Raw genomic sequence first — 55890 nt, 5'->3', positions numbered from 1 at the left:
ACAGCACCAGCATGGCCAGCAGCATCAGCAGCGAGCCGAGCAGCGTGTAGAGGAACAGCTTGTAGGCGGCATAGACCCGCCGCGCGCCGCCCCAGACCCCGATGATCAGGAACATCGGGATCAGCACGCCCTCGAAGAAGATGTAGAACATCACCACGTCGAGCGAGGAGAACATACCGACCATCATCGTCTCGAGGACGAGGAAGGCGATCATGTACTCGCGCACCCGGCTCTGGATGGCCTCCCAGGAGGAGAGGATGCAGAGCGGGGTCAGCGCCGTGGAGAGCAGCACGAACAGCACCGAGATGCCGTCCACGCCCATGTGGTAGCCGAGGCCGAACTCCGGCATCCAGCTCATCTGCTCGACGAACTGGAAGTCGGCCGTGCTCTTGTCGAACTGGAACCACAGGATCAGCGAGAGCCCGAAGGTGATCAGGCTGGTCCACAGCGCGGTCCAGCGGGCGTTGGAGGCGACCACCGCCTCCTCCCCGCGCACGAACAGGATGATGCCCGCGCCCACCAGCGGCAGGAAGGTGAGCAGCGAGAGCAGGGGAAAACCCGCGGCGTTCATCGGCCGACCCCAAAGAGGAAGATGCTGACGAAGAGGACGAGGCCGATGATCATGGCGAAGGCGTAGTTCGCCACCCGGCCCGTCTGGAACCTCACCACCCGGCTGGAAGCCTGCGCGGTCAGGCTGGCGGCGCCGTTCGGCATGCCGTCGATGATCTTGACGTCGCCCACCTTCCAGAGCTGCACGGCCAGCGCGCGCGCGGGGCGGACGAAGATGCGGTCATACAGCTCGTCGAAGTACCACTTGTTCAGCAGGAAGCGGTACAGCCCCGGCACCGTGGCGGCGATCCGCCCCGGCAGGTGGGGCAGGAACATGTAGAGCACATAGGCCAGCGCGATGCCCGCCACGCCCACCACCGTCGGCGCCAGCGGCACCCAGGAGGGGACCTCGTGCGCCTCGTGCATGATGTGGTTGTGCGGCGCGTTGACGATCGAGCCGTTCCAGAACTCGGCCCAGTGGTGGCCGACGAAGTCCTCGTAGAAATAGGCGCCGGTGAACAGCGCGCCCAGCGCCAGCACCAGCAGCGGCACCAGCATGACCGCCGGGCTCTCGTGCACGTGCTCCATCGTGTGATGGTCGGCGCGCGGGGTGCCGTGGAAGGTCATGATGATCAGCCGCCAGGAGTAGAAGGCGGTCAGGAACGCGGCGACGATGCCGCAGGCGAAGGCGTAGCCCGCCGTCCAGCCATGGCCGGCGAAGGCGGCCTCCAGGATCATGTCCTTGGAATAGTAGCCGGCGAAGTAGGGCACGCCCGCCAGGGCCAGGGAGCCGATCCAGAACATGGCATAGGTGACCGGGATCTTCTTCCAGATCCCGCCCATGCGGCGGATGTCCTGCTCGTCCGACATGGCGTGGATGACGGAGCCCGCGCCCAGGAAGAGCAGCGCCTTGAAGAAGGCGTGGGTGAAGAGGTGGAAGACGGCGGCCTGATAGGCGCCGACGCCCACCGCGAAGAACATGTAGCCGAGCTGCGAGCAGGTCGAATAGGCGATGACCCGCTTGATGTCGTTCTGCACCATGCCGACGCTGGCCGCGAACAGCGCCGTGGTCGCGCCGATGACGGTGATGAAGCCCAGCACGTTCGGCGCGTATTCCATCAGCGGCGACATGCGCGCCATCAGGAACACGCCCGCCGTGACCATGGTGGCCGCGTGGATCAGCGCGGAAACGGGCGTCGGTCCTTCCATCGCGTCCGGCAGCCAGGTGTGCAGGCCGATCTGCGCCGACTTGCCCATGGCGCCCAGGAAGAAGAGCAGGCCGATCACCTCGATCACAGGATAGCCCGCGAAGGTGAGCTGGCGCGCCGCCTCGACGCCCTGGAAGATGGTGTCGAACTCGATGCTGCCGAAGGTCCAGAAGGTCAGGCCCATGCCCAGCATGAAGAAGAGGTCGCCCACGCGGTTGACGATGAAGGCCTTCATTGCCGCGCGGTTGGCGCTCTCGCGCTCATACCAGTAGCCGATCAGCAGGTAGCTCGCGAGGCCGACGCCCTCCCAGCCGAAGAACAGCTGCAGCAGGTTATCGGCGGTCACCAGCATGAGCATCATGAAGGTGAACAGCGAGAGATAGGCGAAGAAGCGCGGGATGGTCGCGTCGTGCGACATGTAGCCCACGCTGTAGAGGTGGATCATGGTCGAGATCAGCGTGACCATGGCCACCATCATGGCGGCCAGCGTGTCGTAGCGCAGCGCCCAGGAGAGCTGCAGCCCGCCGACATCGAGCCAGGTCACGATCTCGACCGTGGCCGGCGCATGGCCGAAGGCCACCTGGATGAAGCTGGAAATGCCGCAGACGGCGGCCAGCGCCATGCAGAGCACGGTCGCCCATTGCGCCGCGCGGTCGCCGATCCAGCGGCCGAAGAAGCCGGCGATCGTGGCGCCCAGCAGCGGGAAGAAGACGGCACCGACAAACATGCGCCTAACCCTTCAGGGTGGAGATGTCCTCCACCTCGATGCTGCCGCGGTTGCGGAAGTAGATGACGACGATGGCCAGCCCGATGGCGGCCTCCGCGGCGGCGACGGTGAGCACGAACAGCGCGAAGACCTGCCCGGTGAGGTCCTGCAGGGCCGAGGAGAAGGCCACCATGTTCAGGTTCACCGAGAGCAGCAGCAGCTCGATCGACATCAGGATGACGATGACGTTCTTCCGGTTGAGGAAGATGCCCAGCACCCCGAGCACGAACAGGATCGCGCTCACGGTGAGGTAGTGGCCGAGGCCGATGGTCAGCATCTCAGTGGTGCCCCCCGCCATGGTGGTCGTGGTGGTCGTCATGGCCGACCGCCTTGGGCTTCGGCGCCTCCGGCAGCGGGCGGCGGACGATGCCGAGCTGGCCGAGGCCGGCGCGGGCCGGCGGGTTGGCGAGCTTCACCGCCTCGGCGCGGGCCACCTGCACGGCGATGTCCTGCCGCTTGCTGTTGGCCGGCTTGTCGCGCAGCGTCAGCACGATGGCGCCGATCATGGCGACCAGCAGGATCAGGCCGGCCACCTGGAAGAGGTAGATGTAGTCCGTGTAGATCAGCCGGCCGAGCGCCTCGGTGTTGGTCACCTCCGGCCCCGGCGTCGCGTTCAGCCGCAGCGTGGTGGCGTCCGGCGCGAACTGCCAGCTGCCGAACACGAAGAGCAGCTCCAGGAACAGGATGCCGCCGATCACGGCGCCGATCGGCGCGTAGCGCTGCAGCCCCTCCCGCATGCGGCTGAAGTCGATGTCCAGCATCATGACGATGAAGAGGAACAGCACGGCAACCGCGCCCACATAGACGATGACCAGGATCATCGCCAGGAACTCGGCCCCCGCGATCAGGAACAGCGCCGCGGCGTTGAAGAACGCCAGGATCAGGAACAGCACGCTGTGCACGGGATTGCGGCTGGTCACCACCATGACCGCGGACGCGATCAGGATGGCCGCGAAGACATAGAAGGCGAGTGCGGCGATCATCGCAGCCCGCCCGCGTGCAGATGCAGCATCATGGCACCGTTCCGAGAGAGCCGTCCTGGCAGGAGGACGGGGCCGTGAAGGAAAGCCGCGAGGGTGGCACGGACCGGACCCCCCTCGCCGCGGAACTCAACGGTAGGACGAGTCGAGCTCGAGGCGCTTGGCGAGCTCCGGCTCCCACCGGTCGCCGTTCGAGAGCAGCCGATCCTTGTTGTAGATCAGCTCCTCGCGCGTCTCCGTCGCGAACTCGAAGTTCGGCCCCTCGACGATGGCATCGACCGGGCAGGCTTCCTCGCACATGCCGCAATAGATGCACTTCGTCATGTCGATGTCGTAGCGCGTGGTGCGGCGGCTGCCATCCTCGCGCGGCTCGGCCTCGATGGTGATGGCCAGGGCCGGGCAGATGGCCTCGCACAGCTTGCAGGCGATGCACCGCTCCTCGCCATTGGGATAGCGGCGCAGCGCGTGCTCGCCCTTGAAGCGGGGAGAAAGCGCCGTCTTCTCGAAGGGGTAGCTGATCGTCGATTTCGGGCTGAAGAAATACTTCAGCGTCAGCGCCATGCCCGAGGCCAGCTCGGTCAGCAGCAGGCTGCGCGCCACGCGGTCAAGCGTTGCCATCTCTCACCTCGCCGCGCGGGGGTAGCCCGCGCCCGTCATTCCAACAAGGGGCATCACGACAGGGGCCAGCGGAACAGGTCGGTTCATGCCGGCAGCCACCCCGTCAGCTTCAGCACGAAGGCCGTCAGCACCAGCCAGACCAGGCTGAAGGGCAGGAACACCTTCCACCCCAGGCGCATCAGCTGGTCGTAGCGGTAGCGCGGGAAGGTGGCGCGCACCCAGATGAAGGTGAACAGGCACAGGCAGATCTTCAGGATGAACCAGATCGGCCCCGGCACCCAGTTGAAGGGCGCGATGTCCATCGGCGGCAGCCAGCCACCCAGGAACAGGATGGTGGTCATGGCCGACATGAGGATCATGTTGGCGTATTCGCCCAGGAAGAACAGGGCGTAGGTCATGGAGGAGTATTCCACCATGAAGCCCGCCACCAGCTCCGACTCGCCCTCGGCGAGGTCGAAGGGCGGGCGGTTCGTCTCGGCCAGCGTCGAGACGAAGAAGATGACGAACATCGGGAAGAGCGGGATGGCGAACCACACCGTGCTCTGCGCCCGCACGATCTCGCTCAGGTTCAGGCTGCCCACGCAGAGCAGGACGGTCACGATGACGAGGCCCATGGAGACCTCGTAGGAGACCATCTGCGCCGCCGAGCGCAGCGCGCCCAGGAAGGCGTATTTCGAGTTCGAGGCCCAGCCGGCGATGACGATGCCGTAGACGCCGAGCGAGGAGATGGCCAGCAGGTAGAGCACGCCGACATTGATGTCGGCGATCGCCCAGCCATCGTTCACCGGGATCACCGCCCAGGCGATGAGCGCCAGGATCAGCGTCAGCATCGGGCCGAGGATGAACAGCGCCCGGTTGGCGCCGGACGGGATGATGGTCTCCTTCAGCAGCATCTTCAGCGCGTCGGCGAAGGGCTGGAGAAGGCCGAAGGGGCCGACCATGTTCGGCCCCTTCCGCATCTGCATCGCCGCCATCACCTTGCGCTCGGCATAGGTGAGGTAGGCCACCGCGATCAGCAGCGGCACCAGCAGCGCCAGGGTCTGCGCGACCGTCAGCGCCAGGATGCCGATGGGGGATGCGAGGAAAGCGTCCATGCCGCGTTACTCCGCCGCCAGCCGGGGCGTGGCGTCATTGTAGATGCGGCTGCACTCGGCCATCGTTTCCGAGGCGCGGCTGATCGCATCCGCCTGCCAGTAATCGGTCACCGCGAGCGTGAAGGCGGTGGCCTCCGGCGCCGTGCCGGCCGCAAGCTTCGGCCCGGCCGTGTCGTGGCAGCCATCGGCCACGCGGCCATCGACCAGGCCGAAGACCGGGTTCGCCGCCACCATCCGGGCGCGCAGCGCGTCCAGCGTGTCGAAGGCCAGGCCCACGCCCAGCGCGGCGCCGGCGGCGCGGATGATGCGCCAGTCCTCCCGCGCCTCGCCCGGCGGGTGCAGGGCCATCCGGCCCCGCTGCACCCGGCCCTCGGTGTTGACGTAGGTGCCGTCCTTCTCGGTGTAGGCCGCGCCGGGGAGGATGACATCCGCCCGCGCCGCCGCCCGGTCGCCATGGTGGCCCTGGTAGATGACGAAGGTGCCGGCGGGGATCAGCCCCGGCTCGAAGCCGTCCGCGCCCAACAGCCACAGCGCGTCCACGCCGCCGCCCAGCATGCCGGCCAGGTCCAGCCCGCCCTCGCCCGGCACGAAGCCGGCATCGAGCGCGCCGACTTGGCCGCCGAACAGGTGCAGCATGTTGAAGCCGTGCCACTCGGGCGTCAGCGCGCCGACGCTCTCGGCCAGCGCCCAGGCCGCCGCCAGGATGGCCGCGCCGTCGGGGCGCGCCACGGCGGCGCGGCCCAGCACGATCATCGGCCGCTTGGCGCCCTTCAACACCTCGGCGAAGGCGCTGCTCCCGTCGCGCAGCGCCGCGAGGGCGTCAGGCCCCTCCCCCAGATGCTCGGCCTTGTAGGTGAGGTCGAGCCCGGCCGGGCCGATGCTCGCCACCTTCAGCGCGCCCGAGGACCAGCGCTTGCGGATGCGGGCGTTCAGCACCGGCGCTTCCTTGCGCGGGTTGGTGCCGATCAGCAGCAGGGCGTCCGCCTCGTCGATGCCGGCGATGCCCGAGTTGAACAGGTAGTGATCGCGGCGCGAGACGTCGATCGCCGCGCCGTCCTGCCGGCAGTCGAGATTGGCCGAGCCGAGGCCGATCATCAGCTCGCGCAGCGCGAAGGCGCTCTCGGCATCCACCAGGTCGCCGGCCACGGCGCCGAGGCGCTGGCCGGGGATGCCCTTCAGCCGGGCGGCGATGTGCCCGAAGGCCTCCTGCCAGCTCGCGGGGCGCAGCTTGCCCTCCACCCGGATCCAGGGGCGGTCCAGCCGCTTGCGCTTGAGGCCGTCGAAGGAGAAGCGGCCACGGTCGGCCATCCACTCCTCGTTCACGTCCTCATTGGTGCGCGGCAGGATGCGCAGCACCTCGGGCCCGCGCGTGTCCACGCGGATGGCGGCGCCGACCGCGTCCAGCACGTCCACGCTGTCCGTCTTGCGCAGCTCCCAGGGGCGGGAGACGAAGGCATAGGGGCGGCTGGTCAGCGCGCCCACCGGGCAGATGTCGATCAGGTTGCCCGACAGCTCGGTGGTCAGCGCCTTCTCGACATAGGTGCCGATCTGCATGTCCTCGCCGCGCCCGGTGGCGCCCAGCTCCGGCACGCCCGCGACCTCGGTCGCGAAGCGCACGCAGCGGGTGCACTGGATGCAGCGGGTCATGATGGTCTTGACCAGCGGGCCCAGATACTTGTCCTTCACCGCGCGCTTCTGCTCGCGGTAGCGGCCGCCCTGGCCGCCATAGGCCGTCGCCTGGTCCTGCAGGTCGCACTCGCCGCCCTGGTCGCAGATCGGGCAATCCAGCGGGTGGTTGATCAGCAGGAATTCCATGACGTTGCGGCGGGCGTTGCGGACCAGCTCGCTGTCCGTGAACACCTTCATGCCGTCCGCCACGGGGTAGGCGCAGGAGGCCACCGGCTTCGGCGCCTTCTCCACCTCGACCAGGCACATGCGGCAATTGCCGGCGACGCTCAGCCGCTCATGATAGCAGAAGCGGGGGATCTCCTTTCCCGCCGCCTCGCAGGCCTGGAGGACGGTGGCCCCGTTGGGGACCTCGACCTCGATGCCGTCGATCGTGACCTTCGCCATGGTCTTACTCCGCGGCCAGCGGCATGGCGCCGCCGCTCTTTTTGGCGTGGTATTCCCGGATGCGCTCTTCCATCAGCGGACGGAAGTGCCGGATCAGGCCCTGCACCGGCCAGACGCCGCCATCGGCGAGGGCGCAGATGGTGTGCCCCTCGATCTGGCGCGTCACGCTTTCCAGCACGTCGATCTCGGCGATCTCGGCGCGGCCCTCGACCATGCGGTCCATCAGGCGCTTCTGCCAGCCCATGCCCTCGCGGCAGGGGGTGCACTGGCCGCAGCTCTCATGCTTGTAGAACTGCGCCAGGCGGGCGATCGCCTTGATGATGTCGGTGGACTTGTCCATCACGATCACGCCCGCCGTGCCGAGGCCGGTCTTGTGCTCGCGCAGCGCATCGAAGTCCATCAGCACGTCGTCGCAGATGTGCTTGGGCAGCAGCGGCGTGGAGGAGCCGCCGGGGATGACGGCGAGCAGGTTGTCCCACCCCCCGCGCACGCCGCCGGCATAGCGCTCGATCAGCTCCCGCATCGGGATGCTCATCTCGGCTTCCACGTTGCAGGGCTTGTTCACATGGCCCTGGATGCAGAACACCTTGGTGCCGCTGTTCTTCGGCCGGCCGAAGGAGGCGAACCAGGAGGCACCGCGGCGCAGGATGGTCGGCACCACCGCGATGGTCTCGACGTTGTTCACCGTGGTCGGGCAGCCATAAAGGCCCACCGCCGCCGGGAAGGGCGGCTTCAGGCGCGGCATGCCCTTCTTGCCTTCGAGGCTCTCGATCAGCGCCGTCTCTTCGCCGCAGATATAGGCGCCGGCGCCGCGATGGACGTAGAGGTCGAAGTCCCAGCCCGAGCCGGCCGCGTTGGCGCCGAGCAGGCCGGCCTCGTACGCCTCGTCGATCGCCGCCTGCAGAACCAGGTGCTCGTTGTAGTACTCGCCGCGGATGTAGATGTAGCCGGCATGCGCGCCCATGGCGACGCCGGCCAGCAGGCAGCCCTCGATCAGCGTGTGCGGGTCGTTGCGGACGATGTCGCGGTCCTTGCAGGTGCCCGGCTCGGACTCGTCGCAGTTCACGACGAGGTAGGACGGCCGGCCATCCGGGTTGGACTTCGGCATGAAGCTCCACTTCATGCCGGTGGGGAAGCCCGCGCCGCCACGGCCGCGCAGGCCGGACTGCTTCATCTCCTCGATGATCCAGTCCCGCCCCTTGGCGATGATGCCGGCGGTGCCGTCCCAGTTGCCGCGCCGCCGCGCCTCCTTCAGCCCCCAGTGATGGATGCCGTAGAGGTTGGTGAAGATGCGGTCCTTGTCGCTCAGCGCCACGGTCTCACTCCTTCACGGCGCGGCCATCGGCCGGCGCGTCCATCAGCGGAATGTCGAGCAGGGTCTCCGGCCCGCCTTCCGGCGCGCTGCAGAGACGGCCCCGGGCGCTGCCCGGCTCCGGCCGCTCGCCGCGCTTCAGCGCCTCGATCAGCTTCACCGTGCTCTCGTAGTCCATGTCCTCGTAGTAGTCGTCGTCCACCTGCAGGATGGGCGCGTTCACGCAGCCGCCGAGGCACTCCACCTCGGTCATGGTGAACAGCCCGTCCTCGCTGGTGTCGCCATAGCCCTTCAGGTGGCCGGCATCCTTGCAGGCGCGCAGCACCTCGTCCGAACCGCGCAGCCAGCAGGGCGTCGTGCCGCAGACCTGCAGGTGGTAGCGCCCGATCGGCTTCGTGTTGAACATGAAGTAGAAGGTGGCGACCTCGTAGACGCGGATCGGCGCCATGCCGAGGCGCTCAGCGATGGCATCCATCGCCACGCGCGGCACCCAGGCGCTGCCGGTGGCCCGCCCCATCTGCTTCTGCGCGACATAGAGCAGCGGAATCACGCCGCTCGCCTGCTTGCCTTCCGGATAGCGCTTCAGGATCTTCTCGATCTGCGCCTCGCTCTCCGCGTCGAAGGCGAAGCTCGCCGGCTCCTCGTGGTTCAGCGCACTCACCGGTCGATCTCTCCGAACACGATATCCAGGCTGCCGATGACGGACACGGCGTCCGCCAGCATGTGCCCCTTCGACAGCTTCTCCATCGCCTGCAGATGCGCGAAGCCGGGCGCGCGGATCTTGCAGCGATAGGGGCGGTTGGTGCCGTCCGCCACCAGATAGACGCCGAACTCGCCCTTGGGCGCCTCGACCGCCGTGTAGGTGGAGCCCGCCGGCACGTGGTAGCCCTCGCTGTAGAGCTTGAAGTGGTGGATGAGCGCCTCCATCGAGCGCTTCATCTCGGCCCGCTTCGGCGGCGCGATCTTGCTGTCCTGCACCTTGATCGGGCCGCCAGGCATCTGCGCCAGGCACTGCTTGATGATCTTCAGGCTTTCGCGCATCTCGGCGATGCGGACTAGGTAGCGCTCATAGCAGTCGCCATGGCTGCCCACCGGGATCTCGAAGTCCATCTGCTCATAGACATCGTAGGGCTGGCTGCGGCGCAGGTCCCAGGCGCAGCCCGAGGCACGGATGCAGGGGCCGGAGAAGCCCCACTCCATCGCCTCCTCGGCCGTCATGATGCCGATGTCGACGGTGCGCTGCTTGAAGATGCGGTTGCCCGTCAGCAGGCGCTCGATGTCGTCCACGAACTTCGGGAACTGCTCGGCCCAGGCCGCGATGCGGTCGGTCAGGCCGGCCGGCAGGTCCTTGGCCACGCCGCCGGCGCGGAAGTAGTTGGCGTGGTAGTGCGAGCCGGAGGTCGCGTCGTAGAACTCCAGCAGCACCTCGCGCTGCTCAAAGCCCCAAAGCGAGGGTGTCGTCGCGCCCACATCCAGCGCATAGGTGGTGATGTTCAGGATGTGGTTCAGGATGCGGCTGATCTCGGCGAACAGCACGCGGATGTACTGCGCGCGGATCGGCGCCTCGATGCCGAGAAGCTTCTCCACGGCGAGCGCGAAGCAATGCTCCTGCGCCATCGGCGCCACATAGTCCAGGCGGTCGAAATAGGGCAGCGCCTGGAGGTAGGTCTTGTGCTCGATCAGCTTCTCGGTGCCGCGGTGCAGCAGGCCGATATGCGGGTCGGCACGCTCCACCACCTCGCCCTGCATCTCCAGGATCAGCCGCAGCACGCCGTGCGCGGCCGGGTGCTGCGGGCCGAAATTAATGGTGTGGCTGTCGATCTCGACCGTGCGGGTGCCGCCCGAGGCCGGGGTGTCGTCGGTGCTGAGGCTCATTCGCGGGTGATCCGGTTGAGATGCACCTTCTCGTCGCCGGGCAGCGTGGTCATGCCTTCCCAGGGCGAGAGGAAATCGAAGTTGCGGAAGTCCTGCGTCAGCTTGACCGGCTCATAGACCACCGCCTGCCGCTCGGGGTCGTAGCGGACCTCGACGAAGCCGGTGAGCGGGAAGTCCTTGCGCAGCGGATGCCCCTCGAAGCCGTAATCGGTGAGGATGCGGCGCAGGTCGGTCTGGCCCTCGAAGACGATGCCGTACATGTCCCACGCCTCGCGCTCGAACCAGGTGGCGGAGGGCCACAGGTCGACGACGGTGGGCACCGGGGTCTCGGCATTCGTCGTGGTGATGACGCGGATGCGGTGGTTATGCGTCATCGAGAGGAGGTTGTAGACCACCTCGAAGCGCTCCGGCCGGCCCGGCCAGTCCACGCCGCAGATGTCCATGCACTGCTGGAAGTCGAAGCGCGGATCGTCGCGCAGCATCCGCAGCACGGCGTGCAAGGCCTCGCGCCGCACCCGGATCTCCACCTCGGCGCCGCGCGCCACCTGGGAGGCGAGCACGGCCTCGGCGGGAATGGCGGACAGCACGGCGGAAAGCAGGGCCTGGTTCGCGCCTGGCGCGGCCTGCGCCCCGGCGGTCTCGATCGCGGTCTGGTCAGCCACGGAGGATGCTCCCCGTCCGGCGGATCTTCTTCTGGAGCTGCAGCACGCCATAGACCAGCGCCTCGGCGGTGGGCGGGCAGCCGGGCACATAGACGTCCACCGGCACGATCCGGTCGCAGCCGCGGACGACGCTGTAGCTGTAATGGTAGTAGCCGCCGCCATTGGCGCAGCTGCCCATGGAGATGACCCAGCGCGGCTCGGCCATCTGGTCATAGACCTTGCGCAGCGCGGGGGCCATCTTGTTGGTCAGCGTGCCGGCCACGATCATCACGTCCGACTGGCGGGGCGAGCCGCGCGGGATGACGCCGAAGCGGTCGAGGTCGTAGCGCGGCATATAGGCATGGATCATCGGCACGGCGCAGCAGGCCAGGCCGAAGGTCATCGGCCACAGGCTGCCGGTGCGCGCCCAGTTCACCACCTTGTCGAGGTTGGCGACGACGAAGCCCTTGTCCTCAATCTCGCCGGTGACGCCCTTCACCACGGCGTCCTGCTCCGGGCCCGGCGGGAGGCCCTGCTGGTTCCAGCTCAGCTCGCTTTGGTTGCTCGCACTCATCGGCGGCTCACTCCCAGTCCAGGGCGCCTTTGCGCCATTCGTAGATGAAGCCCACCGTCAGCACGGCCAGGAAGCCCATCATCGAAAGGAAGCCGAGCCAGCCGATATCACCCAGCGCCACCGCCCAGGGAAACAGGAAAGCCACTTCCAGGTCGAAGATGATGAACAGGATGGCGACGAGGTAGAATCGCACATCGAAGCGCCGGCGCGTGTCGTCGAACGGCTCGAAGCCGCACTCATAGGCGGAGACCTTCTCCGCATAAGGCTTCTGGCGGGCCGCCAGCACGCTGCCGCCCACCATGGCCACGGCGATACCCGCGGCGATGGCCAGGAAGACCAGGATCGGGAAATAGTTCGCCAGCAGGGGCTGGGTCATGTTGCGTCCGTCCCTCGGGCCCGCGGCCCAACAAAACCATGCGCAGGGGAGCGCACGGCGTGTCGCGCCACGGGGCATGCCGCAGCGCAACGCTGCGGCGGACATTACCCCCCCGACGCCAGGATCGCCATAGCCCGGAGCGCCTTGCGGAACATTGAAAGATGGAAAGCAGGCCAACGCAAAACGCCGCCCCGGCAAACCGGGGCGGCGTTTTTGCCTTGCGACGTGGCGCGAGTGACGGGGCTCGAACCCGCGACCTCCGGCGTGACAGGCCGGCGCTCTAACCAACTGAGCTACACCCGCTTGCGTCGTGGGGCGAGAAATACGGCGCCGCCCGGTCAGTGTCAATCGGCGAAACTCATCTTTCCGCCGATTGATTTGATGGGGAACTGATCAGCTTCCGCTGCGGCCGTCGCCTGGGGGAATGGGCACTGACGGATTCGAACCGCCGGCATCCTCGGTGTAAGCGAGGCGCTCTACCGCTGAGCTAAGTGCCCGCACAGCAGGGTTGCGATTACCCTCCCCGCCCCCCTCGGGCCAAGCCCCAAAACGACAAGGAGCCGGCATCGCTGCCGGCCCCCCGAACATCATCCCCCGCCCTTCCCGGGCGAGGCGCCACGCCCTCAGTTCAGGTCGTCCTTCAGGGCCTTGCCCGCCTTGAAGCGCACCGTGGTGGAGGAGGCGATCTCGATCTCCTCTCCCGTGCGCGGGTTGCGGCCCTTGCCGGCCTTGCGGCGCGAGGTGGAGAAGGTGCCGAAGCCCACCAGGCGGACTTCCTGCTTGGCCTTCAGCGACTGGCCGATCGCGTCGAACACCGCGTCGAGCACCTCGCTCGCCTTGGCCTTGGAGAGCTCACCCGTCTCCGCAACAACCGCGACGAGATCCTGTTTGTTCACGTGATTCATCCTCGCCTGGGGGCCCATGGACCGGCAGAAGCCGGTCCCTGTCGTCGCGACACTAGGCAGCCGGTTTTTCCCCCGTCAACGCCGCGCTGAAGGCAGCGCCGCCCGCCGCCGCCATTTTCCAGGGCTGATGCAGGCCGGTCACGGCACGAGCGTCGCAATGGCCGCGCGGGCCGCAAAAAACCCGGGGAAGGCTTCCCTTCCCCGGGCTCCAGGCCGTGCCACGGCCGCGGCTTCCAGGCCGCGGCAGGGCGTCTCAGTGCGGCAGGCGGGCCGGCTGGCCGGTCTTGCCGTCGGTCGTGGCCGGCGGCGCTTCCTCCGGCTCGGACCAGTCGATCGCCTCGGGCGCGCGGACCAGGGCCTTGCTGATCACCTCGTCCACATGCGAGACGGCGTTGATCGTCAGCCCCTTCTTCACGTTGTCCGGGATCTCGGCCAGATCCTTCTCGTTGTCCTTGGGGATGAAGACCGTGGTGATGCCGGCCCGCAGCGCCGCCAGCAGCTTCTCCTTCAGCCCGCCGATCGGCAGCACCCGCCCGCGCAGCGTGATCTCGCCCGTCATGGCGACATCCTTGCGCACGGGGATGCCGGTCAGCACGGAGACGATGGAGGTCGCCATGGCGATGCCGGCGGAGGGACCGTCCTTCGGAGTCGCACCTTCCGGCACATGGACGTGGATGTCGCGCTTCTCGTACAGCGTCGGCTTGATGCCGAAGCTGGCCGAGCGGCTGCGGACATAGGAGATGGCCGCGGACACGCTTTCCTGCATCACGTCGCCGAGCTTGCCGGTGGTCTGCACCTTGCCCTTGCCCGGCACCATGACCGACTCGATCGTCAGGATCTCGCCGCCCACCTCGGTCCAGGCGAGGCCGGTGACGACGCCCACCATGTCCTCCGCCTCGGCCTCGCCGTAGCGGAACTTCTTCACGCCCGCATACTTCTCGAGGTTCTTGCGGTTGATGGCGACCTTCTTGGCCTTCTTGGAGACGATCTCCTTGACGGCCTTGCGGGCCAGCCCGCCCACCTCGCGCTCGAGGTTACGGACGCCGGCCTCGCGCGTGTAGTAGCGCACGAGGTCCAGCAGCGCCTCGTCCGTCACGCTCCACTCGCCTTCCTTCAGCCCGTTGGCCTCGGTGACCTTGGGCAGCAGGTGGCGGCGGGCGATCTGCACCTTCTCATCCTCGGTGTAGCCGGGGATGCGGATGATCTCCATGCGGTCCAGCAGCGGCTGCGGCATGCGCAGGGAGTTGGCCGTGGTGACGAACATCACGTCCGACAGGTCGTAATCGACCTCCAGGTAGTGGTCGCCGAAGGTGGCGTTCTGCTCCGGGTCCAGCACCTCCAGCAGGGCCGAGGACGGGTCGCCACGCCAGTCGGCGCCGAGCTTGTCGATCTCGTCCAGCAGGAAGAGCGGGTTGGAGGTCTTGGCCTTCTTCATGCCCTGGATGACCTTGCCCGGCATGGAGCCGATATAGGTCCGCCGGTGGCCGCGCACCTCCGCCTCGTCCCGCATGCCGCCCAGGGACATGCGCACGAAGTTGCGGTTGGTGGCCTTGGCGATGGACTTGCCGAGGCTGGTCTTGCCGACGCCCGGAGGCCCGACGAGGCACAGGATCGGCCCGCGCACCTTGGGCGAGCGCGACTGCACCGCCAGATATTCGAGGATGCGCTCCTTGACCTTGTCCAGGCCGTAATGGTCGGCGTCCAGCACCTCCTCGGCCTTGAGGAGGTCGTTGCGGACCTTCGACTTCTTCTTCCACGGAATGGAGAGGATCCAGTCGAGGTAGTTCCGCACCACCGTCGCCTCGGCGCTCATGGGCGACATGGAGCGCAGCTTCTTCAGCTCGCCCAGCGCCTTGTCCCGCGCCTCGGGGGAAAGCTTGGTGGCCTTGATCCGGGCCTCCAGCTCGGCCGCCTCGTCCTTGCCGTCCTCGCCCTCGCCCAGCTCCTTCTGGATCGCCTTGAGCTGCTCGTTCAGGTAGTACTCGCGCTGCGTCTTCTCCATCTGCCGCTTGACGCGGTTCCGGATGCGCTTCTCCACCTGAAGGACGCCGATCTCGCTTTCCATGTGCGCGAAGACGCGCTCCAGCCGGGCCGAGACGCTGGCGATCTCCAGAAGCTCCTGCTTCTCGGCGATCTTCAGGTTCAGGTGGCTGGCGACCGTGTCCGCGAGCTTGGCCGAGTCCTCGATCTGGTTGATCGAGACCAGCACCTCGGGCGCGATCTTCTTGTTGAGCTTGATGTACTGCTCGAACTGGCCGACCACGGTGCGCGCCAGCGCCTCGATCTCGGGCGACTCGGCGGCCTCCTCTTCCTGCGGGGCCGTATAGGCCTCGAAGTACTGGTCGGTCTCCTTGAAGCCGAGCACGCGCGCACGCTTGCCGCCCTCGACCAGAACCTTGACGGTTCCGTCCGGCAGCTTGAGGAGCTGCAGCACGGTGGAGACCGTGCCGACATCGTACAACTCCTCGGCGCCCGGATCGTCCTGCGCGGCATTGCGCTGGGCGACGAGCAGGATCTGCTTGTCTTCCCGCATCACGGCCTCAAGGGCGCGGACGCTCTTCTCCCGGCCCACGAAAAGCGGGACGATCATGTGGGGAAAGACGACGATGTCCCGCAGCGGCAATACGGGGAGCAGCTCACCGCTCAGCAATTCGGGTTTCTTATCCGCCATTGGGGACCTCACTCAGGACAGTCGGCGCAGATCCGCCCGCATCTCGGCACGGCCCCGCGCCACGGGGTTCTCCCAGGAGATGGGACCGGCCGGCGCGCAGGGCAAGCCATGCAGGCCAGCCCCGCGTGCCAGGCCGGGCCGGCCTCATGCGGAAGACTGCTCCGCCGCCCGTTCACCATAGATGAACAGCGGGGCGGCACGGCCTTCGGCCACCTCCTTGTTCACCACCACCTCCTCGACATCCTCCAGGCCCGGCAGGTCGAACATGGTGCCGAGCAGGATGCCCTCCATGATCGAGCGCAGGCCGCGGGCGCCGGTCTTGCGCTGGATGGCGCGGGTGGCGACGGAGCGCAGCGCGTCATCGGTGAAGGTCAGCTTGGTGGCCTCCATCTCGAACAGGCGCTGATACTGCTTGACCAGGGCGTTCTTCGGCTTGGTCAGGATCTCGATCAGCGCCTTCTCGTCCAGGTCGTCGAGCGTGGCGACCACGGGGAGGCGGCCGATGAACTCCGGGATGAGGCCGAACTTCAGCAGGTCCTCGGGCTCCACCTCGCGCAGGATCTGCCCGGTGCGGCGCTCATCGGGGCCCTTGACGTCGGCGCCATAGCCGATGCCCGAGCCCTTGCCGCGGCCGGCGATGATCTTCTCGAGGCCCGCGAAGGCGCCGCCGCAGATGAACAGGATGTTCGAGGTGTCGACCTGCAGGAACTCCTGCTGGGGGTGCTTGCGCCCGCCCTGCGGCGGCACCGAGGCCACGGTGCCTTCCATGATCTTGAGCAGCGCCTGCTGGACGCCCTCGCCCGACACGTCGCGCGTGATCGAGGGGTTGTCCGACTTGCGGCTGATCTTGTCGACCTCGTCGATATAGACGATGCCGCGCTGCGCCCGCTCCACATTGTAGTCGGCCGCCTGCAGCAGCTTGAGGATGATGTTCTCCACATCCTCGCCGACATAGCCGGCCTCGGTCAGCGTGGTGGCGTCGGCCATGGTGAAGGGCACGTCGAGGATGCGCGCCAGGGTCTGCGCCAGCAGCGTCTTGCCCGAGCCGGTGGGCCCGACCAGCATGATGTTGCTCTTGGCGATCTCGACTTCGCCGCTCTTCGCCCCGTGGGCCAGGCGCTTATAGTGATTGTGCACCGCAACCGAGAGCACGCGCTTGGCGTGTTCCTGCCCGATCACGTAATCATCCAGCACCTTGCAGATCTCGCGCGGGGTCGGCACCCCGTCGCGGGACTTCACCAGGTGCGTCTTGTGCTCCTCACGGATGATATCCATGCAGAGCTCGACGCACTCGTCGCAGATGAAGACCGTCGGGCCGGCGATGAGTTTGCGTACCTCGTGCTGCGACTTGCCGCAGAACGAGCAATACAGGGTGTTCTTTGAGTCGCCGGACTTGCTCATGCGCGCTCCTGGACCCCCCGGCGATGGGCCGGGCGATCTTGCGGGACTGTAGCCCCCCTGTCATCCAGGGGGAAGTTGGAACAGGGGCAGGCGGCCCGCGCCGGCCCCACCCCCGCCCTGCGGGTCTGCCCCGGGACTGTTCGGTCCCGGCGCCATCTCACCCCTTCGGTGCCTCGACGGGGGTGGCGGGCCGCTCCTCGACCACCTGGTCGATCAGCCCGAACTCCTTGGCCTCCTCGGCGGACATGTAGCTGTCGCGCTCGAGCTTGCGCTCGATCTCCTCGAGCGGCTGGCCGGTGTGCCGCACATAGATCTGGTTCAGCCGCTTGCGCAGCGCCAGGATCTCGCGCGCCTGGATCTCGATGTCGGTGGCCTGGCCCTGCGCGCCGCCGGAGGGCTGGTGCACCATGATGCGGCTGTTGGGCAGGGCGAATCGCTTGCCCTTCTCGCCGGCCGTCAGCAGCAGGCTGCCCATGGAGGCGGCCATGCCGAGGCAGACGGTGCTGACCGGGGCGCGGATGTACTGCATGGTGTCGTACATCGCGAGGCCGGCGGACACCACGCCGCCCGGGCTGTTGATGTAGAAGGCGATGTCCTTGTTCGGATTCTCGCTTTCCAGGAACAGCAGCTGGGCGCAGATCAGCGACGACATCTGATCATAGACCGGGCCGGTCAGGAAGATGATCCGCTCCTTCAGCAGGCGCGAATAGATGTCGAAGGCCCGTTCGCCCCGGGCGGTCTGCTCGATGACCATCGGGACGAGGTTGTTGTACAGTTCGACCGGATCGCGGTCCCGCATTTTGCATCCTCTCGCGGCAGCGGGTGCCCGGAACCCTCCCGCGGGCCCCTGCCCGCGGCGCCCCGGCACCGGCCCGCCGCCGTCACCCTAAAGCTTCACAGGTTAACATGGGGCAGCCGAAGCCGGCGCGAAAGAGGGGCGGCGCATATGGCGGCGGGCCGGGAGCGGCAAATCCACCCCCGGCCCGCGGTCCCACCCGGCCCTGCGGCGCCGCTCAGGCGGCCGGGTCGGCCGAGAGCTCGCCCGCGGGCACTTCCTTCTCGGTGACCTGGGCCAGCTCCAGCATGAAGTCCACGACCTTCTCCTCGAAGATCGGGGCGCGCAGGTTCTCGATCGCCTGCGGGTTCTTCTGGAAGAACTCCAGCACCTGCCGCTCCTGGCCCGGATAGCGCTGGGCCTCGGTGCGCATGGCGCGGGACAGCTCCTCGTTGGTCACCTGGATGTTGTTGCTGCGGCCGATCTCGGACAGCAGCAGGCCCAGGCGAATCCGGCGCTCGGCGATGGCCTTGTAGTCGGCCTTCAGCGTCTCCTCGTCCTTGCCCTTGTCCTCATCGTCCAGGCGGCCCGCCTTCAGGTCGGCCTCGACGCGCTGCCAGATCTGGGCGAACTCGGCCTCCACCATGGAGGGAGGCACCTCGAAGCTGGCCTGCGCCGACAGGGCATCCAGCAGCTTGCGCTTCACGTTGAGGCGCGAGAGCTGGTCGTACTCGCCCTGCAGCGTCTCGGTGATGCGCTGCTTCAGCTCGTCCAGGCTGGCCAGGCCGAGCTTCTTGGCGAAGTCGTCGTCCAGTGCGGCGTCCACCGGCTTCTGCAGCTTCTTCGCCGTCAGCTTGAAGCGCGCGGGCTTGCCCGCCAGCTCGGCGGCGCCGTACTCGGCCGGGAAGGTCACGTCCACATGGCGGGTCTCGCCCACCTGGATGCCTTCCAGACCCTCGGCGAAGCCGGGGATGAAGCCGCTGCCGCCGATCTCCACCGGCATGTCGGCGCCCGTGCCGCCGGGGAAGGGCTCGGACAGGCCGCCCTCGGCGCTCTCATCCACCAGCCGGCCCTCGAAATCGGCCACCACCACGTCGCCCTGCGCGGCAGGGCGGGGCTCGGCCACGTCCTCCATCGCGCGGTTGCGGGAGGCGATGCCCTCCAGCGCCTTGGTGACGTCCTCGTCGCCCACCTTGGCCACCGGCTTCTCCAGGCTGATCGCCGAGAAGTCGGGCAGCGGGATCTCGGGCAGCTGCTCCAGCTCGATCTTGAACTCGAGATCGGCGCCGTCGGAGAAGTTCACCAGCTCGATCTTGGGCTGCATGGCGGGGCGCAGGCCGCGCTCGTCCACCACCGCCTTGGTGGCCGACTGCACCTGCTCCTCCAGCACCTCGCCCATGACGGCGGAGCCGTAGCGCTGCTTCACCACGCCCATCGGGATCTTGCCGGGGCGGAAGCCCGGCAGGCGGATCTCCTTGGCCAGCGAGACCAGACGCTGATCGCGCGCCGCGGCGATATCAGCCGCCGGAACCACCACGGTAAAGGCCCGCTTCAGCCCCTCGGCTGCCAGCTCGGTCACCTGCATCGCCACACCATGCTCCTGAAATTCAGTCCTGCGCCGGGCCGCCGGTGGTGCGGGCGGAGGGATTTGAACCCCCACGGCTTGCGCCACTGGAACCTAAATCCAGCGTGTCTGCCAGTTCCACCACGCCCGCGAACGCAGTCCCGGCGTCTCCACAAGGGGGCGCGTTTAGCGCAGCGGCAGCGTCTTTGAAAGGGTCCCCAGGCCCATCCCTGCCCGATCCGTTCCGCTTGCGCGGCCGCGCGGCGCCCGGCACACATCCCCCGACGCCGCCCGAGGTCCGCATGAGCACCGCCACACCCCCCGCCCCCACCCGCCACGCGCCGCCGGACGACCTGCCCGAGCGCATCCGGGCGCTCGCCGTCAACCAGATCGCGGAGATCGCCGATCTGGGGCGGGACGACCCGGAGGTGATCAAGCTCTGGATCGGCGAGGGAGACCTGCCGACGCCGCCCTTCATCGTCGAGGCCGCCGCCGCCGCCATGCGGGAGGGCCAGACGCGCTACACCTACGCCCTCGGCCTGCCCCGGCTGCGGCAGGCATTGTCCGACTACCACCGCCGCCACTGGGGCGTGGAGGTGCCGGCCGGCCGCTTCACCATCACGGCGGGCGGCATGAACGCCATCATGCAGGGGCTGCAGGCCGTCCTCAGCCCCGGGGACGAGGTGATCTTCCCCGCCCCCCACTGGCCCAACCTGGGCGAGACGGTGCGGGTGCTGGGCGGCGTGCCGGTGCCGGTGGCGCTGCGCCAGACGGCGGCGGGCGGCTTCAGCCTGGCGCTGGAGGACATCGCGGCCGCCATCACCCACCGCACCCGGGTCATCGCCATCAACTCGCCCTCCAACCCCACGGGCTGGGTGATGCCGCGGGCCGAGATGGAGGCGCTGCGCGACCTGGCGCGCCGGCACGACCTCTGGATCCTGTCGGACGAGGTGTACAACCACTTCACCTATGGCAACGCCATCGCGCCTTCCTTCCTCGAGATCTGCGACGGCACCGACAAGCTGCTGGTCAGCAACACCTTCTCGAAGAACTGGGCGATGACCGGCTGGCGCGCCGGCTGGCTGATCTTCCCCGAGGGAATGGCGTCTGTGTTCGACAATCTCGGCCAGTACAACACCACCAGCATCCCCACCTTCATCCAGCATGCCTGCATCGCCGCGCTGGAGCGGGGGGACGACTTCATCCGCACCATGGTGGGCCGCTGCCGGGAAAGCCGGCGCATCATCTGCGAGGGGCTGGCCGCCATTCCCGGCATCCGCGCCGAGGCACCGGAAGGCAGCTTCTACGTGATGTTCTCGGTGGAGGGCGAGACGGACGCCAAGGCCCTGGCGGTGCGCATCCTGCGCGAGGCCAAGGTGGGGCTGGCGCCGGGCACCGCCTTCGGGGCTTCCGGCCAGGGCAAGCTGCGGCTCTGCTTCGCCATCGACACGGCGTTGGCGCGCGAGACCATCCGGCGGCTGGAGGAGTTCTTCCGGCGCCCGGCCGGGGCGGGCGCCGCCATCCGCCCCTAGTGTCCTGATTCTGTAGTTCCTCCGATCTGCTGCGTGCGCTGGCAGAAGCGGTGGATAGCAGCGAGGATGTCGTCGGCGGACTTGGTCCAGCGGAACGGCCTTGGATTGGCGTTGTGGACCTCGATGAAGGCCCGGATGTCGCGCTCGAGCGCCTGGGTGGAGCGGTGAATACCGCGGCGGATCTGCTTGTCGGTGATCAGGGCGAAGAAGCGTTCGACTTGGTTGATCCAGGAGGCGCCGGTGGGCGTGAAATGGACATGCCAGCGTGGGCGCTTGAGCAGCCAGTCGCGGATCGGCTTGGTTTTGTGGGTGGCATAGTTGTCCATCACAAGATGGACGTCGAGGTCCGGCGGCACGGCTTTCTCCACCTGATCCAGGAACTTCCGGAATTCGGTGGAACGGTGCTTCGGGTAGCAGCGGCCGATCACTGTCCCGGTCGCGATGTCGAGCGCCGCGAACAGCGAAGTGGTGCCGTGGCGGGTATAGTCGTGCGTGCGCCGCTCCGCCTGGCCGGGACGCATCGGCAACAGCGGTTGGGTGCGGTCCAGTGCCTGGATCTGCGATTTCTCATCCACGCATAGCACGAGCGCTCGCTCCGGCGGGCTGAGATACAGCCCGACAATGTCGCGCACCTTCTCAACAAAGAGCGGGTCATTGGAGAGCTTGAAGGTTTCGCTCCGGTGCGGCTGCAGCCCAAAGGCCCGCCAGAGCCGGTGAATAGTCGAGGGTGCATAGCCGACAGCCCTGGCCATGGAGCGCAGCGACCAGTGCGTCGCACCGGGCGGCGTTGTTTCCAGTGTCAGCCGGATGGTGTCGGCGATCGCGTCATCGCCGATCGTGCGGGGCGTGCCAGGCCTGGGCTCATCCAGCAGCCCATCCAGCCGATGCTCGGCGAAGCGGCGCCGCCACTTCGACACCGTGTTGGCGTCCGCGCCGACCTCAGCGCCGATCGTCTTGTTCTCCAGGCCCGCGGCCGCCGCTAACACGATGCGGGCCCGCCGCGCCATGGCCTGCCCGGTTTTGCGGGCTCGAGCCAGGGATTCCAACTCCCGATGCTCAGCCTCGCTCAGCGTAATCGTCACCGCCGGTTTGCCCATCGCAAATCTCCCTACGATCACCTACATGATCGTAGGAATTTCGCGATCAGGACACTAGAGCAGATCCCGATCAGATGGAAGCATCCGATCGGGTGAAGATGCTCGCAAAAACAGAAGGCTGGAGCAGTGGACGCGAGCCAAGGCGAACGGAAACGGCTCTAGCCTTCCTCCTCCAGGCCGGGCCCGCGCGTGGCGTCGGGCCCCGCCACGGCGGGCAGGCCGACGGGGCCGCCGCTCCGCGCGCGCTCATAGAGCGCCTCCATGACGCGGTGGTCCTGCAATCCCTCCTCGCCCGGGGTGCGGGGCGCGCGGCCGGCCAGCACGCATTGCGCCATGTGGTCCATCTCGGCGGCGAACTGGTTCCTTTGCCCCAGGCGCCGCTCCTCGATCCCCTCCGCCTTGCCCACGCGCCGCGCCAGCCGCAGCGACTGGCCGCGATAGGCGAAGGCGTTCTCCACGTCGATCCAGCCCTTCTCCAGCCGCACCCGCAGGTCCTTGCTTTCGTGCGCCCCGTAGCTGCAGGCGCAGTTGGCGATCAGGCCGGAGGGGAAGCGCAGCATGAAGGCCATGCTTTCCTCCACCTCGCGGTAGCGCGGGTCGTCCCGCGGGCTGTCGATGCGGGCGAACACCTCCACCGGCTCCTCGCCCGAATAGAAGCGCGCGGCGTTGAGGCAGTAGAGGCCGATATCGGGCAGGGCGCCGCCGCCGGCCAGCGCCTTGCTGAAGCGCCACTGGGCCACCTCCCCCTGCACCTGGGTGTTCATCGCCTCCATGAAGCGCGGCCGCCCCAGCTCGCCCGCGCGCAGCAGGTCCACCGCCTGGCGGTTATAGGGCTCGTGCTGGCAGCGATACGCCACCATCAGCTTCACTCCGGCGGCGCGGCAGGCTTCCACCATCTCCTGCGCCTCGGCCGCGGTGTTGGCCATCGGCTTCTCGCACAGCACATGCTTGCCGGCCCGCGCGGCGCGTAAGGTAAACTCGTGGTGCATGCCATTGGGCAGCACGACATAGACCACCTGGATGTCCGGATTGTCGCGGATGCTGTCGAAGCTCGCGTAGTCGTAGATCGCCTCCCGGCGGATGCCATACTGCTCCGCCACCGCCCGGGCCTTCTCCGGCGTGCCGGAAACCAGCGCCACCGGTCGGGCGCGCCGGCACTCGCCGAAGGCGGGCAGCAGCTCCTCCAGGCTCAGCCGCCCCAGACCCACCAGGGCGAAGCCCACCCGCTGCCCGGGCGGCAGGGGCGCGGGCGGCGGCGGCGAGGGCCGGTCCGCCTCGCCCTTCCAGTTGGGAAAGGTGACGCGGCCATTCTCCACCCGCCCGATATCGGCGGGCTGCGGGGGCTGCGGCCCGGCTGCGGCGGCGGGGCGGGCGAGGCCAGCGCCCAGCAGGCCCAGCGTGCCGGTGCCGACGAGGCCGCGGCGGGACAGGGGCGGAAACAGCAGGCTCATGGGGAGACAGGTCCCGGCTGGAGGAAGGCATCCCTCCGGCCGGCGCGGGAACCCGGCACGAAAGGCCGGCGCACAGGGCGGGCGGGCGCTGGCGCGGCGGTGCCGCGTCCCGCAACCAACCCTCCGGTGGCGGGCGGGTCCTCCCCGCCCGGGTCACGCGGCGGTGCCCTCAACCTTCCAGCAGCGCCTGGGCGCAGGCATCCAGGATGGCGTCCGAGTCGAGGCCGTATTCCCGGTACAGATCGGGGATGTCGCCGGACTGGCCGAAGCGGTCCACCCCCAGCGGCACCACGCGCTGGCCGCGCACCGCCCCCATCCAGGCATGGGCGGCCGGGTGGCCGTCCAGCACCGAGACGATGGCGGCGCCCGGCGCCAGCGGCGCCAGCAGCCGCTCGATGGCCGAGGGCGCGGCGCCGGGGCCGCCACGGGCCGCGCGGCGCGCCGCCAGCCAGCCCGCATGCAGCCGGTCCGGGCTGGTGACGGCCAGCAGCCCCGCCCCCGGCTCCTCCTCGCGCAGTGCCTCGAAGGCGGCCATGGCCTCCGGCGCCACCGGGCCCTGATAGGCGATGGCGATGCGCGCGCCCGGCTCCGGCGGCACGGCCCAGTAGCCGCCGGCGATCACCGCCGCCGGGTCCAGCACCCGCTCCGGCTGGGGGATGCCGCGGGTGGAGAGCCGCAGCCACACCGCCGAGCCGTCCGGCTGCTGCATGTGGTGGAAGGCGTGGCGCAGCAGGATGGCCAGCTCGTCCGTGTGCGCCGGCTCGTAGCTGGCCAGCCGGTCCTGCGCGATGCCGAGCAGCGGGGTGTTGCTGCTCTGGTGCTGCCCGCCTTCCGGCGCCAGCGTCAGGCCGGAGGGGGTGGAGACCAGCAGGAAGCGCGCATCCTGGTAGCAGGCATAGATCAGCGCATCGAGGCCACGGTTGACGAAGGGGTCGTACACCGTGCCGACGGGCAGCAGCCGCGCCCCGTGCATCCGGTCCGCCAGCCCCAGCGCGCCGAGGACGAGGAACAGGTTCTGCTCGGCGATGCCCAGTTCCACATGCTGCCCCTTGGGCGACATGCCCCAGCGCTGCGCGGAGGCCAGCTTGGCGTCGCGGAACACGTCGTTCTTCAGGTGGCGGTCGAAGATGCCGCGCCGGTTCACCCAGGGGCCGAGGCTGGTGGAGACGGTCACGTCCGGGCTGGTGGTGACGATGCGGGAGGCCATCGCCTGCGTCTCCCGCCCGCCGCGGCCGATCTCGGCCAGCATCTCGCCGAAGCCGGCCTGGGTGGAGAGCACCCGGTTGGGCGGCAGGCGGGGCGGGCTGAGCGTGTCCGGCACCGGCACGGCGGGGGCCGAGAGGCAGCGCCCCTCGGGCGTGAGCGGCCGGGCGAAGGGCAGGCTGGCCAGGAAGTCGGCCAACTCGTCCTCCGGGATGTCGAGTCCCTCGAAGCGGTCCCACTCATGCCCGGGGCGGATGCCCATCTCGGCGCGGAACGCCTCCATCTGCTCGCGCGTCATCAGCCCGGCATGGTTGTCCTTGTGCCCGGCGAAGGGCAGGCCCATGCCCTTGACCGTGTAGGCGATGAAGCAGGTGGGCTGGTCGCCCGCCACCTCCTGGGCGCGGAAGGCCTCGGTCAGCGTCTCGATGTCGTGGCCGCCGAGATTGATCATCAGCGCGCCGAGTTCCTCGTCGGTCAGCGGGTCGATGATGGCGCGGATGCCGGGGATGCGGCCCAGCTCCGAAAGCAGCGCCGCGCGCCAGGCGGCGCCGCCCTGGAAGGTGAGCGCCGAGTAGAGGCTGTTCGGGCAGTCGTCGATCCAGCGGCGGAGGTGCTCGCCATCCTCGCGGGCGAAGGCGGCCTCCAGCTTGCGGCCGTATTTCAGGGTGACGACGTTCCACCCCATGTCGCGGAACAGCCCCTCGATGCGGCCGAACAGCCGGTCCGGCACCACGGAGTCGAGGCTCTGGCGGTTGTAGTCCACCACCCACCAGACATTGCGGATGTCGTGCTTCCACCCTTCCAGCAGGGCCTCGTAGATGTTGCCCTCGTCCAGCTCGGCATCGCCCACGATGGCGACGTGCCGGCCCGGCGCCATGCCCTCCCGCGCCAGCCCGTGCAGGTGCACATAGTCCTGCACCAGGCTGGCGAAGCTGGTCAGCGCCACGCCGAGCCCCACCGAGCCGGTGGAGAAATCCACCTCCGCCCCGTCCTTCACCCGGCTGGGATAGGGCTGGATGCCGCCGAACTGCCGCAGGGTGGAGAGCTTCTCGCGCTCCTGCCGGCCCAGCAGGTAGTTCACCGCGTGGAACACCGGCCCGGCATGCGGCTTCACCGCCACGCGGTCCTGCGGCTTCAGGATATCGAAATAGAGCGCCGTCATGATGGCGGCGACGGAGGCGGAGGAGGCCTGGTGGCCACCCACCTTCAGCCCGTCGCGGTTGGGGCGGATGTGGTTGGCGTGGTGGATGGTCCAGGCCGAGAGCCAGAGGAGCTTCCTCTCCAGCGCCCGCAGCAGCCGCAGGCGCTGGGCGGGGTCTTCCGCGGCGCGCAGGGCGCGCCGGTCGGGCGTGGCATTCATGGGCTCCCCTTTTCGGGTGGTCTGGTCCTGGATCCGGCCAGCCTAGAAGCTCTTACCCCCGCCACCAAGTCACCCCGTGTTCACCAAAGCCTGCTAAGCTGCCCAATCCTGGCAACACACGCGCGGCCGGCAGGCACATGGCCGCAGGAAGACCCATCCGGATGCACCACGAACCATCTTCCGCGATGAGCGGCTGCCCCGGCTGCAGGCCAGACGCGCTGGCCAGCCTGCCGCCGCTCGCCATGGCCTTCCAGCCCATCCTGTCGCTCGACGGCGCAGGCAGCGCCATCTTCGCCTATGAGGCGCTGGTGCGCGGGGCGCAGGGAGAGCCCGCCGGCAGCGTCTTCTCCCAGATCGGCCCGCACAACCGCTACGCCTTCGACCAGCGCTGCCGCGTGCGCGCGATCGAGCAGGCCGCCACGCTGGGGCTGGGCGGAACCGGTGCCCTCCTGTCCATCAACTTCATGCCCAATGCGGTCTATGAGCCCCGCGCCTGCATCCATGCCAGCCTGGAGGCGGCGCGGCGCGTCGGTCTGCCGCGCGAGCGCCTGCTCTTCGAGTTCACCGAGGGCGAGGCGATGGAGGACCCCGCGCACCTGCTCAACATCCTCTCCACCTACCGCGCCATCGGCTTCCGCACCGCGATCGACGACTTCGGCAGCGGCCATTCGGGCCTGAACCTCCTGGCCATGTTCCAGCCGGACATCGTCAAGCTCGACATGGGGCTGCTGCGCGGGGTGGACCGGGACGCGGCGCGGCGCACCATCCTGCGCCACCTCATCGCCATGTGCCGGGATCTGTCCATCCTGGTGGTGGCGGAGGGGGTGGAGACGGAGGGCGAGTACCTGACGCTGCGGGATCTCGGGGTCACGCTGTTCCAGGGCTACCTGTTCGCGCGGCCCGCCTTCAACGCCCTCGCCACCCTGGGCGGGGAGGTGGTGGTGCCCGCCCCCAGGACGAGCTGAGCTGAGGCCACCGCCAGGCTGGGGCCTGGGCGGCGCTCAGGGCCCGCTGCGGGCCAGCTTGCGCAGCGCGGGCGCGGCGGCGCGGCTGCCCTCGCCCACATAGCCCTCGTGGTAGTCCTCGATCCGGGCCGGGTCGTAGAGGTAGTTGACCATGAAGCCGAGGCTCTCGCGCATCCCCTTCTCCGACACGTCGCCACGCCAGCAGACGCGCTCCACCCGCGCACCGTTGGACAGGTGGAAATGCCCCACGGGGTCCCGCGCGCGGCGGCCGCCCTTGCCGGTCTCCAGCACCAGGTAGCGGGCGCAGAGCCGGGTCAGCACCGCCTCGGCCTTCGGCCCCCAGCCCTCGGTCAGCGGGCGGCGCCCGCCCAGCAGGGCGCGCAGCGCGGCGTTGCCATCCGGCAGGCCGGAAAGCTCGACGAGCTGCCTGTTCTCCTCCTCCGTCAGCAGCTTCGGGTGCGGCTCGATGAGCTGCTCCTCCAGCCAGCGGCGGAAGCCGGGAATGGGCGAGAGGGTGGAGAAGGCGCGGAGGTTCGGGAACTCCTCCGACAGCAGGGAGACCACCCGCTTGATGAGGAAGTTGCCGAAGGAGATGCCGTCCAGCCCGCGCTGACAGTTGTTGATGGAGTAGAAGATGGCGGTGTCGGCGGCGCGCGGGTCCTGCACCGGCGCGCGCTCGTCGAGCAGCGCCTGCACCGAGGCGGAGAGCCCCTTCACCAGCGCCACCTCGACGAAGATCAGCGGCTCCTCCGGCATGCGCGGGTGGAAGAAGGCGTAGCAGCGGCGGTCGGAATCCAGGCGGTTCTTGAGGTCGCGCCAGGTGCGGATGCGGTGCACCGCCTCATAGCCCACCAGCTTCTCCAGCAGCGCCGCCGGCGAGTTCCAGTCGATCCGCCGCAGGTCGAGAAAGCCGAGGTCGAACCAGCTCGCCAGCAGGCCGCGCAGGTCGGCGTCCAGGGCGCGCAGCATGGGGTCCTGGCCCATCAGCCGCACCAGGTCGGCGCGGAGGTCCACCAGGAACTTCATGCCGTTGGGGATGGAGGTGAACTGCGTCAGCAGCCGCAGGCGCGGCGGCTCCAGCACGCGGCGCAGCTTCGCCTTGGCGCTGGCGCGGGCGGCGTTGTCGGGCGCCGCGCTCACCTCGCGCATCGCCCCCTCCACCGCCGCCGGGTCTGAGTCGAAGCCGGCCAGCGCCTTGAAGAAGGCCACCCGCCCCGTCTCGTCCAGCACCAGATAGGCCTGCGCCAGGTCGGCCGCGCGGGCGCGGGCGGACACCTCGCCGCCCGGCGCCTCCAGGCAGGCGCGCATCCTGGCCTCCCAGGACAGGCCCTCGGTCGGGGTGGAAACCGAGGAGGCCATGTCCCGCCACAGCAGCGAGACCTTCTTCAGTGCCCGGTCGAAGAAGCCCACTTCAGCGACGGCGACGTCCGACATCGATCCCTCCTCGGTTCAGCCCGGGCCGGCTGGCCCACGCGCAGTGTGGACCACCGATCCTGAAATCTGATGAAACATCTGGTGACAATTTGCCGCAGCCCAAGGTCAGAAGGGAAGCAGCGAAGCGATGCTCACGCGGATTTCCGGCAGCAGCTCCTCCGCCACCAGCGGCGCCTGCGGGGAAGCGCCGCCGAGCGCCCGGAACGCCGCGTCGCCATGCAGCCAGACGGCGGCGCAGGCGGCCTCGAAGGGCGCCATGCCCTGCGCCAGCAGCCCGGCCACCAGCCCCGCCAGCACATCGCCGCTGCCGGCGGTAGCCAGGGCGGGCGGCGCGTGGTCGTTGATCGCCACCCGGCCATCCGGCGCGGCGACGATGCTGTCGGCGCCCTTCAGCACCGTCACCGCGCCGGTCAGCGCGGCGGCGGCGCGGGCGGCGGCCAGGCGGTCCGGGCCCGGCGCCCCGAAGACCCGCGCGAACTCCCCGGCATGCGGCGTCAGCACCGCCGCGCCGCGCAACGCCGCCGGCCGGCCGGCGGCGGCCGTCAGCGCCCCGCCATCGGCCACCACGGCGCGCCCGGCCTCCACCGCCTGCCGCAGCACCGCCAGCGTTTCCGGCCCCGCCGGCAGGCCGGGGCCCAGCAGCCACGCATTGCGCCGCCCGTCCTCCAGCAGCGCGGCGGGCGGCGCCTCGCTCACCAGCAGCCCCGGCTCGCCAGCGCGGAACAGGGCGGCGGTCGCGGCATCCGGCGCGGCCACCGTCACCAGCCCGGCGCCCGCCCGCCGCGCGGCGCCCGCCGCCAGCCGCGCCGCCCCCGGCATCTCCGCCCCCGCCACCAGCGTGACATGGCCGAGGCTGAACTTGTGGCTTTCGGCACCGCGCCGCGGCAGCGCCCACAATCCCTCTCCTGCCGGGCCTGGCGCATTGTGGAAGGCGCGCGGGCGGATGCCGTCCAGCACGCTGCCCGGCAGGCCGATCTGCGCCAGCTCGACCGGGCCGCACAGCTCCCGCCCCGGCAGCAGCAGGTGCCCCGGCTTGCGGCGGAAGAAGGTGACGGTGAGCGCCGCCCGGGGCGCGAAGCCGCCGAGCGGCTGGCCGGTGGCGCCATCCAGCCCCGAGGGCACGTCCACCGCGACAAGCGGCGCCGCCACGCCCCGCAGCAGCGCGGCCAGCTCCGGCGCCAGCGGCCGCGCCAGCCCGGCGCCGAACAGCGCGTCGATCACCAGCCCCGCCCGGCCGGTCTCGGCGGTGCCGAGCGGCACCACCGGGCCGCGCCATTCGGCGGCCACGGCGGCGGCATCGCTTCCCGGGCGCGGCGGCGCGAGCGGCGCCACCGCCACCGGCCAGCCCGCCTGTTCCAGCAGCCGGGCCGCCACATAGCCGTCGCCGCCATTGTTGCCGGGTCCGGCCAGCACCAGCACGCGGCAGGGGCGGAAGCGGCGGCGCACCGCCTGCGCCACCGCCCGGCCCGCCGCCCGCATCAGCGCCAGGCCGGAATGGCCGGCGGCGGCGGCCGCGCGGTCGGCCTCCGCCATCTCGGAAGGGGTGAGAAGGGCATGGTCCATCATGCCGGGAAGGCTAGCGCGCGCACGGTGCAGCGGGAACGCGCGGCCCACCGGCCGCGTTGCGCCCGACCGGGCGCAACGCGGCCAGGACAGCCCCGCCATCCGCGCTTTCCGGCCGCCGCGCGTGGCGTGGCGCTTGCTTCGGCCGTTCTGGGCTGGCAGTTGGCCCCCGGGCAACGGGACCGGCAGGGTGGAGGTGCGGCATGGCGGCGGTGGAGCGACCTTTCGTCGAGATCGATCAGGTCTCCATGCGGTATGGCGGGGCGGAAGGCACGCTGGCGCTGCGCGATGCCACGCTCTCGGTGGCGCGGGGCGAGTTCGTCGCTGTGGTCGGGCCCTCGGGCTGCGGCAAGTCCACGCTGATGAAGCTGGTGAGCGGGCTGTGGCCCTCCAGCGCCGGCAGCGTCGTCGTCGGCGGGCAGGAGGTGGACCGGCCGCTGCCCATGGTGGGCATGGCCTTCCAGAACCCCACCCTGCTGCCCTGGCGCACCATCCTGGCCAATGTGATGCTGCCGCTCGAGGTGGTGGAGCCGCACCGCCGCCGCCTGCGGGCCGAGCGCGCCGCCTATGAGGAGAAGGCGCGCCGCCTGCTCGCCATGGTGGGCCTCGCCGGCTTCGAGGGGAAATACCCGCACCAGCTTTCGGGCGGCATGCAGCAGCGCGCCAGCCTTTGCCGCGCCCTGGTGCACGACCCGGCGCTCCTGATGCTCGACGAGCCCTTCGGCGCCCTCGACATCTTCACCCGCGAGGACCTGTGGGCGCAGCTACAGGATGTGTGCCTGACGCTGAAGCCCACCGTGATCCTGGTGACGCACGACCTGAAGGAGGCGATCTTTCTCGCCGACCGCGTGCTGGTGATGTCCTCCCGCCCCGGCCGCATCCTGGCCGAGCGGCGCGTCCCCTTCCCCCGCCCGCGCAGCCTGGAGGACACCTACACCGCCCGCTTCCAGGACCTGGTGCACGAGCTGCGCGACCACATCAACGCCGCCCGGCAGGGCCAGGAGACCGAGCATGCCGCATGACGCGCCGCGCCGCGGCGAGGCCAATGCCCGCCGTGTGGAGGCCCTCGCCGCCGCGGCGCGCCGCCGCCGCCGGCTGCAGGGGCTGCTGCCCTGGCTGATCATCCTCGGCACCTTCCTGCTGTGGGAGCTGGCGGTGCGCGCCTTCGCCATCGACGCCTTCATCCTGCCCGCGCCCTCCGCCATCGCGGCCAGCATGGCGCAGTGGTGGCAGCCGCTGCTGGAGAATGCCTGGCAGACGCTGATGACGACGCTGGTGGGCTTCGGCCTCGCCATCGTCTTCGGGCTGGCGCTGGGGGTGGCGATCGGCTCCTCCACCCTGCTCTACCATGGCCTCTACCCGCTGCTGATCGGCTTCAACTCGGTGCCCAAGGTGGCGGTGGTGCCGATCCTGGTGATCTGGTTCGGCATCGGCACCGTCCCCGCCATCATCACCGCCTTCCTGATCAGCTTCTTCCCGATCGTGGTCAACGTCGCCACCGGCATCGCCACGGTGGAGCCGGAGCTGCGCGACGTGCTGCGGGCGCTGGGCGCCCGGCCCGTGGACATCATCCGCAAGGTCGGGCTGCCGCGGGCGATGCCCTATTTCTTCGCCTCGCTGAAGATCGCCATCACGGTCGCCTTCGTCGGCTCGATCCTGGCGGAGACGGTGGCGGCCAACAAGGGCATCGGCCAGCTGATGATGCTGGCGAGCAGCCGCTTCGACGTGCCGCTGGTCTTCGCCGGGCTGATGGTCACGGCCTTCATGGGCGTCGCGATGTATGCCGTGGCGGCGGCGATCGAGCAGCGCACCACGGGCTGGGCGATGCGCGGCCAGGGCGAGCAGCAGGTCTCCGCGGCGGGCGGCTGATCCGCCCCGCCGGGCCGCCCGTGCAATGCGATTGCGGATGCGGGCGCCGCCACGGTAGAAAGTTTGAGGGGCACCCCATCGGCGGGCCCCAAGCCCGGATGGGCGACATTCGGCAACACACGAGGGAAACGTCCATGGTGCAACGCCGCCATCTGCTGGGGCTGGCCTCCGCCGCGCCCGCCCTGCTCGGCCCGCGCGCCGCGCGCGCCGACGAGGTGACGCTGCGGCTGCACCATTTCCTGCCCGCCGTCTCCAACGTGCACCGCAACTTCCTGGCCCCTTGGGCGAAGCAGGTGGAGGAGGCCTCGAAGGGGCGGCTCAGGATCCGCATCTTCCCCGCCATGCAGCTCGGCGGCGCGCCGCCGCAGCTCTACGACCAGGCGCGCGACGGCGTGGCCGACATCGTCTGGACCCTTCCCGGCTACACCGCCGGCCGCTTCCCCCGGATCGAGGCGCTGGAGCTGCCCTTCGTCGCCAACCGCAGCGGGCTCGCCAATGCCCGCGCCACCCAGGCCTTCGCCGAGAAGCACCTGGCGGAGGAGTTCGGCGAGGTGCATCCGCTCTGCTTCTGGTCGCATGACGGGGGGCTGATCCATTCCCGCAGCCCGGTGCGCCGGCTGGAGGACCTGCGCGGGATGAAGCTGCGCTTCCCCACGCGGCAGGCCGGCGAGGGGCTGCGCGCGCTGGGCGCCGCGCCCGTCGGCATGCCGGTGCCGCAGGTGCCCGAGGCGCTGACCCAGGGCGTGCTGGACGGCGCCGTGGTGCCCTGGGAGGTGGTGCCCTCCATCAAGCTGCAGGAGCTGGTGCGCAACCACACCGCCTTTCCGGGCAGCCCCACCTTCTATGTCGCCACCAACGTCCTGGCGATGAACAAGGCGAAGTACCAGTCCCTGCCCGCCGAGCTGCGCGCCGTGCTGGACGCGCAGTCCGGCCAGGCCGCCGCCGCCATGGTCGGCGCCATGCTGGACGAGCAGGCGGTCATCGTCTCGGAGCAGGCGCGCCGCCGCGGCAACACGCTGATCGAGCTGGAGGCGGCCGAGGCGGAGCGCTGGCGCGCCGCCTGCCAGCCGGTGACCGAGGCCTGGCTGGCGCAGATGAAGGGCCGCGACGTCGATGGCGCCGCGCTGCTGGCCGATGCCCGCGCCCTGTTCGCGCGATATGCCGGCTGAACCGGGGCGCCGCCCGGTCCCCGGCGCCCCGCCGCCGGGACCTGCCCGCCGCCCCTGACGCCTGCCCGCCGGCCGGCACCGGAAAGCCCCGCCCAGGAGGCGCCGACATGACCCCCGCCCCGCGCCGGACCCGCCCCGCATGGCCATGACCGGACCTTCCGCCGCCGCGCCGCCGCGGGGCGGCGCCATCGCCCTGCTGTGCCGGGCGCTGATGCTGGCGGGCGGCGCCACGCTGCTGGCCACCGCCCTGCTCACCGTGGCCAGCGTGCTGCGCCGCTGGCTGCTGGGGCAGCCCATCCCGGGCGACTTCGAGCTGGTGCAGGCCGGCTCGGGCCTCGCCGTGTTCGGCTTCCTGGCCTTCGGCACGCTGCGGCGCGCCAACATCCTGGTCGATACCTTCACCGGCTGGCTGCCCGCCACCCTTTGCCGCGGCATCGACGCCTTCTGGAACCTCGTCTGGGCCGCTGCGGCGGCGCTGCTGGCGTGGCGCATGGCACTCGGCGCGCTGGATGCGCTGCGCAGCGACACGCGCAGCATGGTGCTGTCCATGCCGCTCTGGTGGGCGATCGGCCTCGGCGCGCTGGCCCTGCTGGCCACCGCCCTGGCGGCGCTGCGCTGCGCCCTGCGGCCGGGGGAAAAGGCTTGAGCGAGGAATTCCTGCTCGCCGGCAGCGGCTTCGGCGCGCTGCTGCTGCTCATCGCGCTGCGCGCGCCGGTGGGACTGGCCATGCTGCTGGTCGGCGCCTTCGGCTACCAGCACATCGTGGGCTGGGAGGTGCTGGCCAACTACCTCAAGGCCACGCCCTGGCACCTTTTCGCCAGCTACACCTTCTCCGTCATCCCGCTGTTCATCCTGATGGGCGCCATCGCCGAGCGCGGCGGGCTGGCGGGCGACCTGTTCACCGCCGCCCAGGCGCTGGCGGGGCGGCGGCGCGGCGGCCTGGCCATCGGCGTCATCGGCGCCTGCGCCGCCTTCGGCGCGGTGTGCGGCTCCTCGGTCGCCACCACCGCCACCTTCGGCCGCGCCGCCCTGCCCGAGCTCCGGCGCCATGGCTACGAGCCCGGCCTCGCCACCGGCACCATCGCGGCGGGCGGCACGCTGGGCATCCTCATCCCGCCCAGCGTCATCCTGGTGGTCTATGCCATCAGCACGGAGCAGAACATCGCCAAGCTGTTCATGGCGGCGCTGCTGCCGGGGCTGCTGGCGGCGCTGCTCTACATCGCCGCCATCCTGGTCCTGGCGCGGCGGCGGCCGGAGGCGATGCCGCCCGCCCCCGCCCTTTCCGCCGCCGGGCGGCGCGCCGCGCTGCGCGCCGTGCTGCCGGTGCTGGCCATCGCCATCGTCGTCGTGGGCGGCATCTATGGCGGCATCTTCACGCCGACCGAAAGCGCCGCCATCGGGGTCGTCGCCACGCTGGCGGTGGCGCTGCTGCGCGGCAGCCTCGGCCTTTCCGGGCTGTGGCAGGCGGTCCGCGGCACCGCCGAGACCACGGCGATGATCTTCGTCATCCTGCTCGGCGCCGAGGTGTTCAACGCCTTCCTGGCGCTGACCCAGGCGCCGGACCTGCTGGCGCTGTGGATCGCCGAGCAGTCCCTGCCGGCCTATGGCATCCTGGCGCTGCTGCTGCTCAGCTACGTCGTGCTGGGCGCGGTGATGGACGAGCTGGCGATGATCCTGCTGACGCTGCCCATCTTCTTTCCCGTCGTCACGGCGCTGGATTTCGGCCTGGCGCCGGACGAGACGGCCATCTGGTTCGGCGTGCTGGTGCTGGTGGTGGTGGGCATCGGCCTCACCGCGCCGCCCATCGGGCTGAACGTCTTCGTCGTCGCGGCCCTGGCGCGCGACGTGCCGATGGCCCGCATCTATCGCGGCGTGCTGCCCTACCTGGCGATGGACGTGGCGCGGCTGCTGCTCTGCGCCGCCTTTCCCGGCCTGTCGCTGGCGCTGGTGCGGTGGCTGGGCTGAAGCCCGCGCGGTTGGGGGATTGACCATCGCCATGGCGGGCGCGACCGTCGCGGCGCATCGACACAGGGCGGATCGGCACAGGCCATGTTCATCCAGATCGCGGATCATCTGGTTCACTGCGTGGTGGAGGGTCCGCAGGACGCGCCGCCCCTGGTGCTGCTGCACTCCATCGGCACCACCCAGCATGTCTGGGATCTCCAGGCGCCCGCCCTGGCGCGGCATTTCCGCGTCATCCGCCCCGACATGCGCGGCCATGGCTTCACCGGCCTCCCGCCGGGCGACCACACGATGCAAAGCCTGGCGGGGGACGTGGTGGCGCTGCTGGACGCGCTGGGGATCGGCCAGGCGCATGTGGCGGGCCTGTCCATCGGCGCGCGCATCGCGCTCCAGCTGGCGGCGGACTTCCCCGAGCGGGTCTCCTCCCTGCTGCTGATCGGCGCCGCGCTGGAATATCCCGACCCCGCCACCTGGCAGGCCCGCATCGACGCGGTGCGCGCCCAGGGCACCCAGGTGCTGGCCGACGCGGTGATGCCACGCTGGGTGGCGCAGCCGGACGCGCCCTCCGGCCTCGGGCTGCGCACCATGCTGCTGCGCACCGATGCCGAGGGCTATGCCGCCGCCGCCGCCGCCCTGCGCGACGCGCGCGCCGAGGAGGTGCGGGGCCGCATCCGCGCGCCCACCACCCTCGTTGTCGGCGAGCTCGACCCCGCCTCGCCCGTCGAGGCGGCCGAGGCGCTGCGCGACGGCATCCCCGGCGCGGCGCTGCTGGTGCTGCCCGGCATCCGGCACATCCCCAACTACGAGGCGGCCGAGGAACTGACGGCGGCGATGCTGGCGCATCTCGGCGCCCTGCCCGCCGCCGCGGCCGACCCGCTGGAAGCGGGGCTCGCGGTGCGGCGCGCGGTGCTGGGCGAGGCGCATGTGGCGCGCGCCTCGGCCGCCGTCACGGCGCTGGACGCGCCCTTCCAGGACTACATCACCCGCAATGTCTGGGGGCAGATCTGGACCCGCCCCGGGCTGCCCCGGCACACGCGCAGCCTGTTGACCCTGGCGATGATGGCCGCCCTCGCCCGGCACGAGGAATTCGTGCTGCATGTGAAGGCGACGCGCCAGACCGGCGTGACGCCCGAGGAGCTGGCCGAGGTGCTGCTGCAGGTGGGCGCCTATGCCGGCGTCCCGGTGGCCAATCATGCGCTGAAGCTCGCCAAGGAAACGCTTCGCGCCATGGAGGAAGCGACATGACGGAAGGCTCCGCCGACAGAGGCCGGCCGCAGGACCCCGCCGGCTACCGCCCTCCCCGGCCCGGCACGCAGCCGGACTACGACGCGCCGGACTATGGCAGCACCCGGCTGCGCCACCCGTTGCGCCCGCTGCTGCGCGTCCCGCACGGGCCGACCGAGATTTCCGCCCCGGCGATGAGCCCCGCCCTCTACGCGCCGGCGCCGGACATGACGCGCCATGCCGGCGGCGAGGCGCTGGGCGAGCGCATCATCGTCGCCGGCCGGGTGTTGGACGAGGATGGCCGCCCCCTGCGCGGCACCATGCTGGAGATCTGGCAGGCCAACGCCGCCGGCCGCTACGCACATCCCGGCGACACGCATGACGCGCCGCTCGACCCGCATTTCACCGGCCAGGCCCGCGTCTTCACCGACGATGAGGGCTGGTACCGCTTCACCACCATCCGCCCCGGCGCCTATCCGTGGGGCAACCACCACAATGCCTGGCGCCCGGTCCACATCCACTACAGCCTGTTCGGCGCCGGCTTCGCGCAGCGGCTGATCACCCAGATGTACTTCCCCGGCGACCCGCTGCTGCCGCTCGACCCGATCTTCAACGCCACCCCCGACGCCGCCGCGCGGGAGCGGCTCGTCGCCCGCTTCGACCTCGGCATCACCCGGCCGAACCACGCGCTGGGCTACCGGTTCGATATCGTGCTGCGCGGCCGCGCGGCCACGCCCTTCGAGGAGGAGCACGAGGAATGAGTGGCATGGTCGCCACCGCCAGCCAGACCGCCGGCCCCTACTGGCACCTGATCGACCACCCCGAATGGGCCGACCTGCTGCGCATGGACGGGCCGAATGCCGGCCTCGCCACCGCCGCCATCACGCTGACCGGCCGCATCATGGACGGCGCCGGGGAGCCGGTGACGGACGCGCTGGTGGAGATCTGGCAGGCCGACGCGGAGGGCCGCTACGACGGGTCCTTCCACGGCTTCGGCCGCTGCGCCGCCGACCGCGAGGGGCGCTACCGCTTCAGCACCCTGCGCCCGGGCCCGGTGCCGGCGCCCGCCGGCGGCAATGCGCGGCAGGCGCCGCATGTGGCGCTGTCCATCTTCGCGCGCGGGCTGCTGAAGCCGCTCGTCACCCGCCTCTACTTCGCCGGCGAGCCGCTGAACGACACCGACCCGCTGCTGAATTCCATCGCCGAGCCGGAGCGCCGCGCCACCCTGATCGCCCGGCCCGACGGCCCGGCGCGCTGGGTGCTCGACATCCGCCTGCAGGGCGAGGGCGAAACCGTGTTCCTGGAGGTCTGAGCGCATGCTCTCCGTCAACCCGGCCGATGGCTCCGTGCTATCCGTGCTCTACGGCACCGATGCGATGCGGGCCGTGATCGGCGAGCGCGCCTTCATCGGCCAGATGCTGGCGGTGGAGGCGGCGCTGGCGCGCGCCCAGGCGCGGCTCGGCATCATCCCCGGCGAGGCGGCGGCGGCCATCACCGAGGCGGCCGCCATCGAGAAGCTCGACCTGCCGGCGCTGGCGCGCGCCACGCGCAACACCGGCTATCCGGTGGTCGGGCTGGTGAAGCAGCTCTCGTCGCTGGCCGGCACGGAGGCGGGGCGCTGGACCCACTGGGGCGCCACCACCCAGGACATCATGGACACCGCCCTGGTGCTCCAGCTGCGCGAGGCCTTCGCGCTGCTGGGCAGCGACCTGGACCGGCTGTGCCACGCCCTGGCCCGCCAGGCGCGCGAGCACCGCGGGCTGGTGATGGCGGGGCGGACCCATCTCCAGCACGCGCTGCCCGTCACCTTCGGCTACAAATGCGCCGTCTGGCTTTCGCCGCTGATCACCATGCGGGAGCGGCTGGAGCAGATGCTGCCGCGCCTGCTCAAGGTGCAGTTCGGCGGCGCCGCCGGCACCCTCGCCTCGCTCGGCGGGCGGGGCCTGGAGGTGGCGGAGGAGCTGGCGAGGGAGCTGGAGCTCGCCGCCCCCGACGCGCCCTGGCACGTCGCGCGCGACACGGTGGCGGAGGCGGTGTGCTTCCTGGGCCTGCTGACCGGCGCCCTGTCCAAGCTGGCCACCGACGTGATGCTGCTGATGCAGACCGAGGTGGCCGAGGTGTTCGAGCCGCACGCCCCCGGCCGCGGCGGCTCCTCCACCATGCCGCAGAAGCGCAACCCGATCGCCTGCGAATACGTGCTGGCCCAGACGCGCGGCGTCCATGCGCTGGTGCCGCAGATGCTCGCCGCCATGGCGGCGGACCAGGAGCGCGGCACCGGGCCGTGGCAGGCCGAGCCGCTGGCGCTGCCCCAGGCCTTCACCCTGGCGCATGGCGCGCTGATCCAGGCGATCGTCATCGCCGAGGGGCTGGTGGTGGACGGCGCGCGCATGCGCCGCAACCTCGACGCCAGCGGCGGGCTGATCATGGCCGAGGCGGTGATGATGGCGCTGGCCGGGATCGTCGGCCGCGGCGCGGCGCATGAGGCGGTGAACCAGGCCTGCGACGCGGCGCTGACCGAGGCGATCCCGCTCGCCGAGGCGCTGCGGCGCGATGCCTGCACCCGCGCGGCGCTGGACGACGAGGCCATCGCGCGGCTGACGGACCCGGCCAACTATCTCGGCATGACGGAGGCCTTCATCGACCGGGTGGTGGCGCGGCTGGAAGCCTGAGGGCGGGAGCGCGCGGTCAGGGCTTCCTCACCGGCACCTGCTCCAGGCGGAGCTGCGGGGTCTGGCCGCCTTCCCAGGCATTGGCGCCGGGCGCCACCTGCGGCACCGGGATCTCGGCCCGCGCGCGGCGCTTCTCCGCCATGTCCGTGCCGAGGCGCCGGTCGCGCTCGGCGGTGCGCGCCGGGTCGAGCTGGCCATCGGCGGTGAAGCCCATCATGAGCTGTGGGATGCCGAGCGGCAGCGCGTCGCCGCGGTCCACCTGCCAGGTGTGCCAGGTCTTGCCGTAGGTGGTGGAAAGCTGGCGCATGGCCACCGTCTCCACCGCCTCCGGGATGCCGGGCATGACCAGCTGGCCGGAGGTGGTCTCGTAGTGGTGGCTGTGCCAGAGCGGCTTCTCCTCCTCCGGCAGCTCGCGGAACAGCCGCTCGGAGATGATGTACTCGATGCCGATCAGCCGCGCCCCCGCCTCGTTGCCGTCGAAGATGACGCACTGGTGCATCTCCTCGGTCAGGTGGGTGCAGTAGTGGTGCGCCTCCACGGCGCGGCCCAGCTCGTCGGCGTAGAAGTGGAAGCCGTTCAGGTAGAGATCCATGGCGTTGAGCGGCGCCTTGGTCTGCAGCAGCGCGGCCCCCGCGCCGAGCGCCCGGTTGCGGGTGGAGGGCGGCCCGCCCGGCACCTCCGGCGCGCCCGCCTGGCCGTGCGGCGCGTGCTGCGCCCGCGCCTGGCCGCAGGCGCAGAACAGGGCCCCGGCTCCGGCGGCCAGGCTGGCGCCGAAGGCGCGGCGGCCCGTTAGGGATTTCAGGCGGTTCATGGCGTTCTCCCGGCCGGTGGCGATGGGGGCGTAACCGGCCCGGCGCGCCGGCGTTCCCCGGCGGCCCGCCGGCCCGGACTTGGCCCCGAAGGGAAAACCGAGCTATCCGGGTGCAGGACACATGGCCCAGGAGGGATGCCCAACGATGAAGCCCGTGTTCCTCCTCGCCCTTCTGGCGGCCCTGCCGGGCTGCAACGCCGTGCTCTCCGAGGGTTCCGCCGACCTCGCGGGCATCGGCGGCGCGGCCCTGGCCGATGCGGTGACTGACAATGGCGCGGTGGCCGCCGGCATCGGCATCGGCGTGCAGTCGGCGGCGCGGGCCGGGCTGCAATACACCCAGCGCCGCCTGCAGCGCGCCGAGCAGGACCGCATCGCCCTCACCGCCGGGCCGCTGGCGCCCGGCGCGGTGGCGCGCTGGTCCATCGCCCACAGCCTGCCCATCGCCGAGGACCGCGCCGGGCAGGTGACGGTCAGCCGCGAGATCGGCGCCCTGTCGCTCCGCTGCCGCGAGATCGTCTTCTCGGTGGAGGCCGAGAAGAAGGCCGCCGATTTCTACACCGCCATCATCTGCCAGAACGGCAATCGCTGGAAATGGGCCAGCGCCGAGCCGGCCACCGAGCGCTGGGGGGCGTTGCAGTGAGGCGCCTGGCCCTGGCGGCGCTGCCGCTGGGCGCCCTCCTGCTGGGCGGCTGCGACCTGATCGGCGGCATCAGCGGCGCCGTCTCGGGCGCCACCACCGGCGCCGTCACCGCCAATCCGGCGGTGGGCTACGCGGTGGGCCTCGGCGTCCGCTCGGCCACCAACGCCGCCATCGGCGGCTGGATGCGCGGCCTGAAGCGGGACGAGCAGGACGCCATCGCCCGCGCCGCCGGCGAGATGGCGCCGGGCGAGAGCCGCCCCTGGCGGATCGCCCATGGCCTGCCCTTCGGCTACAGCGACGCCGATGGCCAGCTCCAGGTGACGCGGGTGATCGACACGCCGCTGGCCAGTTGCCGCGAGGTGCTGTTCTCGGTGGCAGGCGGCAAGCCGGAAGCGCCGCCCGAGGGGCTGTTCGTCGCCACCGCCTGCCGCCAGGCGGAAGGGTGGAAATGGGCCAGCGCCGAGCCGGCGGTCGATCGCTGGGGCGCGCTCCAGTAAAGCGGCCCGATAAAACAGCCCGGCTTGGCAGGGGGCGGTTTCACCGCCATATCCGCTCCCACCGATGGGAACATTGCCGGAACCGTTTCAAAGCTGGTTCGCCGCGCGCGGCTGGCGCCCCCGCCCCCACCAGCTCGCCATGCTGGCGGCGGCCGGGGCGGGGCGCTCCGCGCTGCTGGTGGCCCCCACCGGCGGCGGCAAGACGCTGGCTGGCTTCCTGCCCAGCCTGATCGACCTGCACCGGGCGGGAAGCGATGGGGCGCCGCGCGAGGGGCTGCACACCCTCTACATCTCGCCGCTCAAGGCGCTGGCGGTGGACATCGCCCGCAACCTGCTGGCGCCGGTCGGGGAGATGGGCCTCGACATCCGCATCGAGACCCGCACGGGGGACACGCCGGCCAACCGCCGCGCCCGCCAGCGCGCGGCGCCGCCGCACATCCTGCTCACCACGCCGGAAAGCCTGTCCCTGCTGCTGTCCCTGCCGGAAGCGGGGGAGATGTTCGGCAACCTCGCCTGCGCGGTGGTGGACGAGGTGCACGCGCTGGCCGGCACCAAGCGCGGCGACCAGCTCGCCCTCTGCCTCGCCCGGCTTTCCCGGCTGGCGCCCCGGCTGCGCCGCGTCGGCCTGTCCGCCACCGTGGCGCATCCGGAGGCGATCGCCGCCTGGGTGGCGCCGGATGCGCGGCCGGACTCGGTGGCGCTGGTGCGCGCCACCGGCGGCGCGGCGCCGGCGCTCGACGTCATCCTGCCCGAGGGACGGCTGCCCTGGGGCGGGCATATGGGGCTCGCCTCCATGCCGGAGGTCTATGCGCGGCTGCGGGCGGCGGCGGTGAGCATCGTCTTCGTCAACACCCGCGCCCAGGCGGAGCTGGCCTTCCAGGCGCTGTGGCGGCTGAACGACGACAACCTGCCCATCGCCCTGCATCACGGCTCGCTCACCGTCGAGCAGAGGCGCCGCGTGGAGGCGGCGATGGCGGAGGGCCGGCTGCGCGCCGTGGTCGCCACCGCCTCGCTCGACCTCGGCATCGACTGGGGCGCGGTGGACCAGGTGATCCAGGTGGGCGCGCCCAAGGGCGTCGCGCGGCTGCTGCAGCGCGTGGGCCGCGCCAACCACCGCATGGACGAGGCCAGCCGCGCCGCCCTGGTGCCCGCCAACCGCTTCGAGGTGATCGAGTGCCGCGCCGCCATCCAGGCGGTGGCCTCGGGCGAGATGGATGGCGAGCCGCCCCGCCCGGGCGGGCTCGACGTGCTGGCGCAGCACATCCTGGCCATGGCCTGCCACGCCCCCTTCCACCCGGACGCGCTCTACGCCGAGGTGACCCGCGCCGCCCCCTATGCCGCCCTTGCCCGGGGCGACTTCGACGACGTGCTGCGCTTCGTCGAGGATGGGGGCTACGCCCTTTCCGGCTATGAGCGCTTCCGCAAGCTGTTCCGCGACGCCGAGGGGATGATCCATGTGCGCGGCCCCCAGGTGGCGCGGCAGCTGCGGATGAACCTCGGCACCATCGTCGAGACGCCGCTGATGAAGGTGCGGCTGCGCGGCGGCCCGGTGCTGGGCGAGGTGGAGGAATGGTTCGTCTCCACCCTGGAGCCGGGGCACACCTTCATCTTCGGCGGGCAGGTGCTGCGCTACGAGGCGCTGGACGTGAGCGCCGTCATCGTCAGCCGCGGCGGCGAGGGCGAGCCGCGCGTGCCCGCCTATGCCGGCTCCAAGCTGCCGCTTTCCACCCACCTCGCCCGCCGGGTGCGCGGCATCATCGCCGATCCGCGCCAGTGGCGCGCCCTGCCCGGCCCGGTGCGGGACTGGCTGCGGCTGCAGGGCCACGCCTCCGAGCTGCCCTCCGCCGAGGGGCTGCTGGTGGAGACGTTCCCGCGCGGCGGGCGCTGGTTCACCGTGGCCTATTGCTTCGAGGGGCGGCTCGCGCACCAGACGCTGGGGATGCTGGTCACCAAGCGGATGGAGCGCCTGGGCCTCGGGCCGCTGGGCTTCCTCGCCACCGACTACGTGGTGGCCGCCTGGTCCGCCTTTCCGGTGGAGGACGCGGCGGCCCTCTTCACCGAGGACCTGCTGGGCGAGGAGCTGGAGGAATGGATCGCCGACAGCTCCATGCTGCGCCGCACCTTCCGCAACATCGCCACCATCGCCGGGCTGCTGGAGAAGAACCATCCGGGCCGCGAGAAGTCCGGCCGGCAGATGACCATGGGCGCCGACCTGATCTACGACGTGCTGCGCCGCCACCAGCCGGACCACATCCTGCTGCGCGCGACCCGCGCCGAGGCCGCCGCCGGCCTCACCGATGTCGGCCGCATCGGCGCGCTGCTGGCGCGCATCCAGGGGCGCATCCGCCACCTCGTGCTGGAGCGCGTCTCGCCCCTCGCCGTGCCGGCGCTGATCGAGGAAGGGCGGGAATGGGTTTCCGGCACCGCCGAGGACGCGCTGCTGGCCGAGGCCGAGGCGCTGGTGGAGGAGGCCACGGAAGGCGCCGAGCACTTCACCGGCACGCTCGGGCTGGAGATGCTGAACCCGCATCCGCCCCCACGCTCCCCCGGCGAGCAAGGCCGCCCGCGTGGCCCCGGCCGCGCGCCGCGCCATGCCCGGCAGCGCCTCCGCCATGGCGTGCATTGAGCGCCGGGCGGGCCACCCGCGCCAAAAGCCCCTTCCCGCCCCGCCTTCCGTCCGGTAACGCAGTTCGAAGCAATGATTTCCGCTCCCTTGCATCTGGCTGGCGAACGCCTGGCCCTCGATCCGGCCGGTGCGCTGTTCTGGCCCGCGCGGCAGATGCTCGTGCTTTCGGACCTGCATCTGGAGAAGGGCAGCCACTTCGCCGCGCGCGGCCAGCTCGTGCCGCCCTATGACACCCGCGAGACGCTGGCGCGGCTGGCGGCGCTGCTGCGGCGCTACGGCCCCTCGCAGCTGGTGTTCCTGGGCGACAGTTTCCACGACGCCGCCGGCGCCGCCCGCCTCCACGCCACCGACCGCGCCACGCTGCTGCACCTGCTCTCCGGCCGGCAGGTGAGCTGGGTGCTCGGCAACCACGATCCCGTGGCGCCCGAGGCGCTGCCCGGCGAGTCGGTGGAGGAGCTTTCCCTCGGCCCGCTGCTGTTCCGGCACGAGGGGCAGCCCGGCGCCCGGCCCGGCGAGGTCAGCGGCCATTTCCACCCCCGCGCCGCCATGCCCACGCGCTGCGGCCCGGTGGAGCGCGCCTGCTTTCTGGCCGATGGCCAGCGCCTGCTGATGCCGGCCTTTGGCGCCTATACGGGCGGCCTTTCCATCACCGCGCCCCCCGTGGCGGCGCTGTTCCCGCGCGGCGGGCGGGCCTTCCTGCTGGGCCGGGAACGCCTGTTCAGCTTCGCGGTGGGGCCGATGAAGCATCTGGCCGCCCGTTCCAGGGCCGAGGCCGGGTCCGGCGCGGCGCCATGAGCGGGGCGGCTCCTTCCTTGCTCTGGCTGCGCCACGACCTGCGCCTGGCCGACAACCCCGCGCTGCACGCCGCATCGGATGGGCCGGTGCTGCCGGTCTATGTGCTGGACGACGCGGCGGCCGGGCGCTGGGCGCCGGGCGGCGCGCATCGCTGGTGGCTGCACCACAGCCTCGCCGCGCTTTCGGCCGCGCTGGAGAAGGCGGGGGCGCCGCTGCTGGTGCTGCGCGGTGAGGCCACGGCCCTGATCCCCCGCCTCGCCGCCCGGATCGGGGCCGCGACAGTGCATGCCGGCCGGCTCCACGCGCCCTGGGCGCGGCAGCGGGACGCAGCGGTGGCCAAGGCGCTGGCGGCCGAGGGGCGTGGCCTCGAGCTGCACAATTCCGCCCTGCTGGTGGAGCCGGACCGCATCCGCACCGGGCAGGGCAACCCCTATTCGGTCTTCACCCCCTTCGCCCGCGCGGTGATGGCGCTGGGCGACCCGCCGCCGCCCATTCCCGCCCCTGCCCGGCTGCGGGGCGTGGCGCACCCGGTGCAGGGCGAGGCGCTGGACGCGCTCGGCCTGCTGCCCCGCGCGCCCGACTGGGCGGCCGCCTTCCCGGAATACTGGACGCCCGGCGAGCACAGCGCCACCGCCCGCCTGCGCGCCTTCATCGAGGACATCGCCGGCGGCTACGAGCATGCGCGGAACATCCCCGGCCAGGACGGCACCTCCCGCCTTTCGCCCCACCTGCACTGGGGCGAGATCTCGCCGCGCCAGGCCTGGCACATGGCCGCCGGCATCGGCGACGCCACGGCGCGCCAGGCCTTCCGCCGGCAGCTGATCTGGCGGGACTTCGCCCACCATGCGCTGTGGCACCGCCCCGACCTGCCCGAGCGGCCATTGCGCGCCGCCTACGCGGACTTCCCCTACCAGCCGGACGCGGCGCTGCTGCGCGCCTGGCAGCGCGGCCGGACGGGCTATCCCATCGTCGATGCCGGCATGCGGCAGCTCTGGCGGCACGGATGGATGCACAACCGGGTGCGCATGATCACCGGCAGCCTGCTGGTGAAGCACCTGCTGCAGCCCTGGTGGGACGGTGCCGCCTGGTTCTGGGACACGCTGGTGGATGGCGACCTCGCCAACAACAGCATGAACTGGCAGTGGATCGCCGGCTGCGGGGTGGACGCGGCGCCCTATTTCCGCATCTACAACCCGGTCCTCCAGGGCGAGAAGTTCGACCCCGACGGCCACTATGTCCGCGCCTTCGTGCCGGAGCTGGCGAAGCTGCCCCGCAAATGGCTTCACCGCCCCTGGCAGGCGCCGGAGGCCGTGCTGCGCGAGGCCGGCGTGGCGCTGGGCCGGACCTATCCCCGCCCCGTGGTCGATCACGAGACCGGGCGCGCCCGTGCCCTGGCCGCCCTGAAATCGTTGAAAGAGGCGGAATGACGCTCTCCGCCACCCCCTTGCTGCTCCGGATCAAGCAGGACTTCGCGGGATTGCGCGTGGTGGGCGACGTGCATGGCGATGCCCGCGCCTTCGCCGCCGCCATCGAGGGCGCGGCGGCGAAGCGCCTCTTCGTGCTCCAGCTCGGCGACCTGACCGACCGCGGCCCCGACAGCCCCGCCACGCTGCGCATGGCCTTCGACCTGCTCGATTCCGGGCGCGGCCTGTTCATCCTGGGCAACCACGACCACAAGCTGCGCCGCGCCCTGGCCGGCGCCCTGGTGCGGCCCGACCCCGAGGGGCTCGGCGTCACCCTCGCCCAGCTCGACGCCGCGCCGGACGGGGCCGAGCTGAAGGCCCGCGCCCTGGCCGCCATCGCCGAGGCGCCGGCCTGGCTGCGCTTCGGGCCCTGGCTGTTCGTGCATGGCGGCTTCCACCCGCGCATGCTGCGCGAGCCCTCGCCCTGCGACGCGGGCGTGGGCAAGCCGGAGGGGCTGGTGCCGCGCGCCCTGTTCGGCCAGGTGACCAGCCGCACCCGCGCCGACGGCTACCCGGAGCGGCTGCACAACTGGGTGCACCGCATCCCCTCCGGCATCACCGTCTATTGCGGGCACGAGATGCGCAGCGTGGATGGCCGCCCCTATGTGGCGGTGGCCGCCGCCGGCGGGCGGGCGGTGTTCCTGGACACGGGCGCGGGCAAGGGCGGCCATCTTTCCTGGATCGACCTGCCCTGGTAGGCGGGCGGCGTGGGCGTGGCCGGCGGGCATCCCCGCCGCCGCCGGCGCAACGGGATCTGCCGCCGAAACCCTTTGCCAAAGCCGCGACGGGCGGGACAATGCCGGCTCTACCCCGGAGGGAACGCCATGCCGCCCGTGACCAACATCGAGGACCTCCGCCGCATCGCCCGGCGGCGCATCCCCCGCGCCATCTTCGACTACGCCGACCGCGGCTCCTATGACGAGGCCACGCTGCGCGCCAACCGCGACGACCTTTCCGCCCTGAAGCTGCGCCAGCGGGTGATGATCGACGTGTCCGACCGCAGCACCGGCAGCACCATGCTGGGGAAGGCCGTGTCGATGCCGGTGGCCATCGCCCCCACCGGCCTGACCGGGCTGTTCCACGCGGATGGCGAGATCCATGGCTGCCGCGCGGCGCATGCCTTCGGCATCCCCTTTACGCTCTCCACCATGTCCATCTGCTCCATCGAGGACGTGGCGGGCGCGGTGGACAAGCCCTTCTGGTTCCAGCTCTACGTGATGCGCGACCGCGGCTTCGCCCGCTCGCTGGTGGAGCGCGCCATCGCCGCCCGGTGCTCGGCGCTGGTGCTGACGCTCGACCTGCAGATCCAGGGGCAGCGGCACAACGACATCAAGAACGGCCTCGCCGTGCCGCCCAGGCTGACGCTGCGGAACATGCTCGACGTGGCAACCAAGCCGCGCTGGGCGCTGGAGGTGCTGCGCGGCCGGCGCAAGACCTTCGGCAACCTGACCGAAGCGCCGGGGGCGAAGGAGGGGCTGAACACCCTCTCGCACTGGATCGCCGGCCAGTTCGATCCTTCGCTCTCGTGGAAGGACGTCGCCTGGATCCGCTCCCTCTGGCCGGGCAAGCTGATCCTGAAGGGCGTGCTCGACGTGGACGACGCCCGCATCGCCGCCGACACGGGGGCGGACGCGCTGGTCGTCTCCAACCATGGCGGGCGGCAGCTCGATGGCGCGCCCTCCTCCATCTCCGTGCTGCCCGCCATCGCCGAGGCGGTGGGCGACCGGATCGAGGTGATGTTCGACGGCGGCATCCGCTCCGGCCAGGACGTGATGAAGGCGCTGGCCCTCGGCGCCCGGGGCTGCATGATCGGCAAGTCCTGGCTCTATGGCCTGGCGGCCGGTGGTGGGCCGGGCGTCACCCAGGCGCTGGAGATCATCCGCAAGGAGCTGGACGTTTCCATGGCGCTGACCGGCGTGAAGGACATCCCCGGCATCACGCCCGAGATCCTGCACGCACCGCGCCGGGGCGACGTGCTGCGCTCCGGCGGCTCGCGGCTGGAGGCGGCCGAGTAGGCCGCTTCCGGCTCAGGCGGCGCGCAACGCCGCCAGCGGGCCCTCCCCCCTGGCGGCGTGGCCGGCGGGAAGGCGCGTGGGCGGCGTCAGCCCGGCTCGTAGCGCACGGCGCTGCCATCGTCGCCGCGCATGGTGAAGCCGACCCAGCGGCCGGCGGAGTCGTAGAGCGCCACCATGTCGCGTGCCGGCCAGCGCCAGCGGGTCAGCGCTCCCTGCCAGTCGCGCGAGGGCGGCTCGGCCAGGGGCAGGCCGGTGCCGGCGTCGAACAGCGGGCGGTCCAGGTGCTCCGGCGCCCACCAGGACAGCGGCGCCGCCGTGGCAGGCAGCGTCACCGTCCCCTCCGGCCCGGTGCCGCGGAGACCCTCCGGCCCCGCCAGCAATTCCAGGCGCGCCGCCTTGCCGTCCTTCTCCAGGCGGGAGGCGAAGCCCGCGAGCCGCCCGCCCTCCCAGCGCTCGGCATAGTCGTGATGGTAGCGGAACACGGTGAAGGAGAGCAGCTTCACCTCGAGCGCCACCACGGTGCGCACGACGCCGCCCGCCTCCCTGCGGACGCTGTGGGTGCCGATCTCCCGCCCCTCCCGCAGCACGCGGAAGCTGTAGCCGGCGGCCGGCATGGCGCCCAGCGGCGAAGCCGCGAGAACCGATGATGGCGCAGCCGCCGAGCCTGGCGGCGGCGCGGCCGCGGACGCCATCCGTGGCGCGACAGCCGGCAGCCAGGACGCGGCGAGCAACGCGCGGCGGCGCATCAAGGCCGGCCTCGCCACGCCGCCTGCCTGCCCCGGAGCCGCAGCGCCCGCTCCTCCGCCGGCACCGGCCACCGCCATCCGTCCGCCCATGCGCCGCTCCTTGCTCCGTTGCATCCCCCGTCAGATGGGCGGGCCGGGGCGGAAGCGTAACCCCGCCTCCTCACCCCGCGACAGATGCCGCGCCGCGTGCCAGACTGCGCCCATGCGGCAACTGCTCCTGCTAAGGCACGCCAAATCGTCCTGGGACGACCCCAGCCTGCCGGACCATGCCCGCCCGCTGAACGCGCGCGGCAAACGCGCCGCCGCCGCCATCGCGGGGGTGATGCACGGCCTTGGCCTGGCGCCGGACATCGTGCTGGTCTCCTCGGCGCGGCGCACGCTGCAGACGCTGGAGGCGCTGGCGCCGCTGCCGGACAGCCCCATGGTGGAGCCGATGGACGACCTCTACCTGGCCTCCTGGCACCGCCTGCTGGAAACCCTGCGCGAGGCGCCGGAAACGGCGCGCAGCGTGCTGCTGATCGGCCACAACCCCGGCCTGCACGACCTGGCCCTGGCGCTGGCGGGGCCGGCCGGCATGGCGGGCAAGGCACCGGGCACCCAGCGCCTGGCGGGTGGCTACCCCACGGGGGCGCTGGCCGAGTTCGCCATCGCCGCGCCCTGGCGGCTGCTGGAAGCGGGGGGCGGGCGGCTGGTCCGCTTCGTCGCGCCGAACGACCTGCCGGAAATGGCCATCTGACCCGATGACTCTGCGCCTCGATCTTGCCATTCCGCCGGCGGCCGCGCCCCGGCTCTGGCGCCATCCGGCGCTGGCGGCGCGCAAGCGGCCGCGCGGCGCCGCCGAGGCCTGGGACTGGCTGGACAGCGCCGAGGGATCGCTGGCCAAGGCCGGGCTGGCGCTCCGCGCCAATGCGCGGGGGGAGCGCCGCCTTTGCCCGCTCCGCCCGCCCGAGGGCTTCGCCCTTCCCGGCGCCGCCCTGCCGGAAGGCAGCGTCCTGCCGGCCGATTCCGTGCCGCAGGAGGCGGGCGAGGCGGCGCTGGTCCCGCTCGCCCATTTCACGGGCCGGGTGGCGCAATCGCCGCCCGACGCCACCGGCGTCGCCCTCCGCTGGCACAGCGGCACGCTGCGGGCGGCGGACCGGGAATGCGCGGTGGCGCTGCTGCGCCTGGAAGGACCCGAGGCGGCGGTGCTGGCGCTGGCCGCCGCGCTGCCGGGGCTGCCCGCCACGGCCGGGCTGGACGAGCTGGCGCTGGCCCTGGCGCGCGACGCCCCGCCCCGCCCGCGCCGCAAGGGCGCGCCCGACCTCGGCGCCGCCGCCACGCCGGACGACGCGCTGGCGCTGGCCATCGCCCACCTGGCCACGGTGCTCCTGGTGCAGGCGCCGCTGGCCCGGGAGGGGGCGGGGCCGGAGGGGGTGCACCAGCTGCGCGTCGCCGCCCGCCGCCTGCGCTCCTGCCTGAGGACCTTTCGCCCGATGCGCGACGGCCAGGCGCTGCGCGAGCTCGATTCGGGACTGCGGGACCTGGCGCGCGCCCTGGGCGAGGCGCGCGAATGGGATGTGTTCCTGGGCGGGCTGGGAGCCGAGCTGGCGGCCAGGCTGGGGCCGGACCAGCGCTGGGAGCAGTTGCTGCGCGCCGCCGCACGGCGCCGGCTGGAAGCCTATGGGCGCCTGCGCGGCGTGCTGGAAGGCGAGGCGTTCCACGCGCTGGCTTGGCGGGCGGCGCGGCTTGCCGCGCTGCGGGAATGGCAGGCGCCGGATGCGGCCGCCGCCGAGGCGCCGCTGCACGCCCAGGCGGCGGCCCTGCTGGCACGCCGGCGCCGCAAGCTGCTCCGGCGCGGCCGCGCCATCGAGACGCTGGACGACGATGCCCTGCACGAGCTGCGGCTGGACGCCAAGCGCCTGCGCTATGTGGCGGAGCTGTTCGCGCCGCTCTGGCCGGGCAAGCCGGCGCGGCGCTTCCTGCGGCGGCTTTCGGCCTTGCAGGAGGCGCTGGGCCTTTCCAACGACGCGGTGACGGCACGTGCCCTGGTCGCCAGCCTGGGCGGCGGGGCGCGGCACGACCCTGCCCCGCCGGGCACCGCAGCATCCAGCCCCGAAGCGACCGGCCCCAAAGCGACCCGCCCCAAAGAGACCGGCCCCGTTGCCCCCGAGCCCGTGGCGCCGGAATGGGCGATCGGGCTGGCGGAAGGCTGGTCGCTCTTCGCGGGACGCGACACGCGGCCCACCGTGCTGCGCGCCTGGCGCCGCTTCCTGCGCGCCGGCCCGTTCTGGGCGGATGCCTGAGCGGCGCCTCCGGCCGCGCGCATGGGTGCGGCCGTAACTTAACCTCCGCTTGAACCGGCCCGGCCAGATGGGCTAACGCTCCGCCGCGTGTTGACCCGCCGCCGCATCTTCCGCCCCTCTCCCGCGCCGCGCCGCTGGCGTGGCCTCCTGCTTGGCGCCGCCCTGGCCATGCCGCTCCTGGCCCTGGCCGGGCTCGGCCTGCCGGGGAGCCTTCTCGGCTTCGTGCCGCATGAGCAGAGCTGGACGGCGGAGGCCGGGAGCGTGCGCGTGGTGGACGGCGACACGCTGCGCCTCGGCGAGCGGACGCTGCGCCTGGCCGGCCTGGTCTCCCCTCCGCGCGGGCAGACCTGCACAACGCCGGGGGGCGCCGGCTTCGACTGCGGCGGCGCGGCGGCCGAGGCGCTGGCGCGGCTGGTGCAGCGGAGCGACCTCGCCTGCCGGGTGCGGGGGCGGGACCGCTTCGGGCGCGCGCTCGGCGTATGCGAGGCGGGCGGCGTGGAAACCAACACCGCCCTCGTCGCGGCCGGCTGGGCGCTGGCGGCGAGCGAAGAGGGGGGCCTGCTGGCCGCCGAGGCCGCGGCGCGCGGTGCCGGGCGCGGCCTCTGGTCCTACCCCGCGGGCGCGCCGGAGAGCTGGCGTGGGCGCCCCTGAAGGGCCCTGGCCGGCCGGTTTCGTCCCGCCGCGACGGCACCAGTCATGCGCCCCCCCGGATGGACAAGTCCGCGGGCCGACGCCTAATCTTGCGCTGCATCATTGACGGCGCCGGCACGATCGGCGCCGCCCCCCGAATAAGAGGACGACGCCATGAGCAGCACGGCCAAAGGGTCCGTCACCGTCTCGCTCGACGGATCCAACAAGTCCGCCACACTGCCGTTGATCCAGGGCTCGATCGGGCCGGACGTGTTCGACATCCGCAAGCTGTACGGTGAACTCGGCGTCTTCACCTTCGACCCCGGGTATGGTGGCACGGCGGCGTGCGAGAGCGCCATCACCTATATCGATGGCGACGAGGGCGTGCTGCTCTATCGCGGCTACCCGATCGAGCAGCTGGCCGAGAAGTCGAACTTCCTCGAGGTTTCCTACCTGCTGCTCTATGGCGAGCTGCCGACCAAGGAGCAGCTGGCGAAGTTCGACCGCGGCGTGACGCTGCACACCATGCTGCACGAGCAGCTGCGCACCTTCTACAACGGCTTCCGCCGCGACGCGCACCCGATGGCGATCCTGTGCGGCGTGGTGGGCGCGCTTTCCGCCTTCTACCACGACAGCCTCGACATCTCGGACGCCAAGCAGCGCGAGATCGCGGCCTTCCGCCTGATCGCCAAGGTGCCGACCATCGCGGCCTGGGCCTACAAGTACTCGATCGGCCAGCCCTTCGTGTACCCGCGCAACGACCTCAGCTATGCCGAGAACTTCCTCTACATGCTGAACGCGGTGCCGGCCGAGGAGTGGAAGCCGAACCCGGTCCTGTCGCGCGCCATGGACCGCATCCTGGTCCTGCACGCCGACCATGAGCAGAACGCCTCCACCTCCACGGTGCGCCTGGCGGGCTCGACGGGCGCCAACCCCTTCGCCTGCATCGCCGCCGGCATCGCGGCGCTGTGGGGCCCCGCCCATGGCGGCGCCAACGAGGCGGTGCTCAAGATGCTGGACGAGATCGGCAGCGTCGAGAACATCCCCGCCTTCATCGAGAAGGTGAAGGACAAGAACTCCGGCGTGAAGCTGATGGGCTTCGGCCACCGCGTCTACAAGAACTTCGACCCGCGCGCGAAGATCATGCAGGCGACCTGCCACGAGGTGCTGAAGGAGCTCGGCATCAAGGACGAGCCGCTGCTCGACCTCGCCATGGAGCTGGAGCGCATCGCGCTGTCGGACGACTACTTCGTGTCCCGCAAGCTCTACCCGAACGTGGACTTCTATTCGGGCATCATCCTGAAGGCGATGGGCATCCCCACCCACATGTTCACCGTGCTGTTCGCGGTGGCGCGCACCGTGGGCTGGGTGAGCCAGTGGAAGGAGATGATCGAGGAGCCGGGCCAGCGCATCGGCCGTCCGCGCCAGATCTACACCGGCGCCACCCGGCGCGACGTCACGCCGCTCGAAAGCCGCGGCTGACCGGCCTGCGCGCGGCGTTTCCGGGCCCCGGCCCGGCAGCGCCGCGCCATGCGCCCCGCACCGGTCCACGCCCCGCCCGGCCTCGCCGCGGCGGGGCGTCGCGTTTCAGCCGGCGCGGGCGGCGACGAGCTCCTCCGCCGCCACCGGCAGGGCGGGCGCGGCGCGCTGCGGCTGCAGCGGCACCACGCGCCCGGGCGGGGTGCCGTCGTAGCGGAAGGAGACCTCGCTGGTCGGCAGGAAGGCCGCGCGGCACTGGCGGCGCGAGAAGTGCAGCCCCTCATCGACCGGGTCTCGGGCGTATTGCGCGCCCATCACGAAATGGCCCTCCGGCGCGCGGCCATAGGCGCGCCGCAGCATGGCCAGCATCAGGTGCCAGGCGGTTCCGTTGCGGGTGTCGCGCGCGCCGGAGTCCAGGAAATAGGTGTTGGGTCCGAAATCGATGCCCGCGAAGGCGGCCATGTCCTGCCCGCCGCCGCGCGCCACGGCGATGAAGTTGTTTTCCCGCATCGCCACCAGCCGCATGGCGAAGCGCAGGAACTGCCGGGGCAGGCGGAAGTCGAGTTGCTTGCGCTCCGCCAGCATGGATTTCAGCCCCTGCAGGGCGCCCCAGCGGCGCAGCGTTTCCCAGCCCCGCCGCGTTTCCACCGACAGGTCGGCGAACTGCTCCTGCGCGCGCCGGGCGTTGCGGCGGGCATTGTTGCTGAGGCCGCGCAGGTAATCCTCCCAGCTCCCCCATTCGCGGAACGGGACCGCGTGTACCGTGATCGGCTCCACGGCGGTGACGCTGATGCCCGGGATGTCCGCGAGCTCCGCCTCGCGCGGCGCTTCGAGGCTCCATTGCGAGCCGTAGCGATACTCTCCCGGCCCGAGCCGGCCCAGCACCGCCTGCATCGCCTGCGGCCAGAGCCCCCGCTCCTCGGGCAGCAATTGCAGGCTGTCGGCGAAGACGCGCTGGCGCAGCCCGATGCCGACGGCGCATTGGCCGACCTTCCGCCGCTCTCCGCCGCGCAGGGCGTGGATCTCGAGCAGGCGGAGCCGGTAGGGAAGGTGATGGTCGAGCTGCCAGAGGGCCAGGGCCTTGTGCGCGCAACGGAACGATGCCCCGCAACGCTGCGCGAAGCAGTCCCATTCCGCGGCGCCCGCAGCGCAGTCGGAGATGACGAGGGTTGTCGACATGGGAGAGAAGCTGCCGTGTTCTTGAGGTGCTCCTGCCGGAGCGACAGGTTCAGGCACAGCATATCATCGCATTTTTTCGACAAATCCCCAACTTTGGTTAATTCGCGTCAATGGTTCGCACCCATGACCTTGCCAACGTCAAGCTGCCGGATATTGTGATGAGGGTTATCCGGTTAAGCGTCGGCAATGCGGCGGCAGCCGGGCAATTGCCGAACAGGCCGCAACGGCACGCAGATCGGGAGAACAATCCCGGCCTGGTCTGCTATTCATCATTGATATGGAAGGAAACGACGCCTCGGAATAAGCCCGGCTGAAAAGCCTTGGCGTCCCCTAGGGGATTCGAACCCCTGTTGCCGCCGTGAGAGGGCGGTGTCCTAGGCCTCTAGACGAAGGGGACTGGAGGCGTCGTGTGAGGGGGCTTCTATCGGGTGGGGCGCCCCCAGGCAAGAGGCGATGCGCTATTTTCCGCCAGCGGAACGCTTTTTGTCGGCCATCGGGTGGCGCCCCGTGCGGCAGGCATCGCTGCAGAAGCGGACCTCCTCCCACACCCGGGCCCATTTCCGCCGCCAGGCGAAGGGCCGGCCGCAGGCGGCGCAGGGCTTTTGCGGCAGGTTCGGCTTCCGGTGGGCCATGGCGTCCCCTCTCCTTCCCCCTCCACCGGCGCGGCCGCCCGCCAAGGTGACGCGCCACGGTGACGCGCCATGGTCACTCGCCCAGGCGGATCTCGCCGGCCACGCGGCCATTGCGGGGGTCCACCAGCAGGATGCGCGCGCCATCGGGCCGCTCCACCCACACCGCCAGCCGCCCGTCCAGCGCGGCGATCTGGCCGATCCGCGTGCCGGGCGGCTGGCGCAGGGCGAGATCCGTGCTAACCCCGCTGGAGATGCCGCTCGCGGCGCTGTTCATCTGCTGAACCAGCGCGACCACCAGCGCCACGGTGGCGACGATGATCATCACCCCCATCACGACCACCAGAATCTTGAGTCCGCGCATCAACACTCCCCGCACCGAAACGGCCGAGCCCGGCGCCACGCCGGATGGCCCCCATGACGTCCTCGCCGGCCCCGGCGATGCGGGCAGCCGCGCCGACCGGTTCCTGGCCGGGGCGATAGGCACGTTGTCCCGCTCCCGCGTCAAGGCGCTGATGGAGGCGGGGCACGTGACGCGCGACGGCGTGCCGCTGACCGACCCCTCCGAGCCGGTGCGGCCGGGCGCGCTCTACCGCGTGGCGCCGCCCGCCCCGTTGCCGGCCACGCCGCAGGCACAGGCCATGCCGCTGACCATCCTGTTCGAGGATGCCCACCTGATCGTGCTGGACAAGCCGGCGGGGCTGGTGGTGCACCCGGCTCCCGGCAACCAGGACGGCACGCTGGTGAACGCGCTGCTGGCCCATGCGGGGGACGAGCTGACCGGCATCGGCGGCGAGAGGCGCCCCGGCATCGTCCACCGGCTCGACAAGGACACCTCGGGCGTGATGGTGGTGGCCAAGAGCGCGGTGGCGCATCAGGCGCTCTCGGAAGCCTTCGCCAGCCGCGACCTGGAGCGCTCCTATCTGGCGCTCGCCTGGGGCGTCCCCTCCCCCGCCAGGGGCGAGGTCGAGGCGCCCATCGGCCGCCACCCGGCGGACCGCAAGCGCATGGCCGTCGTGTCGCGCGGCGGCAAGGCGGCGCTGACGCGCTTCGCCACGGAGCGGGCCTGGGGGACCGCCTGTGCCCTGCTGCGCTGCCGACTCGCCACCGGACGGACCCATCAGATCCGCGTGCATCTGGCGCATATCGACCATCCGCTGGTGGGGGATCCGGTCTACCTGCGGCGCATCCCGGCTGCGGCAAAAGCGCTGCCGGAGG

General features: G+C 71.2%; 51 protein-coding genes and 4 tRNA genes (2 of these 55 running past the window's edge). 23 read left to right on the top strand and 32 right to left on the bottom strand.

All coding sequences use genetic code 11. The annotated features are described in order from the left end of the window. The 21 genes from CR162_RS03185 to CR162_RS03085 form a co-directional block, all read right to left on the bottom strand. Nucleotides 1–571: the 5' portion of an NADH-quinone oxidoreductase subunit M gene (locus tag CR162_RS03185; RefSeq protein ID WP_099094084.1), read on the bottom strand. It extends 941 nt beyond the left edge of the window; 571 of the gene's 1512 nt are visible here — the first part of the coding sequence; it begins with the start codon at nucleotides 569–571; its stop codon lies beyond the left edge, outside the window. Continuing rightward, nucleotides 568–2484: an NADH-quinone oxidoreductase subunit L gene (gene nuoL, locus CR162_RS03180; RefSeq protein ID WP_099094083.1), complete on the bottom strand. Its 1917-nt coding sequence runs from the start codon at nucleotides 2482–2484 to the stop codon at nucleotides 568–570. The genes CR162_RS03185 and nuoL overlap by 4 nt, the downstream gene beginning before the upstream one ends. Nucleotides 2485–2488: 4 nt before the next feature. Then, on the bottom strand, nucleotides 2489–2800 hold the full coding sequence (gene nuoK / locus CR162_RS03175; RefSeq protein WP_099094294.1) for an NADH-quinone oxidoreductase subunit NuoK: 312 nt from the start codon (nucleotides 2798–2800) through the stop codon (nucleotides 2489–2491). A 1-nt stretch (nucleotide 2801) separates the two neighbouring features. Then, nucleotides 2802–3506, bottom strand: a complete 705-nt coding sequence (locus CR162_RS03170) for an NADH-quinone oxidoreductase subunit J (protein WP_099094082.1) — start codon at nucleotides 3504–3506, stop codon at nucleotides 2802–2804. Between the two features lie 126 nt (nucleotides 3507–3632). Continuing rightward, a complete protein-coding gene (nuoI, locus tag CR162_RS03165; protein WP_099094081.1) occupies nucleotides 3633–4121 on the bottom strand; it encodes an NADH-quinone oxidoreductase subunit NuoI in 489 nt (162 codons plus the stop codon). A gap of 83 nt (nucleotides 4122–4204) precedes the next feature. Beyond that, on the bottom strand, nucleotides 4205–5215 hold the full coding sequence (gene nuoH / locus CR162_RS03160) for an NADH-quinone oxidoreductase subunit NuoH (RefSeq protein ID WP_099094080.1): 1011 nt from the start codon (nucleotides 5213–5215) through the stop codon (nucleotides 4205–4207). Between the two features lie 6 nt (nucleotides 5216–5221). Continuing rightward, on the bottom strand, nucleotides 5222–7288 hold the full coding sequence (gene nuoG / locus CR162_RS03155) for an NADH-quinone oxidoreductase subunit NuoG (protein WP_099094079.1): 2067 nt from the start codon (nucleotides 7286–7288) through the stop codon (nucleotides 5222–5224). A gap of 4 nt (nucleotides 7289–7292) precedes the next feature. Further along, nucleotides 7293–8603: an NADH-quinone oxidoreductase subunit NuoF gene (nuoF, locus tag CR162_RS03150; protein ID WP_099094078.1), complete on the bottom strand. Its 1311-nt coding sequence runs from the start codon at nucleotides 8601–8603 to the stop codon at nucleotides 7293–7295. A gap of 4 nt (nucleotides 8604–8607) precedes the next feature. After that, nucleotides 8608–9261 (bottom strand): complex I 24 kDa subunit family protein, encoded by a 654-nt coding sequence (locus CR162_RS03145; RefSeq protein WP_099094077.1) that lies wholly within the window; start codon nucleotides 9259–9261, stop codon nucleotides 8608–8610. Next, on the bottom strand, nucleotides 9258–10475 hold the full coding sequence (locus CR162_RS03140; RefSeq protein WP_099094076.1) for an NADH-quinone oxidoreductase subunit D: 1218 nt from the start codon (nucleotides 10473–10475) through the stop codon (nucleotides 9258–9260). The genes CR162_RS03145 and CR162_RS03140 overlap by 4 nt, the downstream gene beginning before the upstream one ends. Next, nucleotides 10472–11137: an NADH-quinone oxidoreductase subunit C gene (locus CR162_RS03135; RefSeq protein ID WP_245870099.1), complete on the bottom strand. Its 666-nt coding sequence runs from the start codon at nucleotides 11135–11137 to the stop codon at nucleotides 10472–10474. Before CR162_RS03135 ends, CR162_RS03140 begins: the two co-directional genes overlap by 4 nt. Continuing rightward, complete coding sequence (locus CR162_RS03130; RefSeq protein ID WP_099094074.1) at nucleotides 11130–11690, bottom strand: NuoB/complex I 20 kDa subunit family protein; 561 nt, start codon at nucleotides 11688–11690, stop codon at nucleotides 11130–11132. The genes CR162_RS03135 and CR162_RS03130 overlap by 8 nt, the downstream gene beginning before the upstream one ends. 7 nt (nucleotides 11691–11697) lie before the next feature. Further along, the gene (locus CR162_RS03125; protein ID WP_176559692.1) at nucleotides 11698–12066 is read right to left on the bottom strand and encodes an NADH-quinone oxidoreductase subunit A; all 369 of its coding nucleotides are present in this window, start codon (nucleotides 12064–12066) and stop codon (nucleotides 11698–11700) included. A gap of 226 nt (nucleotides 12067–12292) precedes the next feature. Next, nucleotides 12293–12369, bottom strand: a tRNA-Asp gene (locus CR162_RS03120). Between the two features lie 122 nt (nucleotides 12370–12491). After that, a tRNA-Val gene (locus tag CR162_RS03115) sits at nucleotides 12492–12563 on the bottom strand. A gap of 126 nt (nucleotides 12564–12689) precedes the next feature. Beyond that, entirely contained in the window at nucleotides 12690–12971 is a 282-nt protein-coding gene (locus CR162_RS03110; RefSeq protein ID WP_099094072.1) for an HU family DNA-binding protein, read from the bottom strand. 253 nt (nucleotides 12972–13224) lie between these two features. Next, a complete protein-coding gene (gene lon, locus CR162_RS03105; RefSeq protein ID WP_099094071.1) occupies nucleotides 13225–15642 on the bottom strand; it encodes an endopeptidase La in 2418 nt (805 codons plus the stop codon). 144 nt (nucleotides 15643–15786) lie between these two features. Continuing rightward, complete coding sequence (clpX, locus tag CR162_RS03100; protein WP_099094070.1) at nucleotides 15787–17043, bottom strand: ATP-dependent Clp protease ATP-binding subunit ClpX; 1257 nt, start codon at nucleotides 17041–17043, stop codon at nucleotides 15787–15789. A gap of 157 nt (nucleotides 17044–17200) precedes the next feature. Further along, a complete protein-coding gene (clpP, locus tag CR162_RS03095) occupies nucleotides 17201–17842 on the bottom strand; it encodes an ATP-dependent Clp endopeptidase proteolytic subunit ClpP (RefSeq protein WP_099094069.1) in 642 nt (213 codons plus the stop codon). 214 nt (nucleotides 17843–18056) lie between these two features. Continuing rightward, nucleotides 18057–19403: a trigger factor gene (gene tig / locus CR162_RS03090; RefSeq protein ID WP_099094068.1), complete on the bottom strand. Its 1347-nt coding sequence runs from the start codon at nucleotides 19401–19403 to the stop codon at nucleotides 18057–18059. Between the two features lie 45 nt (nucleotides 19404–19448). Beyond that, nucleotides 19449–19533: transfer RNA gene (locus tag CR162_RS03085), tRNA-Leu, on the bottom strand. A gap of 151 nt (nucleotides 19534–19684) precedes the next feature. Between CR162_RS03085 and CR162_RS03080 the strand changes: the two genes are divergently transcribed. Beyond that, a complete protein-coding gene (locus CR162_RS03080; RefSeq protein ID WP_099094067.1) occupies nucleotides 19685–20914 on the top strand; it encodes a pyridoxal phosphate-dependent aminotransferase in 1230 nt (409 codons plus the stop codon). On the opposite strand, the gene CR162_RS03075 is transcribed toward CR162_RS03080, so the two are convergent. The 3 genes from CR162_RS03075 to CR162_RS03065 form a co-directional block, all read right to left on the bottom strand. Beyond that, entirely contained in the window at nucleotides 20911–22011 is a 1101-nt protein-coding gene (locus CR162_RS03075) for an IS630 family transposase (RefSeq protein WP_099094066.1), read from the bottom strand. The genes CR162_RS03080 and CR162_RS03075 overlap by 4 nt on opposite strands. Before the next feature lie 158 nt (nucleotides 22012–22169). Further along, on the bottom strand, nucleotides 22170–23462 hold the full coding sequence (locus tag CR162_RS03070; protein WP_099094065.1) for a Gfo/Idh/MocA family protein: 1293 nt from the start codon (nucleotides 23460–23462) through the stop codon (nucleotides 22170–22172). Between the two features lie 169 nt (nucleotides 23463–23631). After that, nucleotides 23632–26025 (bottom strand): 1-deoxy-D-xylulose-5-phosphate synthase N-terminal domain-containing protein, encoded by a 2394-nt coding sequence (locus CR162_RS03065; RefSeq protein ID WP_141563061.1) that lies wholly within the window; start codon nucleotides 26023–26025, stop codon nucleotides 23632–23634. A gap of 185 nt (nucleotides 26026–26210) precedes the next feature. Here CR162_RS03065 and CR162_RS03060 point away from each other — a divergent pair, with 185 nt between their 5' ends. Continuing rightward, a complete protein-coding gene (locus CR162_RS03060; protein ID WP_245870098.1) occupies nucleotides 26211–26990 on the top strand; it encodes an EAL domain-containing protein in 780 nt (259 codons plus the stop codon). A gap of 36 nt (nucleotides 26991–27026) precedes the next feature. Here CR162_RS03060 and CR162_RS03055 read toward each other — a convergent pair whose 3' ends face one another. Both CR162_RS03055 and CR162_RS03050 read right to left on the bottom strand, forming a co-directional pair. Then, nucleotides 27027–28424, bottom strand: a complete 1398-nt coding sequence (locus tag CR162_RS03055) for a malonyl-CoA decarboxylase (protein WP_099094064.1) — start codon at nucleotides 28422–28424, stop codon at nucleotides 27027–27029. 105 nt (nucleotides 28425–28529) lie between these two features. After that, entirely contained in the window at nucleotides 28530–29990 is a 1461-nt protein-coding gene (locus tag CR162_RS03050) for an NAD(P)H-hydrate dehydratase (protein ID WP_245870097.1), read from the bottom strand. Nucleotides 29991–30190: 200 nt separating this feature from the next. Between CR162_RS03050 and CR162_RS03045 the strand changes: the two genes are divergently transcribed. The 9 genes from CR162_RS03045 (at nucleotide 30191) to pcaB (ending at nucleotide 38880) form a co-directional block, all read left to right on the top strand. Beyond that, the gene (locus CR162_RS03045) at nucleotides 30191–31009 is read left to right on the top strand and encodes an ABC transporter ATP-binding protein (RefSeq protein ID WP_099094062.1); all 819 of its coding nucleotides are present in this window, start codon (nucleotides 30191–30193) and stop codon (nucleotides 31007–31009) included. Beyond that, a complete protein-coding gene (locus CR162_RS03040) occupies nucleotides 30999–31856 on the top strand; it encodes an ABC transporter permease (protein ID WP_099094061.1) in 858 nt (285 codons plus the stop codon). The genes CR162_RS03045 and CR162_RS03040 overlap by 11 nt, the downstream gene beginning before the upstream one ends. Before the next feature lie 134 nt (nucleotides 31857–31990). After that, entirely contained in the window at nucleotides 31991–33025 is a 1035-nt protein-coding gene (locus CR162_RS03035) for a TRAP transporter substrate-binding protein (protein WP_099094060.1), read from the top strand. 139 nt (nucleotides 33026–33164) lie between these two features. After that, a complete protein-coding gene (locus tag CR162_RS03030) occupies nucleotides 33165–33671 on the top strand; it encodes a TRAP transporter small permease (protein ID WP_245870096.1) in 507 nt (168 codons plus the stop codon). After that, nucleotides 33668–34990 carry a TRAP transporter large permease gene (locus CR162_RS03025; RefSeq protein WP_099094059.1) on the top strand — a complete coding sequence of 441 codons (1323 nt, stop codon included), beginning with the start codon at nucleotides 33668–33670 and terminating at the stop codon, nucleotides 34988–34990. Before CR162_RS03030 ends, CR162_RS03025 begins: the two co-directional genes overlap by 4 nt. Nucleotides 34991–35074: 84 nt before the next feature. After that, a complete protein-coding gene (gene pcaDC / locus CR162_RS03020) occupies nucleotides 35075–36232 on the top strand; it encodes a bifunctional 3-oxoadipate enol-lactonase/4-carboxymuconolactone decarboxylase PcaDC (RefSeq protein ID WP_099094058.1) in 1158 nt (385 codons plus the stop codon). Beyond that, nucleotides 36229–36972: a protocatechuate 3,4-dioxygenase subunit beta gene (gene pcaH / locus CR162_RS03015; RefSeq protein ID WP_099094057.1), complete on the top strand. Its 744-nt coding sequence runs from the start codon at nucleotides 36229–36231 to the stop codon at nucleotides 36970–36972. Before pcaDC ends, pcaH begins: the two co-directional genes overlap by 4 nt. Then, nucleotides 36969–37523, top strand: coding sequence for a protocatechuate 3,4-dioxygenase subunit alpha (pcaG, locus tag CR162_RS03010; RefSeq protein WP_099094056.1), 555 nt, complete (start codon nucleotides 36969–36971; stop codon nucleotides 37521–37523). Before pcaH ends, pcaG begins: the two co-directional genes overlap by 4 nt. A gap of 4 nt (nucleotides 37524–37527) precedes the next feature. Further along, nucleotides 37528–38880 (top strand): 3-carboxy-cis,cis-muconate cycloisomerase, encoded by a 1353-nt coding sequence (gene pcaB, locus CR162_RS03005; protein ID WP_099094055.1) that lies wholly within the window; start codon nucleotides 37528–37530, stop codon nucleotides 38878–38880. A 16-nt stretch (nucleotides 38881–38896) separates the two neighbouring features. Here pcaB and CR162_RS03000 read toward each other — a convergent pair whose 3' ends face one another. Then, the gene (locus CR162_RS03000; RefSeq protein ID WP_176559690.1) at nucleotides 38897–39691 is read right to left on the bottom strand and encodes an OBAP family protein; all 795 of its coding nucleotides are present in this window, start codon (nucleotides 39689–39691) and stop codon (nucleotides 38897–38899) included. A gap of 145 nt (nucleotides 39692–39836) precedes the next feature. On the opposite strand from CR162_RS03000, the gene CR162_RS02995 reads away from it, so the two are divergent. The 7 genes from CR162_RS02995 to CR162_RS02965 all read left to right on the top strand — a co-directional run bounded on the left by CR162_RS02995 (nucleotide 39837) and on the right by CR162_RS02965 (nucleotide 47727). Further along, a complete protein-coding gene (locus CR162_RS02995; protein WP_176559689.1) occupies nucleotides 39837–40331 on the top strand; it encodes a hypothetical protein in 495 nt (164 codons plus the stop codon). Beyond that, on the top strand, nucleotides 40328–40828 hold the full coding sequence (locus CR162_RS02990; protein ID WP_245870095.1) for a hypothetical protein: 501 nt from the start codon (nucleotides 40328–40330) through the stop codon (nucleotides 40826–40828). The genes CR162_RS02995 and CR162_RS02990 overlap by 4 nt, the downstream gene beginning before the upstream one ends. Nucleotides 40829–40892: 64 nt before the next feature. Beyond that, on the top strand, nucleotides 40893–43454 hold the full coding sequence (locus CR162_RS02985; RefSeq protein WP_099094052.1) for a ligase-associated DNA damage response DEXH box helicase: 2562 nt from the start codon (nucleotides 40893–40895) through the stop codon (nucleotides 43452–43454). Between the two features lie 87 nt (nucleotides 43455–43541). Beyond that, complete coding sequence (gene pdeM, locus CR162_RS02980) at nucleotides 43542–44249, top strand: ligase-associated DNA damage response endonuclease PdeM (RefSeq protein WP_367604087.1); 708 nt, start codon at nucleotides 43542–43544, stop codon at nucleotides 44247–44249. Then, nucleotides 44246–45676 (top strand): cryptochrome/photolyase family protein, encoded by a 1431-nt coding sequence (locus CR162_RS02975; protein WP_099094050.1) that lies wholly within the window; start codon nucleotides 44246–44248, stop codon nucleotides 45674–45676. Before pdeM ends, CR162_RS02975 begins: the two co-directional genes overlap by 4 nt. Then, on the top strand, nucleotides 45673–46410 hold the full coding sequence (locus CR162_RS02970) for a metallophosphoesterase (RefSeq protein WP_099094049.1): 738 nt from the start codon (nucleotides 45673–45675) through the stop codon (nucleotides 46408–46410). The genes CR162_RS02975 and CR162_RS02970 overlap by 4 nt, the downstream gene beginning before the upstream one ends. Nucleotides 46411–46536: 126 nt before the next feature. Beyond that, nucleotides 46537–47727, top strand: coding sequence for an alpha-hydroxy acid oxidase (locus CR162_RS02965; protein ID WP_099094048.1), 1191 nt, complete (start codon nucleotides 46537–46539; stop codon nucleotides 47725–47727). An 86-nt stretch (nucleotides 47728–47813) separates the two neighbouring features. Here CR162_RS02965 and CR162_RS02960 read toward each other — a convergent pair whose 3' ends face one another. Continuing rightward, a complete protein-coding gene (locus tag CR162_RS02960) occupies nucleotides 47814–48341 on the bottom strand; it encodes a DUF6134 family protein (RefSeq protein ID WP_099094047.1) in 528 nt (175 codons plus the stop codon). A 334-nt stretch (nucleotides 48342–48675) separates the two neighbouring features. Here CR162_RS02960 and CR162_RS02955 point away from each other — a divergent pair, with 334 nt between their 5' ends. From CR162_RS02955 to gltA, 4 genes are all read left to right on the top strand, one after another. Continuing rightward, entirely contained in the window at nucleotides 48676–49209 is a 534-nt protein-coding gene (locus CR162_RS02955) for a SixA phosphatase family protein (protein WP_099094046.1), read from the top strand. A gap of 4 nt (nucleotides 49210–49213) precedes the next feature. Further along, nucleotides 49214–50755 (top strand): CHAD domain-containing protein, encoded by a 1542-nt coding sequence (locus CR162_RS02950; RefSeq protein WP_099094045.1) that lies wholly within the window; start codon nucleotides 49214–49216, stop codon nucleotides 50753–50755. Between the two features lie 87 nt (nucleotides 50756–50842). Beyond that, complete coding sequence (locus tag CR162_RS02945; protein ID WP_099094044.1) at nucleotides 50843–51406, top strand: thermonuclease family protein; 564 nt, start codon at nucleotides 50843–50845, stop codon at nucleotides 51404–51406. 153 nt (nucleotides 51407–51559) lie between these two features. Beyond that, nucleotides 51560–52867 (top strand): citrate synthase, encoded by a 1308-nt coding sequence (gene gltA / locus CR162_RS02940; RefSeq protein ID WP_099094043.1) that lies wholly within the window; start codon nucleotides 51560–51562, stop codon nucleotides 52865–52867. A 105-nt stretch (nucleotides 52868–52972) separates the two neighbouring features. Here gltA and CR162_RS02935 read toward each other — a convergent pair whose 3' ends face one another. From CR162_RS02935 to CR162_RS02920, 4 genes are all read right to left on the bottom strand, one after another. Then, complete coding sequence (locus CR162_RS02935) at nucleotides 52973–54043, bottom strand: hypothetical protein (protein ID WP_099094042.1); 1071 nt, start codon at nucleotides 54041–54043, stop codon at nucleotides 52973–52975. Between the two features lie 321 nt (nucleotides 54044–54364). Next, nucleotides 54365–54440: transfer RNA gene (locus tag CR162_RS02930), tRNA-Glu, on the bottom strand. Nucleotides 54441–54501: 61 nt separating this feature from the next. Further along, nucleotides 54502–54675 (bottom strand): DUF2256 domain-containing protein, encoded by a 174-nt coding sequence (locus tag CR162_RS02925; protein WP_099094041.1) that lies wholly within the window; start codon nucleotides 54673–54675, stop codon nucleotides 54502–54504. Between the two features lie 73 nt (nucleotides 54676–54748). Further along, on the bottom strand, nucleotides 54749–55036 hold the full coding sequence (locus CR162_RS02920) for a DUF6476 family protein (RefSeq protein WP_099094289.1): 288 nt from the start codon (nucleotides 55034–55036) through the stop codon (nucleotides 54749–54751). Here CR162_RS02920 and CR162_RS02915 point away from each other — a divergent pair. Continuing rightward, nucleotides 55023–55890: the 5' portion of an RluA family pseudouridine synthase gene (locus tag CR162_RS02915; protein ID WP_245870094.1), read on the top strand. It continues 158 nt past the right edge of the window; only the first 868 of its 1026 coding nucleotides appear in the window; it begins with the start codon at nucleotides 55023–55025; its stop codon lies beyond the right edge, outside the window. The two genes, CR162_RS02920 and CR162_RS02915, sit on opposite strands and share 14 nt — an antisense overlap.

The organism is Teichococcus rhizosphaerae, from assembly GCF_002631185.1.
GTDB classification, from domain to species: Bacteria; Pseudomonadota; Alphaproteobacteria; order Acetobacterales; family Acetobacteraceae; genus Pseudoroseomonas; species Pseudoroseomonas rhizosphaerae.
The sequence above is the reverse complement of the archived record's forward strand: the minus strand, read 5'-3'. Positions and strand labels throughout refer to the sequence as shown.

Bases quoted from the DNA above. Each gene is read 5' to 3' on its own strand.
- nuoL (WP_099094083.1), bottom strand. From the start codon at position 2,484: ATGTTTGTCGGTGCCGTCTTCTTCCCGCTGCTGGGCGCCACGATCGCC.
- nuoK (WP_099094294.1), bottom strand. From the start codon at position 2,800: ATGCTGACCATCGGCCTCGGCCACTACCTCACCGTGAGCGCGATCCTG.
- CR162_RS03170 (WP_099094082.1), bottom strand. From the start codon at position 3,506: ATGATCGCCGCACTCGCCTTCTATGTCTTCGCGGCCATCCTGATCGCG.
- nuoI (WP_099094081.1), bottom strand. From the start codon at position 4,121: ATGGCAACGCTTGACCGCGTGGCGCGCAGCCTGCTGCTGACCGAGCTG.
- nuoH (WP_099094080.1), bottom strand. From the start codon at position 5,215: ATGGACGCTTTCCTCGCATCCCCCATCGGCATCCTGGCGCTGACGGTC.
- nuoG (WP_099094079.1), bottom strand. From the start codon at position 7,288: ATGGCGAAGGTCACGATCGACGGCATCGAGGTCGAGGTCCCCAACGGG.
- CR162_RS03140 (WP_099094076.1), bottom strand. From the start codon at position 10,475: ATGAGCCTCAGCACCGACGACACCCCGGCCTCGGGCGGCACCCGCACG.
- CR162_RS03130 (WP_099094074.1), bottom strand. From the start codon at position 11,690: ATGAGTGCGAGCAACCAAAGCGAGCTGAGCTGGAACCAGCAGGGCCTC.
- CR162_RS03125 (WP_176559692.1), bottom strand. From the start codon at position 12,066: ATGACCCAGCCCCTGCTGGCGAACTATTTCCCGATCCTGGTCTTCCTG.
- CR162_RS03110 (WP_099094072.1), bottom strand. From the start codon at position 12,971: ATGAATCACGTGAACAAACAGGATCTCGTCGCGGTTGTTGCGGAGACG.
- lon (WP_099094071.1), bottom strand. From the start codon at position 15,642: ATGGCGGATAAGAAACCCGAATTGCTGAGCGGTGAGCTGCTCCCCGTA.
- clpX (WP_099094070.1), bottom strand. From the start codon at position 17,043: ATGAGCAAGTCCGGCGACTCAAAGAACACCCTGTATTGCTCGTTCTGC.
- clpP (WP_099094069.1), bottom strand. From the start codon at position 17,842: ATGCGGGACCGCGATCCGGTCGAACTGTACAACAACCTCGTCCCGATG.
- tig (WP_099094068.1), bottom strand. From the start codon at position 19,403: ATGCAGGTGACCGAGCTGGCAGCCGAGGGGCTGAAGCGGGCCTTTACC.
- CR162_RS03080 (WP_099094067.1), top strand. From the start codon at position 19,685: ATGAGCACCGCCACACCCCCCGCCCCCACCCGCCACGCGCCGCCGGAC.
- CR162_RS03075 (WP_099094066.1), bottom strand. From the start codon at position 22,011: ATGGGCAAACCGGCGGTGACGATTACGCTGAGCGAGGCTGAGCATCGG.
- CR162_RS03070 (WP_099094065.1), bottom strand. From the start codon at position 23,462: ATGAGCCTGCTGTTTCCGCCCCTGTCCCGCCGCGGCCTCGTCGGCACC.
- CR162_RS03065 (WP_141563061.1), bottom strand. From the start codon at position 26,025: ATGAATGCCACGCCCGACCGGCGCGCCCTGCGCGCCGCGGAAGACCCC.
- CR162_RS03060 (WP_245870098.1), top strand. From the start codon at position 26,211: ATGAGCGGCTGCCCCGGCTGCAGGCCAGACGCGCTGGCCAGCCTGCCG.
- CR162_RS03055 (WP_099094064.1), bottom strand. From the start codon at position 28,424: ATGTCGGACGTCGCCGTCGCTGAAGTGGGCTTCTTCGACCGGGCACTG.
- CR162_RS03050 (WP_245870097.1), bottom strand. From the start codon at position 29,990: ATGATGGACCATGCCCTTCTCACCCCTTCCGAGATGGCGGAGGCCGAC.
- CR162_RS03045 (WP_099094062.1), top strand. From the start codon at position 30,191: ATGGCGGCGGTGGAGCGACCTTTCGTCGAGATCGATCAGGTCTCCATG.
- CR162_RS03040 (WP_099094061.1), top strand. From the start codon at position 30,999: ATGCCGCATGACGCGCCGCGCCGCGGCGAGGCCAATGCCCGCCGTGTG.
- CR162_RS03035 (WP_099094060.1), top strand. From the start codon at position 31,991: ATGGTGCAACGCCGCCATCTGCTGGGGCTGGCCTCCGCCGCGCCCGCC.
- CR162_RS03030 (WP_245870096.1), top strand. From the start codon at position 33,165: ATGGCCATGACCGGACCTTCCGCCGCCGCGCCGCCGCGGGGCGGCGCC.
- pcaDC (WP_099094058.1), top strand. From the start codon at position 35,075: ATGTTCATCCAGATCGCGGATCATCTGGTTCACTGCGTGGTGGAGGGT.
- pcaH (WP_099094057.1), top strand. From the start codon at position 36,229: ATGACGGAAGGCTCCGCCGACAGAGGCCGGCCGCAGGACCCCGCCGGC.
- pcaG (WP_099094056.1), top strand. From the start codon at position 36,969: ATGAGTGGCATGGTCGCCACCGCCAGCCAGACCGCCGGCCCCTACTGG.
- pcaB (WP_099094055.1), top strand. From the start codon at position 37,528: ATGCTCTCCGTCAACCCGGCCGATGGCTCCGTGCTATCCGTGCTCTAC.
- CR162_RS03000 (WP_176559690.1), bottom strand. From the start codon at position 39,691: ATGAACCGCCTGAAATCCCTAACGGGCCGCCGCGCCTTCGGCGCCAGC.
- CR162_RS02995 (WP_176559689.1), top strand. From the start codon at position 39,837: ATGAAGCCCGTGTTCCTCCTCGCCCTTCTGGCGGCCCTGCCGGGCTGC.
- CR162_RS02985 (WP_099094052.1), top strand. From the start codon at position 40,893: ATGGGAACATTGCCGGAACCGTTTCAAAGCTGGTTCGCCGCGCGCGGC.
- CR162_RS02975 (WP_099094050.1), top strand. From the start codon at position 44,246: ATGAGCGGGGCGGCTCCTTCCTTGCTCTGGCTGCGCCACGACCTGCGC.
- CR162_RS02970 (WP_099094049.1), top strand. From the start codon at position 45,673: ATGACGCTCTCCGCCACCCCCTTGCTGCTCCGGATCAAGCAGGACTTC.
- CR162_RS02965 (WP_099094048.1), top strand. From the start codon at position 46,537: ATGCCGCCCGTGACCAACATCGAGGACCTCCGCCGCATCGCCCGGCGG.
- CR162_RS02960 (WP_099094047.1), bottom strand. From the start codon at position 48,341: ATGCCGGCCGCCGGCTACAGCTTCCGCGTGCTGCGGGAGGGGCGGGAG.
- CR162_RS02955 (WP_099094046.1), top strand. From the start codon at position 48,676: ATGCGGCAACTGCTCCTGCTAAGGCACGCCAAATCGTCCTGGGACGAC.
- CR162_RS02950 (WP_099094045.1), top strand. From the start codon at position 49,214: ATGACTCTGCGCCTCGATCTTGCCATTCCGCCGGCGGCCGCGCCCCGG.
- gltA (WP_099094043.1), top strand. From the start codon at position 51,560: ATGAGCAGCACGGCCAAAGGGTCCGTCACCGTCTCGCTCGACGGATCC.
- CR162_RS02935 (WP_099094042.1), bottom strand. From the start codon at position 54,043: ATGTCGACAACCCTCGTCATCTCCGACTGCGCTGCGGGCGCCGCGGAA.
- CR162_RS02925 (WP_099094041.1), bottom strand. From the start codon at position 54,675: ATGGCCCACCGGAAGCCGAACCTGCCGCAAAAGCCCTGCGCCGCCTGC.
- CR162_RS02920 (WP_099094289.1), bottom strand. From the start codon at position 55,036: ATGCGCGGACTCAAGATTCTGGTGGTCGTGATGGGGGTGATGATCATC.